Below are 57,671 nucleotides of genomic sequence, written 5' to 3' on the forward strand. Positions count from 1 at the left end.
GTCACGGCCACCGTCACGGTTACCGCGGTAGCTACCTTCACGACGACCACCCTCGCGGCGATCGAAGTCGCGGAAACCGCCCTCACGACGGCCACCACCGAAGCTGCGGCCACCGCCGCCACCCTTGGGACCGTTGTCCTTGCGGATGTTGATGAACTCGCCAGCGATCTTGGTGTCGCGCAGGCGATCGAAGAAGTCGCGGGGCAGGTCCTCGGGCAGGCCAACAATGGTGAAGTGCTGGCGAATGTCGATGGAGCCAATCTGGGAGCCCTTAATGCCACCCTCGTTAGCCAGCGCACCCACGATAGCGCCTGCAGTCACACGGGAGGAACGGCCAACGTTCAGCTTGTAGTTGACCATGCCCTCGTCGTTGTGCGCGCGCTTAGCCTTGCGGCCGCCGCGGTCCGAATCGTCGTCGGAGAAGGGGCGGGAGTTGCGCGCGATGTCCTCTTCCTCATCCAGGAAGAACGGGCGACCCTGCTGGGCGATAACAGCCAGTGCAGCCGCAATGTCCTCAGCGGTGGTGTCGTGCTCGTTCTCGTAGTCCTCGATAATCTGGCGGAAGAAGCTCAGGTCCTCAGACTCGATGGTCTCGGTAATCTGCTGTGCGAAGCGCTGCTTACGGGTCTCGTTCACTGCCTCTGCGGTGGGCATGTGCATCGGCTCGACCTTCTGGCGGGTTGCCTTCTCGATTTGACGCAGCATGTACTTCTCACGCGGGGTGACGAAGAGGATTGCGGCACCTTCGCGACCTGCACGGCCGGTACGACCGATGCGGTGCACGTAGGACTCGGTGTCGTGGGGGATGTCGTAGTTAACAACCAGGGAGATGCGCTCAACGTCCAGGCCGCGTGCCGCCACGTCGGTTGCCACGAGGATGTCGATGCGACCGTCACGCAGGGCGTCAACGGTGCGCTCACGCAGCTGCTGGGGGATGTCACCGTTAATCGCTGCTGCCGCGAAACCGCGTGCCTTCAGCTTGTCGGCGACTTCCTCGGTTTCCTTCTTGGTGCGCACGAAGACAATGATGCCGTCATAGTTTTCGACCTCGAGCACGCGGGTCATTGCGTCCAGCTTGTGGGAGTGCATGACCTGCATGTAGCGCTGAGTAATGTTTGCGCTGGTGGTGGTCTTAGCCTTGACGCGAACCTCGCGGGGGTCGTTCAGGTACTGCTGAGCGATCTTGCGGATCGAGTTGGGCATGGTTGCGGAGAAGAGCGCGACCTGCTTGGTGTCGGGGGTGCCTTCGAGGATCTTTTCCACGTCTTCGGCGAAGCCCATGCGCAGCATTTCGTCTGCTTCATCCAGCACCAGGTACTGCAGGTTGGACAGGTCCAGGGAGCCCTTTTCCAGGTGGTCAATCACGCGGCCGGGGGTACCGACGACGACCTGCGCACCGCGGCGCAGACCAGCCAGCTGCGGGCCGTAGGGGGAGCCACCGTAGATGGGCAGGACGGTGAAGTCCTCCATGTGGGTTGCGTAGGAGGAGAAGGCTTCTGCAACCTGCAGAGCCAGCTCGCGGGTGGGTGCCAGGACCAGAACCTGGGTGTCGCGGGAGATGCCGTTGACGTCAGCAAGTTCAGCCATGCGGGACAGTGCCGGCAGCGCGAATGCTGCAGTCTTACCGGTACCGGTCTGTGCCAGACCGACCACATCGTGGCCTTCGAGCAGCAGCGGGATGGTCTGTTCCTGGATGGGGGACGGCTTCTCGTAGCCTACCTCTTCCAGAGCTGCCAGGACGCGAGCGTCCAGGCCCAGGTCGGTGAAGCGTACGCCTTCTTCTTCAGCCTTGTCGGCGGTTTCTTCTGCGGGGGTTTCTACAGTAGCTTCTGCGGTGGTTTCTTCTGCTTCTACAGCAGGGCTCTCAACGGTGTTCTCGGTGATGTTCTCAGTGGTCACAACGGTCTCTGCCTCGGCGTTCAGTTCGGCCGGGGTAGCAGTATTCTCAGTCAATTTTTCCTCTATACGGTAGGGGTGGAAGCGCACGCTTTTCGGCGCTTACCGGGTGTCCCCTTCACGGCCCAGCCACACATCATCCCCTGGGGAGTAGAACGTCCAGGGGTCCTCCGTTACCGGCGCATTCTGCAGAGGTGTTCTGCGGATGCTGCGGGTAGCGGCTTTTGCTGGGGGTGGTCTTGAATTTCTCGGCACATTATCCGCACGCTTGTTCGTACTCTACGCTCAACGCACAGTAGTTCCTGTGAATCAGGGTGTACAGGGTGGGTAATGCTCACATGCAATGTCACGTATTCCTGGTGGTTCGCCTTCCCGCTTACACGGCGGTGGTGTGTCTGTTACAGCAGACGCAGCAAAGACGCTGGACCAGAGATCGTTAAGAGAAGCCCTCGTGTACGGTGTAAACCGCAAATTTATGGGGCGTATCAATCGGTGATGGTGAGTACGGCGCACCTACAATTCCAGCACCACCTTGGGTGCCGGGTGCGCACAAGACCTTCATCGGGGGTTCCCGTGTTCTACCTAGTCTACCTTAGCGGCGTCCATTTAACCCCAAAAGGTGCTTAAAACCTCATCTCTTAACGGCGAGCGCCCACCCTCACAGCCGGAGGGCGGGCGCTTTTCAGGCACGCATCATGCCTATGCAGTCCTGGGATTAATCCACGCGACGCACAATATCAATCGTGCCGACAGTCGCATACTTAGCGTAGGAGCTGCCGTAGCGGTCAGCCGCATACTGTGCGGCGTTGGTCGGCGGGTTGCCGCCCCAGGAGTTGCTCATGCGGTCGATGACCACGTAGTCGGGCGCTGGCTTACCGGTGTGTCCAATCCAGTAGACGGTACGACCGGGAATCAGCTGGGTCAGAATCGACAGGTCAGATGCGACCGATACCCCTTCAGGTACCTTCTGGACGGCGTCCCGCTTCATCTGGTCAGTCGTAGTCAGCGCGGAGGCGGTGAACTGCGCATTACCCAGGGACGCGAGGGGCTGCTGGGATCCGGGCACGAAAATCGGGGACGCGGCTAGGAAGAGCGCCACGGCAGGCAGAACCCACACGGGCATGCGGCGCGCCGTGGCGGTCAGGCGGCCGGGCTCGGTATTGGTCTGAGGTTCCTGCGCGGAGGCGCTATCGGCTGCGCGCGCGCCCAAACGCGCCGGAATCGCAGCGGGAACCACTCCGTAGCGTATCCGCATGACAGCGTCGAGCAGGGCGAAGAAGACGACGGGCATGAGCACGAGCGAGTAGTGCCAGGTGCTTGCCCAGTAGGATTCCATGGTGGAGAGTAGACGCCAGGCAAGGGTCGGCAGGGCAATTGCCGCGAGCGGAGAAATCACCCAGAGGACTGCTCCGGTAATGAGCAGCAGGCCGAGGGTTGCCAGCTTGGTGTTGTTGCTGAGCATCTGCAGTGCCGAGCCGAAGGGGTCGCCCAGAGCCGCAGATAAGTTCACCTTGTCGGCATAGTCGAAGTTTCCGCCGCTATTGAAGTAGGGCAGAATCACGTAGATGGCGACGGCGGACCAGAATACGCCCCAAATCATGACCATGGTGGATTCGGCGACGGCGGGGGTGCGCGCCCAGGAGGAGTAGAGCTGATGCACGCGGATTCGCATGGGGGCGGGGGTGCCCGCGGAGAGGCGCGGCATCAGAATGTCTACGGCGGTGCTCAGCCAGCCGGTGCGAATAAAGATAATGAGGCCGATGGCTGCGACGGTGATACCCATATCTTCTTTGACGAAGGCAATGGGCAGGGACCACCAGCAAGCGTAGGCGAGGTAGCGGGCACGTTCGGTGCCACTCACTCGCGAGGCGAGCACCAGGTAACCGAGGCTCATGGCAAGCAGCGGCACGGCGAAGGCTACTTCGTGGAATTGGGCGGCGATAGCCTGCTGAACTCCGAAGCTGAGGGCGAATCCGGCGCCGAGCAGCAGACCGGTGATGGTCGGGATGACACTCTGAAGTTTTGCGGACTGAGCAGTCTGCGCAGGTTCGTTCTTCTGCGCGTCCTCAGTTTTCTGTGCGTCCTCAGTCTTCTGGGCGAGCGCGAAGGCACGCTGAGTGAAGCGCACAATGGCAAAGCTTGCGAAGGCGACCAGGGCGTTCTGCACGACCAGTAGCGTGGTCGGCGAGGGGAACAGCGCGTAGACGGGTCCCAGGAGCACCAGAATCGGGTGGAAGTGGTCACCCCAGAGGTTAAAGTCGGGCCCCTTAATGGGCACGATGGGCACGGAGAAGTGCGAGTACGCCTGAGCCATCTGGGTGAAAATCGCCAGGTCCCAGGAGGGCGTAATCCAGTGCTTCATCTGTTGCAGCGAGTAGTAGGTGTACAACGCCATGACGGCGGCGGCAAGCAGCAGGCCGGGTAGTAGTTCGAGGGGGCGGATGCTTTTGACGCGCTCGGTGAGGGACTGACGCGGCTGTTTCTTGGCGCGCTGAGTACGGCCCGCGCTGGTGTCGGTGCTGTTCTTCTGTTCAGGTGCGTCAGTATTCGAGGATGCTTCGTGTGCTTCCGCTGCCATAGGCGTCCTTCTCTCGGGGTGTGTGTCCGGGCTACAGGCGCCCACAGAACGGGTGGAACGCGTCGCCTTTGTCGTTGCCGGTGGCGGAGTTTGCGTTCGTTCTCACTCTACCCTTTAGGGTATCGCATTAGCGCTGTGCCTGCCCTTCCTGCGCTTTTTGTATCTTGTCCCTCAAATATCTGCCCCGGATGTTGTTGCCCGGTTTGGGCGCATAGACTGGTGTGGTGAGTACGTTTCCTTCCTCAACCCCCGGCGGTGTCACCCCTAACTGTGCGGCCCTTGACAGCCACCCGGTAGCGGGTGCTCGGCGCATCCGGCATCCTTTAGCGGCAGCTGGTGTGCCCTATGCGCCAGCGCTTGCGGATGTTCTTCAGGAGCCTACCGTTCTTCACCAGCCGCGCGTTCAGGTTCGTACTCTCTCCTCCGCCGCTTCGCCCCTTCCGGGTGTCCTGGCTCCTGAGGTGTGCGAGGTTGTGATTGAGCCGCATGTTCCGGTGCAGTTGTCGCAGACGTTGGGGTCGTTGCGCCGCGGTGCTCAGGATCTTTCGTATCGTGCGCTGAGCCGCGCGGATGGTGCCGAGAGAATCTGGTTGACGGCTCGCACGCCGTTTCATGAGTTCCCGGCGGTGCTGTACGCCGAACGATTGGCGCAGCCAGCTAAGCTTCCCGAGACTCTCCCCTCCCTGCATCGCCTGCTGATGCGCCCGGTGCGTATTCGTATCTGGGTTTCTTATAGTGCCGCTGATCAGCAGATGCAGGCGCGAGCCGACCTTCAGGCGCTAGCGCAGGAAATGACGTACTGGCTGGGGTTGCACGACCCCGCCGAACAGTTCGGTGCTCTGTCTTCTTTTGAGTCTCTTCCGCCGCGTGTTCAGCAGGCGTGGCGGCAGAATCCGGGGCTCCGCCTCAGCGCTTCGGGGCAGCTGGACCGGCAGATGCTCAACGCCATTGTGGAGCAGCGCATCACCCAGACCGAAGCGTTCAGGACCTTAGGCTGGGTTCTGCGAAAGTACGGCTCCCCCGCCCCTTCGACCGGGCTGGGGCATCAGCCGGAGGGGATGCGCGTCTACCCAAACGCCCGGACCCTGGCGACGATTCCTACCTGGGATTGGCATCGGGCTGGCGTTGATAAAAGCCGCTACGATGCCGTGTACGCTTACGCTCGTTCCGCAGAGTCTCTAAAAAACATTGCGGCAGAAGGCGACGTCGCACTTCTGGCGCGGAGCCTGCACGCTGTGCGCGGCGTGGGCCCGTGGAGTATTTCCGAGGCCCTGCAGCGTGTGTGCGGGCATCCAGATGCCATCAGCGTGGGCGACTACCATCTGGCGCACGCGGTCGGTGAGCTATTCACCGGTCAACGCACCGATGATGCGGGTATGCTCGCCCTGCTGGTACCCTACAGCCCGCATCGGCAGCGTCTGGTGCGGCTCATGCATGCTTCTGGCTTCTCAAAGCAGAGGTTCGGGGCGCGCATGACCATTGAAGATCACCGCGACCGCTAACACGCATGCACCCTAACGAGGTTAAAAGGGGGCGGGGCGCCCCTGCCGGTTGTGCCGGCGGGTGCGCCCCGTTCAAGCTCTTTTGTGGTGGTGAGCTTACTTCTTCTCTGCAGAGCCCTCTGCTGCTGCGATCTCTGCACGGACCTTGTCCATGTCGAGCTCGCGGATCGAACCGATTACGGTCTCCAGCTGGTCTTCGCGCAGTGCGCCAGCCTGCTGGTATACCAGGATACCGTCACGGAAGCCCATGATGGTGGGGATGGAGGTGATGCCTGCTGCCTGAGCGAGCTGGCCCTGGTCCTCGGTGTCGACCTTGCCGAAAACAATGTCGCTGTGCTTCTCCGAAGCCGCCTCGTAGACGGGGGAGAACTGCTTGCAGGGACCGCACCAATCTGCCCAGAAGTCCAGGAAGACAATATCGTTGCTCTCGACGGTAGCAGTCAGGTTCTGCTGAGTAATTTCATTAGTAGCCATGAGATAAAGCTACACCCTCAAGACCCCAATCGCTAATTGTTCGCTCTGGGATTCAAACATGTGAAAGATATGACAAATTGCGGTCATAGTAAATACTTTTTGCGGCTGTTTCAGCCGGTTTACGGGCGTGTCGCGAATACTCTGGCGAATGTCCCTGTAGCCGAATGATGGAGGCGCCCGACCCGGCGGGCGAAGCCCCGTGGTCGTCCCCTACAGCATCCTGAGGAAAGCACCCAATGCGGGCACCCAGAAAATACGGGCGCAACCATGAAAGACCGTTGCTGTGGAAGACCACTGTGGTGGAAGATTACCGCGGTGGAAAGCAGCTGGGTTGGAAAGCGGCTGCGGAATCCGCTATAAAACTGGTTTTAGATACACAAAAGCCCGGTTACTTTCGTAACCGGGCTATTTGTGGCAGGTGAGGGATTCGAACCCCCGTAGGCAGTGCCAGCTGATTTACAGTCAGCCCCCTTTGGCCGCTCGGGTAACCTGCCGCCTAGCTAGGTGCTAGTTGCTCGCTCAAGCGAACAGAGACTACTCTACAGCAGTTTTAGGGACTTGTACACTTCACATAGGGTTTTGTGACGAAGGTTATATGTCTGGTTGTATTTATCGTCTTTTCGTCACACAAGAGCGTCAGCGCACGCTCACCGCGCGCCCATATCTATCGCAGCGCCCACGCTCTCACCTTATGAATAAAGCCGCGAATAAAGCCACCGCCTACAGCAGTTTTAGAAGGAGCGGGAAGGAGTATCGCCATCCTGCTCAAGCAGAAGCACAATCTCCAGGTGCTCCAGATAGCGGCGCGCCTGCTCCACGGTGCACATGTCACCGGCAATCTCACGCTCCAGGTCACGGCGAACGCCACGGAAACGTGCCACCAGCGAAGGTTCCGTCAGGGTGATACCGATACCGTCAAAGAGAGAAGGCTCAGCATCTTCCTCGTGCAGGTCAAGGTGAATATCGTGGTGGTCAGACTCGCTGAGGCGCTCAGCCTCAGGAATATCTTCGGGCTCAGCGCCCAGAGAGGTATGCAAGTCAATGAAGAGCAGGGTTTGCAGGTCGTGAGCTTCCTCGCTCGTGTGTGCGTCCGTTGCAGACAGGTTATGAATGGTCATATCTCTATTGTCCTCTTTTTAGGTTGGTAACGCCTGTAAAACAGGCCCGTATTTCTGTTAGTTAGCTGTGAACAAGAGCCCCAACCCGGTAGGCTAGTACTAACCGGTGCCAGTAGCACCTCATTCACGAAAGGAAAACCCATGGCTAGCGAATCCTCATTCGACATTGTGTCCAAGGTGGACAAGCAGGAAGTTTCTAACGCACTGCACCAGGCGCAGAAGGAAATCTCCCAGCGTTACGACTTCCGTGGCGTTGGCGCAGAAATCGACTACTCCGGCGACAAGATCCTCATCAAGGCAAACGCCGAAGAGCGCGCACTGGCAGTGCTGGACGTTTTCCAGTCCAAGCTGGTCAAGCGCGGCATCTCCCTGAAGTCCCTGGACTCCGGCAAGCCCTACGCATCCGGCAAGGAAATCCGCATCGAATGCTCCATCAAGGAAGGCATCGCGCAGGATCAGGCAAAGAAGATCTCCAAGATGATCCGCGAAGAGGGCCCCAAGGGCGTAAAGGCGAACATCCAGGGCGACGAGCTGCGCGTCTCCTCCAAGTCCCGCGATGACCTGCAGGAAGTCATTGCAATGCTCAAGTCCGCTGATCTTGAGATTGACCTGCAGTTCGTCAACTACCGCTAAGCTCAGGCGAGGCTCTCACCCTCTATCCCCGCCCAGCGATGGGTGAGGATAGAGGACTAGAAGCCGAAACGTAAAAATCCTCGGGGTGGCTACTTCCACAGTAGCCACCCCGAGGATTTTTTGTCTGCCAACCCGTCATCGCGGGTCACAATCGTCACCCCGGGTCATATTCACGCCCAGAGATGAGGGCGACAAAAAGACTTAGTACTGACCCATCTCACGAGCCTGCTGCTGCAGACGCGCAATACGCTGATCCATCGGCGGGTGAGTAGAGAGCATGCTCTTCAGCGAACCGAAGGGATTCGCAATCATCATGGCGCTCGCCGCCTCAGTGCTACGGTTGTTCGGGTCCATCGGGTACATGGACACGCCGCTCTCCAGCTTGTGCAGTGCCGAAGCCAGAGCCAGCGGGTCGCCGGTCAGACGTGCGCCGTCCTCGTCGGCATCAAATTCACGGGTGCGGCTAATAGCCATCTGGATGACCTGAGTAGCAATGGGAGCCAGCATAGCAACCACGAACATGGCGAGGGGGTTGGAACGTTCACCATCGCGGTTGGATCCACCGAACATCGCGCCAAACGAAAGAATCTGCGCAATCGGACCGATGATGGAGGCGATACCCGCCGCCACCGAAGAGGTGAGGATATCGCGGTTGTACACGTGCATCAGCTCGTGGCCGAGCACGCCGCGCATCTCGCGCTCATCCAGCAACTGCAAAATACCCTCAGTGCAACACACCGCCGCATTCTGCGGGTTACGGCCGGTCGCAAACGCGTTCGGGGTCATAGTCGGTGCCACGTAGAGGGCGGGCATGGGCTGACCCGCGCGGGAGGACAGCTCCTCCACTATGTCGTAAAGTACCGGAACCTCTTCACGGCTGACCGGGTAAGCATTCATGGAACGTAGGGCGAGCTTATCGGAGTTCCAGTAGGTGTACACGACCGAACCCAAGCTAAACAGGCCCATAACCCAGATGAAAATGGAGGTGCGGAAAGTCGCCGAAAGCAGGCCACCGATGAGCAACATCATGCCCACCATGGAGCCCATCAACAGGGCAGTTTTCAGTCCGTTGTTATGGCTGTGCATGGGTATCCTCCTGAACAATTAGGTCAGTGCGTACAGCGTGTACTTGACTCTATAGAATACGTGCAAGCACCCGCGGGCGCACCTTATGGCACGCGGATTCACCCAGAGCGTCACCCATGCGCCGAAAGCTCAAAAGGGATTAGGGAATAGCGCCCGGAATATTCACCAGGGGCACCTGCTCCAGCACCTGCGCCGTAGCAGTGGGGAAAATACCCAGCAGCAGAATCGTGCCGTACGCGCCCAGAAAAAGGATGAAGAGCAGACCGAGCATCAGCTGACCCTCCAGATCAAAACCAGTGGTAGTACTGCGGTACTGGCCGTAAATCACCGGGGTCACGATGGGCACACCGAAGAGCAGAATCATCAGCAGAATGTAGATGGGGTTTGTGAAGTCGTACACCATGACCCTATCCTCCTTGATGGTGATCGCCGGTACGGGTTACTCTAGGTTCTTTGATTGTACGGCATCTCTTCACACCCGAGGCCGGGGCGAGGAGGGGCGCCACAGAGTGGATGAAAGGGACGCTCCACCGGCTTATTATGAATTTTTCATAAAATAATGATGAATTTCTCATAATAACGTGTAGACTTAAACCTATGACCGACGCAAAGACAACCTCCGACACGAAGAAGGCTCAAAGCCCAGACCATCACAACACCGGTTGCGCCCACACCACCGGCCTACCCCTGCTCTCCGCAATGAGCCCCGAACAGCTCGAAGAAGCATGGACCACCGGACTGCGCGCCAGGGGCCGCCGCGTCACCAAGCAGCGCCTCGCCGTACTCCACGCAGTGCAGGAACACCCGCACTCCACCGCCGACACCATCGTGCAGGCAGTCCGCGAGCGCATCCCCGCCATTACGGTTCAGTCGGTCTACGTGATTCTTGCCGACCTGACCGACATCGACCTGCTGCGTAAGTTTGAGCCGCCGGGAACCCCCGCCCTCTACGAAACCCGCACGGGCGACAACCACCACCACGCCTTCTGCGTACGCTGCGGCAAGGTCGAAGACGTGGACTGCGCGGTCGGCTCCGCACCCTGCCTGACCCCCAGCGATTTTCACGGCATGGCACTCTTCAGCGCAGACGTGCTCTACCAGGGCGTATGTGTAGACTGCCAGACCGAGCAGGAGGCGGCACTCGCCCGCACCCAGCAGGAAGCGGCAACGCGCATCCTGGCGGCATAACCCTATAGCCCCGGGAGTCTCGGGCAGGCTCGGTCATGAGCGTTTTAAACCGTTGAGGCGGCGACACAACTCGTGTCGCCGCCTCAACGGTTAAGATATTCGATGCAAGGGCTTAGGCACCCATGCGGGGCTGAGAGCCCACAATCTCCAGCAGCTCGCGGATCTGCGCCGCGGTCAACACCGTGGAGGGGTTAATCGCGTTCACCTTCACGCTCGGGGCGCCAATCTCCAGGGCGTAACGCAGAATATCCAGGGCGTTCGCCGAACGCACCTCAATATGCGGATCCAGTGCCGCAATCTCAATGGGCGAAGTGAACACCAGCAGGCTCTGCGGGTTACCGTTCTCATCCGGGTCAAAGACGAAAGAGGTACCGGACGGGTCAGCCGGGTCAACACCCACCAGCAGCACGGACGCCGGGGACACCAGCGAGCCGAGTAGCATCTGCATGTTGTCCTGGGTCAGCGCCATCTTCGCGCCGTCGTTACGGGGCGAAGTGACAATCCACTGCACCTGAGCGCGCTCAATGTAGCACTCGTGGTCGGTGCCGGGGTCAACCACAATCAGGTCCAGCGCCTCGTTGCCGAGGAAATCGATAAAGACCTTCATCGCCGGTTCACGCAGAATCAACTCGTCGCCCTCGGACTCCTGACGCACGTAGCTCTTACCAATGTGCTCGGAGGAGGAGAACACGCACAACGCCTGCATACCGGTCTCGGGCATGCGAATAACCTGGTGGGTCAGCACCGACTCGGGGCCCATCGGGTCGGTCTCAGACGGAATCAGCAGGGAACCGGTCGCATCGAGCAGAACGTCACCACCGAGCATCGTGCGGACCACGTTAATGAGGGTTCGCTCCTGCACGTCGTTGCGGAAGGTCTCCAGAGCAGCAACCAAGTAGGGGTTCGGAATCTCATGCTCGCTCGAAGACAGTGCCGCGGCGGCGGAGTGGCGGGCACGACCCTCCATACGCTCACGAGCCCACTGCGGGATACGCGACGCATCGCGAGGGAACTCAGCCAGGTGCTCACGCACGTCGGTTGCGGTCAGGGTGCCCTCATTCTTCCAGCTAGCGGGCTCGTCGTCACGGTTGTAGGAGGCACCCACGCTGAACTGCGGGTTGGGCCAGCCGGTAGCCGCAACCACGATGGAGGCGGTAAACCAGGTGCCGCGGTTACCGTCGTAGGCGGCGCGCTGTAGCTTACGGACCTCAGCAATAATGGGCGAGCCGTCCTTGAGCGGGCCGATGGTGCCAATGAACTCTTCGCCGTCGCGGAATTCACGCACACGCACGAAAATCTGACCTGCCAGAGGCTTGACGTCCAGCACCATTTCGCTCCAGCCGGAGTCAACACTAACGACATCCAGCAGCCAGCTTCCAATGTTGTTCAGCGCATCCTGGATGCGCGCGGCGCGGCTACTCGTCTCGGCAAGGCGGGGTTCAGTCATAGTTCATACATCCTTGAGTGTGAATACGGCGCGGCTGGAGGCATCCGTGTTCGGTCGTAGTGTCGGCTTACAGGGTGCCGGAAGAAGCCGTCCCTTCGATTCTAACGAACACAGGCACTCAACGCAGATAGTTTACGCCGAAAGATATATGCTCTACCTCTCCCTCAGAGCTCTTGGATACGGCTCAAACAGGCGCCTTAGAGCCCAATACGCCTAAAGCACACACTAAAACCGGGGATACACGGCATAGTGAACGCTAAAAGGTTGATAATCTTGAAGCATGACGAATTCTCTGCAGGACCTTATCGACGCATCGATCTTTATCTCCACCGAGTACCAGGCTCGACTCGCCGAGCTCGTGGGTACCTCCGAGTGGAACGTGGATTTCACCTCCCAGTCTCTGGACTTTGAGACCACTCCCCCGCTCTCGCTCAAGCCGCATCTGCTGGGCACTGAATCTGAGAACCGCGGTACTTGGATTTGGTCTTGGCAGCAGCTGGGCTACTTCCCCGACTCCGTTGTTTCTGCCGCTATTCAGGCGCGTGAAACCGGTGAGCGTGACGGTCTGGTTGAGCTGACCACCGACGAGCTGCCCCTCTCCGAGTCTCTGGCACGCCGCCTGACCCTGGCGACCAAAACCATCAGTGGCCTGTACGCACACTACCCGCTACCCGCGGGCGCTGGCGTGCGCGCATGGACCCTGCTGGAGGGTGCTGAGCTGACCCTCGAGGCACCGACCTACAAGGGTATTGGCCGCGTCATTGCTAAGACCCTGCAGAGCGAAGAGGTACACAACCAGGTTCTGGCGGTGGACTCCTACGCTCAGCAGCGTGGCTTCCACATTGCTTGGGACACCGAGGCAACCGCCGTTCTGACCGCAACCGACGGTGCCCTGCGCCTGTGGTTCGACGAGGGCCGTATCAGCGGCATCGAGCAGGCTGAACCTCAGGTTGGCCCCGAGGTACTGGAGCAGTGCGCAGCCGCTGCCGCACAGCGTCGCGAATCCCTCGCGGCACTGCGCGCCGAGATTGAGCGCGTGGCAGCCGCTGAAGCAGCCGCTCAGAACGCACAGCGCGAGCAGGAGGCGGCAGAACGCGCCGCTGCACGTGCCGAGGCTGAGGCTGAGCGCGCCGCAGAAATTGCCGAGCACGCACCGGTCGCAGAGACCGAGGTTGCCGGCGTTGAGAGCACCGAGAACCTCTACCCTGCCGACGAGGCTCCCTTCGATCAGGAGCCGGCAGAGCACGCAGAGCCCGGCCTGGTCACCGTGGAGACCCTGCCCGGCGAGTACGAGGCAGAAGAGACCGAGCAGGCTCGCGTCTACACCGACGAATCCATCGGTGCCGAGCAGCCCGAGCACGAGACCGTTGAGGCTTCCGCAGAGTACGCTGAGGAGCCGGTCGCCGTTGAGACTGCAGCTGAGCAGTCCGCAGAGGCTGAGCAGGATGCAGCAGAATACGAAGAGCAGCACGTGGAGCCCATCCGCAACGCTGGCGCAGCTCCCGACCTGCAGGCAGAGCACGAAGAGGCAGCCCGCCGCGAGCAGGAAGAAACTGCACGCCGCGAGGCAGAGCAGCCCAAAAAGAAGGGCTTCTTCTCCCGCTTCTTCGGCCTCTAAACCGAATACGCAATATTCCTCAGGCGCGGTATCCTCGTGGTACCGCGCCTGTGGCGTGTCCCCAGCGGGTAGAGTAGCCTCAACGCACATCAATGCCCCCGCTGGCGCATCCCAAGGACTAGCATTAGAAGAACGTAACCGAAGAACTTAACTCAGAAGAAGAGACCATGTCAGAAACTCAGAAGCACACCACCCGCAACGGGTTCATCGCCATCATCGGCACCTACATTATTTGGGGTCTGCTCCCCCTGTATTTTGTATTGATGGCACCTGCAGGCCCTATTGAGATTGTCGTGGCGCGCGTGGTCTTCTCCCTCATCTTCTGCGCCCTGCTGCTGCCGATTTTAAGGGTAACTGCAGACTTCCGCCGCGCGCTGCGGGACCGCCGCATCATGCTGGTGCTGACGGCAGCATCATTCCTCATCTGCGCAAACTGGCTCATCTACGTGATGGCGACGACCAGCGGCCACACCATTGACGTATCCCTGGGCTATTTCATTAACCCGCTGGTCTCCGTGGTGCTGGGCGTGATTTTCCTGCAGGAGCGCCTGCGCACCGCGCAGTGGGTATCCGTCGCAATTTCATGTATCGCGGTGCTGATGATGAGCCTCATCTACGGTCAGGTGCCCTGGACGGGTCTGGGCCTGGCGTTCTCCTTCGGCATCTACGGCCTGCTCAAGGCACGCGTAGCCCACGACGTGAGCCCCATCGTTTCACTCTCTCTCGAAACTCTGATTCTGGCGCCCTTCGGCATTGCCACCCTCTTTGTGCTCAATGCTCAGGGACAAATGACCCTCTTCAGCGAAGGTGCCGGGCACTTCTGGCTTCTCGCATCCACCGGCGTGGTTACCGTTGTTCCGCTGATGCTCTTTGCGGCGGCTACCAAGGCTCTACCGCTATCAGTCATTGGCATGGTGCAGTACCTGGGCCCGACCATCCAGTTTGTTCTGGCGCTGACCGTTCTGCACGAGCAGATGAGCGCCGATAAGGTGCTGGGTCTGAGCCTCATCTGGGTCGCTCTCATCATCTTCACCGTGGATGCGTTGCGTGCCTCCCGCGCCTACCGCGCCTCCGCTCTGTCCGACCCGGAAACCGGTATGATCCCGCTCGTGCAGGCTGAAGACGTACAGAGCAAGTAGCTCTCACCAAATCCGCATAAAGCACAGTCCCGCACAAAACACAGTGATGCCCCGCAGGCTAACGCCTGCGGGGCATCACTTTATATCGCGTTCACACTCTAAAGCTCAGAATCCTGAGCTTCAGCAGCAGCATCGAGAGCATCCAAATCCGGATGACGGTGCAGGTTCAGCAGAGCCAAACCCAGGCCACCCCAAATGATCAGGATTGCCACAATGAGCATCACAATTGCGGAGAAAGACATGAGGGCTCCTAACGGGTAATGGTCGAATCAACGTGGCCGTGCTCCACCTGACCGGCAATCACCGGAGGCGCCGGAGGCTCTTCAGCCGCACGAGACTTCTTCGACCAGGGCAAGAGAGAAACAACAATTGCGCCAACCAGCAGGAGTGCGCTCATACCCCAACCGAAAATAGCCAGCATATCTGCCGGGTAACCCTCATAGGGGGTTACCACAAGCTTAATAACGCTCTGAATCAGGGAGTAGCCCAGAACCAGCGGGGTCACGACAGCCAGCAGAATCATCCAGATCTTGCCAGCCTTGATGGAGGAGTAGCGGTTCAGGTGCTCAGCCAGAGCCGGCAGTGCACGCACCACGTAGGAGACCACGATGATAGCGCACAGGCCAGCAGCCAGAATACCGAAGAGGTTCACGAAGTTATCGAGAATATCCAGCACGTACAGACCGGTGGTAGTCGGCATCAGCAACAGCGAAATCAGAGCCATCGGAACAATCACCAGAATGGTAGATGCCAGACGGGACGTCGCGAACTTATCCTGAATACCAGCGATAATCACCTCAAGAATCGAAATGAGGGAGGTGAAACCAGCAAAGAGCAGGGAGCCAAAGAAGAGGATACCGATCAGCACGCCGCCGGGAGCCTGAGAAATAATGGTCGGGAACGCAATGAACGCCAGGCCAATACCGCTGGTTGCAACCTCGCTCACCTGGGTGCCAGCAGCCTGAGCCATAAAGCCCAGAGCAGCGAACACACCGATACCCGCCAGAAGCTCAAAACCGGAGTTCGCGAAACCAACCACAGCACCGGAACCGGTCAGGTCAGTCTTAGGCTTCAGGTAGGAGGAGTAGGTAATCATAATACCGAAGCCAATGGACAGGGAGTAGAAAATCTGACCGTAGGCAGCAACCCACACATCCGGGTTAGCCAGGGAGTCCCAGCTGGGGGTGAACAGAGCATTCAGACCATCGGCCGCACCGGGCAGGGTCAGCGAGTAAATCACCAGACCAACAAACATGACCAGCAGCAGCGGGATAAAGATGATATTGGCTGCACCCACACCCTTCTGAACGCCCAGAGCCATCACAGCAAGCAGGACGCCCCACACGAGAACCATGGGGATCAGGACGTTCATGTTGAAGTCCAGGGAGACACCGGGGGTTTCTGCGACCTTCAGGAACTCGCCATTGAAGAACGCCTTCGGGTTATCGCCCCACTCATTGGTGAAGGAGAAAACCATGTAACGCAGCGACCACGCCACAATAGCGGCATAGTAGATAGCGATGACGAAGTTAATACCCATGTGCCACCAGCCGATGAACTCGGTCTTACGGTTCAGACGGCGGAAAGCAAGCGGGGACGACGCACGCGCACGGTGACCGATAGCGTAGTCAAAGAAAAGGAAGGTCAGACCGGCGGTCAGCAGGGCGACAATATAGGGAATCATGAAGGCGCCGCCGCCGTTATCAAATGCGATGTAGGGGAAACGCCAAATATTGCCCAGACCAACAGCAGAACCGATGGCGGCAAAGATAAAGACGCGACGGCTAGAGAAGCCTTCGCGCTTCGTGGGCGCCTTAGGGGTAGATGCTCCCATAGTTGTAAACCTCGAATGTGTGGGGACGCGGATGGTTGGTGCGAGAATAACCCGTCGGGGTGGTTGGGCTCTGCTCGCGTCCAGAAATAGTAAACGGCTCTCCAACACGGGGTTGGGCATGGGAGCCGTCAAACGTCTGAAGGGTGGATGTGCGCCTCAGGCATGCCTATAAGGATTACCTTAAAGGCATATAGCGGTCAAGGAGACCCCAGCATGCGGAAGCTTTCGGAGGGTAAGAGGAGCCCCAAAGCACCCCTAAAATCGGCGCCGACTAGTCATAACGCAGAAAACCCCCGCCGAATCCGGGCAGATTCAGCGGGGGTTTTGAAGTATGAGACACCCGGAAGTCGTTAGACTCGGGTACACGCTACACGGCGGGTTTTAGCCTTCGCGGTGAACCACAGCGTGAGCGAAAGACTCCAGCGCAGCCTTCGCGGTGGACTCGGGCAGCGGAGCAATCGCGGCAATTGCACGGTCCGCCCAATCGTAGGCGATCTGCCATGCTTCCTGGGTGACCGGGTGGGCGGCGAGCGCCTCCACGGCTGCATCCAGTGCCTCGTCGGAGCTCAGGTCGGCATCCAGCAGGGCGCGAACAGTAACAGCGGATTCGTCGCCGGCAGCTACCGCACGGTCCAGCAGGATGGTCGGCAGGGTGGGCACACCCTCGCGCAGGTCGGTGCCGCGGGTCTTACCGCTGGTCTTGCCGTCGCTAACGATGTCGATCACGTCGTCAGCCAGCTGGAATGCCACGCCGACCAGCTCGCCATACGCCTTGACCATGGAGATGACCTCTTCGGAAGCGCCCGAAAGCAGGGAGCCGTACTCGCCAGCAGCTGCAATCAGGGAGCCGGTCTTGCCCTCAATGACGGCAATGTAGTGGTCGAGCAGGTCCTGACCCTCGCGGGGGCCGGTGGTTTCGAAGAGCTGGCCGAGCACCAGACGCTCGAAGGTCTGGGACTGAATCTTCATGGGGCGGGTACCCAGCTCGGACACCAACAGGGATGCTCGGGAGAAGATCAGGTCGCCAGTCAGAATCGCGACGGAATTGCCCCAAATCATCTGGGCGCTGTCCACGCCGCGGCGCTTGGGAGCATCATCCATCACGTCGTCGTGGTAGAGGGTTGCCAGGTGGGTCAGTTCAACGACCACGGCGGCTTCGATGACCTCGTCGTTGATTTCGCCGTCTACGGCTGCGCAGAGCAACGCCAGCAGGGGGCGCACGCGCTTGCCGCCCGCGGAGAGCAGGTGGCGGGATGCAACATCCGCCAGGTGATCGGTCTGTGCGATGGCTTCTGCCAGGCGCTCCTCAATACGCGCGAGGGAGGAAAGAATCTGCGGACCCAGCTTGGGGTCTGCGGCGATGAGTTCGAAGCCTGCAGGAAGCTTCAGGTCGAGGTCTCCCAGCAGGTCGGTTGCGGCAATGGGCTGCTCTGCGTTGCTCACGGTGTCTTCTATCTTCTTGGTGTTGGTGTCTTCGGTGGTGTGTGAACGCGGTGTCTATGCGTTGTGTGCTTCAGGCTTGAAACCGCGGTGAATGGCGACGATGCCGCCGGTGAGGTTGCGGTACTGCACGGAGGTGAAGCCCGCCTCCTTGAACTTCTGCGCCAGTTCCTGCTGGTTGGGCCAGGCGATGATGGACTCGGCGAGGTATTCGTAGGATTCGGGGTTGGAGGAGATTGCGCGGGCAATCGGCGGAATCGCCTTCATGATGTAGTTCTTGTAGACCGCGCCGAAGGGGGCGAAGGTCGGGGTGGAGAACTCGAGGATGACGATGCGTCCGCCGGGCTTGAGCACGCGGTAGATTTCGCTCAGCGCTTTGGGGTAGTTTGCGACGTTGCGCAGGCCGTAGGACATGGTCACTGCGTCGAAGGTTTCGTCATCGAAGGGTAGGGCGGTGACGTCTGCCTGCACGAAGGTCATGTCGGGGCGGCGGCGGCGACCCACATCCAGCATGCCTTCGGAGAGGTCTGCTGCGATGACGTCCACGCCGGCGTCGGCGAAGGGTTCGGAGGAGACTCCGGTGCCTGCGGCTACGTCCAGCACTTTCTGGCCGGGGTGCGCGTCTACGGCTGCGACTGCCTGCTTGCGCCAGTAGATGTGCTGGCCGAGGGAAAGGATGCCGTTCATGAGGTCGTAGCGTTCGGCTACGGTATCGAACATGGCGGCGATATCGCTGGTTTTCTTGTCTAGGGTTGCGCGGGTTGCGCGGGTGTTCTTCTCTGCGTTCACGCTCTCAATTGTGGCATGGAGGTTACTAGATTCGATAGTTGGGTAAACCGTAGTAGTGTCGCACGGTGCGTTAAGGTGCGTTCTGAAGTGGTTTTCGAGTCGCTAATTCGGGGTTTTATTCAGTTTTTGGGGGTGTAAATTATTCATATTCAGCAAAAATTTATGAATATTTATGTATATGCTTGCATTTTTTAACATAGGCGCGCACAATAGACCATAGATTTCATAGAGCACACCCCACACAGGAGCATCCCAATGAATACCGCATCCCTCAAGAAGGCATCCCTTAAGCCCCTCGCACTGCTGGCAGTGCTACCCCTGGCACTGACCGGCTGCGTCTCCACCGCCAACGAGAACACCGACCCTAACGGCGAGGTCAGCCTCGTCAAGTCCGGCACCCTCAGCGTCTGCACCAACACCCCCTACAAGCCCTTCGAATACGAAGAAAACGGCACCATCGTCGGCCTGGACGCAGACATCGCCAACGCTATCGCCTCTGATCTGGGCGTGAAGGCTCAGCTGACCTCCATTAGCTTCGAGGGCCTAGACTCCGGTACCGGCCTGGCTACCGGTCAGTGCGATATCGCCCTGGCGGGTATCGGCGTGACCGATGAACGTAAGAGCAAGATGGAATTCACCACCGTCTACTTCGACGACAACCTGGCAATCCTGGTTCCTAAGGGTTCCTCCATCACCTCCGCAGCCGACCTGAAGGGCGTGGCCGTCGGTGCCCAGCAGGCTACCAGCGGTGAAACCTACGCCAAGGAAAACGGTGCAGAGGTCATCCAGTACGAAGACACCTCCCTCATGTTCTCCGCTCTGAAGACCGGTCAGATCAAGGCAGTCGCAGCGAACCTCTCCGTGGTTTCCGAGGCGCTGACCAACGACCCGGACTCCTTCAAGATTGCCTACCAGGATTCCGAAAACACCGAGCAGATTGCCGCAGCAGTTTCCTCCAACAACAAGGCACTGTTGGCCAAGGCAAACGCCACCATTACCAAGCTCAAGGAAAACGGCGAGCTCGACAAGATGAAGGCCAAGTGGGTTGGTGCCACTTCCTCCACCTCCGCGAGCGCCTCTTCCTCCGCTTCCTAAGCATCTAGCCGGTTAGTCTCTCTCTCCCCCCCCCAATTCAGGAGTACCCTTATTACTTTTGGGTTGGGGGCTTCTCCGGCCTTCACCCCTTGTGAGCGTGTAGAACGCTCCTAACCGAACAGCACACGGATAAACAGCACACGGATAAGAAAGCGCATGTCCTCTAAACTCTCACCCCGTCAGAAGCAGAAGCTCTTCCGCTACGCACAGTACGCCCTTCTGGCCGTTATTGCTCTGGCAGCCATTCTTCTGGCTGACTGGAAGACCCTCAGCCAACAGGTATTCAACCTGGACGTTGCGGCTGCCCAGTTCCCCGACGTCATCACCGTGGCGTTGAAGAACACCCTGCTGTACACCACCCTGGGCTTTATCGTAGGCCTCTCCGGCGGTTTGCTGCTGGCACTCATGCGTATTTCCTCCATCGCCCCCTACCGTTGGATTGCGACCCTGTACGTGGAGCTTTTCCGCGGTATCCCGGCGCTGCTGGTCTTCTTCGCGTTCGGTTACGGTATTCCTCTGGCGTTCAAGATTCGCTTCGTGGATAACCTGATTCCGGTGACCCTGTCCCTGGGTATGGTTTCGGCAGCCTACATTAGTGAGGTTCTGCGTGCGGGCCTGCAGGCGATCCCGAAGGGCCAGATGGAGGCGGCACGCTCTCTGGGTATGTCCCACACCCGCGCCATGATTTCGATCATTATTCCTCAGGCGTTCCGCGTGGTTCTGCCCCCGCTGACCAACGAGGTTATCCTGCTGACCAAGGACTCCTCCCTCGTGTACCTGCTGGGCGTGACCGTCTCGCAGTACGAGCTGGCGAAGTTCGGCCGTGAGGGCCTGACCGCCGCTAACGCGGGTCTGACTCCCCTGGTGGTTGCGGGTCTGTGCTACCTGATTATCACTGTTCCGCTGGGCCAGCTCTCCGCATACTTTGAGCGCCGCACCCAGCTTGCGGGCCGCAAGTAAGCGCAACGACAGATACGGATTACGGAAGATACTATGACTGTTTCAACTTCATCCATGGCCGCCTCCTCGGTGCGCATTTCTAACCTGCACAAGTCTTACGGCAAGGTTCAGGTTCTCAAGGGCATTGACATGCAGGTCGAGCCGGGCGAGGTCGTGTGCCTTATCGGCCCTTCGGGTTCCGGTAAGTCCACCCTGTTGCGTTGCGTGAACCTGCTGGAGGAGCCGAACGACGGCACCATCATGGTGGGCGATACCGAGGTTACCGACCCGGACGTAGACATTAACCGCGTGCGTACCCATATGGGTATGGTGTTCCAGCAGTTCAATCTGTTCGGTCACCTGAACATTCTGGATAACTGCACGATCGCTCAGATTAAGGTTCTGGGCCGTTCCAAGGCTGAGGCGGAGGCGGTTGCCCTCGAGCAGCTCGCCAAGGTTGGCCTGGAGGGCAAGGAAGACCGCTTCCCGGCTCAGCTGTCCGGTGGTCAGCAGCAGCGTGTGGCTATTGCGCGTGCACTGTCCATGCACCCGGACCTGATGCTCTTCGATGAGCCGACCAGTGCGCTCGACCCGGAGATGGTCGGCGAGGTTCTGAGCATTATGCGCAACCTTGCTGATGAGGGTATGACCATGATCGTGGTGACTCACGAGATGGCGTTCGCCCGCGAGGTCGCCGATAAGGTTGTCTTCATGGCCGATGGCGTGGTCGTGGAAGAGGGTCCCGCCGATCAGGTGATTGGCAACCCCCAGCATGAACGTACTCAGGCTTTCTTGGCGCGCGTGCTCGATCCGACCCACGCCGTAGTAGACTAGTACTAGCTCTTGAAAAACGTAGCGGGCGGTGCTGTACGAAACATTCTGTTTCGCGCAGCACCGCCCGCTTTTTAATGTTCTAGTTCGCGGCTATTTCGGTTCTAGAAGATACGGCGCGCAACCTTGTCAAAGAGACGGTCGGGCAGCACGGTATGCAGGAACACGGAGGGCTTAGCGCCGAATCCCACGAGGTAGCGGGTCTTGGGGCGGCGCGCCTCCAGGGCTCGCAGAATAGCGTTAGAGATAACCTTGGGCTCTGAGAGGTTGGAGGACGGCGAGTAGAGCTTACGCATATTTGCCGCAACCCGCTGCGCCTGAGCCGCGTAGACACCGTTTCGGGAGGATTCCTCGAGGTGGTCTGCCGCGATGAGTCCCCAGGGGGTTTTGATGCCGCCGGGCTCGATAATGACCACGTCAATACCGAACTCTTCAACTTCCATGCGCAGTGCATCGCTGAACGCCTCGAGGGCGTACTTGGTGGCGTGGTACCAGGCACCCAGGGGCGAGGTAATACGCCCCGCCATTGAGGAGATATTCAGGATGCGCCCGCTACCCCGTGCGCGCATATGCGGCAGCACCAGCTGGGTGAGGCGCGCGAGGCCGAAGAGGTTCACCTCGAACTGGCGGCGTGCCTCGTCGATGGGGACGTCTTCAATGGCGCCGTAGGATCCGTAGCCAGCGTTGTTGATGAGCACGTCAATGCGGCCTTCTGCGTCAATAATCTGCTGCACGGCGGCTTCCATGGACGCCTCATCGGTAACGTCCAGGCTGAGCGCTTTCACGCCCTCGGAGGCGAGCTCTTCAATCTTCTCAACGCGGCGGGCGGCACCGTAGACGGTGTAGCCATAGCGCACCAGTAGAGGCGCCACGTCGTAGCCGATACCGGAGCTGGCGCCGGTGAGAAGAACGACGGGGCGTTGCAGTGACTTGGGCATTGCGTATCCTTTCGGGTTGCTCCCCTTTCGGGTTGTTCCCTGCAGTGGTAGCGGGCATATTAGCGGGCGGGTACTTTCAGGGTACGCTCACGCGGGGTGAACCGGCGTGCAGAAAGCTCAGGGCGTAGCGTGAGGGTATTCTCACCGGCATATGTGAGGGCAGGAAGACAGAGAAAAAGCTCGCCGCGGCATCCTGCGCAGATGCGGCGGCGAGCTAATGTTTTGAGGTCGGGGGTTTTGGGGTCAGGGGTTTAGAGGCCGGGGATTAGACCTCTTCGACGTCGATGTTAACCTTGGGTTCGGGGTGCGATTCGCCGGTCAGCATGGTCACTAGCAGGGTGGAGTCCTTCACGGCGCGCAGGGAGTGCAGCAGCTTGGCGGTCACGTGAATCGGCTTGCCGGGTACCAGGGTAATATCGCGGTCCTTCACGTGGAAGATAACTTCACCCTTGAGCACCTGCACGAAGACGGGGTGGACGCTGTGGTGCTCGTGCCAGGACTGGCCTGCAGCCAGTTCCATGAGGGTCAGGTTGCCGCCGTCGGCATCAACGATCTTGCGGGCCTGGGGCTTATCTTCAAAGGGGGTCAGCGCTTCGGTGAGCTGGGGGAATACGAGGACGCGGCCTTCATGGGCACCTGCCATGGTACGCACCTTTCTCTTCAGGGGTGAGTGAAAGGGGGCACACACCCCCTCTCTAATATTGGTATTAAAAATACTAAATTTCTTATATTGTATTCCCCTCCCCGCACCCGGACAATATCTCAGCTCACATCAAGCTGAAACATCCCGCGCAGAGAGGGGAACAATACTTACTGGTAGCTCCACACCTTCGAATAGGCGGAGCGATTACTATTACGCGGACGCAACAGGTTCACCATCAACGCCGTCGTACCAAAGCTCACCGCAATAATCATGCAGGTCGCCGCGGTAAACGCACCACCGGGAATCGGCGCAAAAATCGCAATCAGATACAGGATGACCGCGCAGAACGACAGGAACAGCGTCGCAATCGTCATCAACGGCACCAGCACCAAACCACCGCGCGCCGGCACCGCAAAATCTGCCGGACGCACATAACGCAACACGCCCATACCCACGACCGTCCAGATGGCGGTGACCAGAATAGCGGTCACCACATCCGCCGGGCGATGCCAACCGTTAATAATCGTGGAGGCACCCGTCAGGCAGGTCGCCAACGCCGCGCAGAGAGCCACCGTGGGCCGCAAGAAACGAGGCGCCGCTAGGAAGAGCGCCGCGCCAGCCGCCGCCGCGAAGGTCGTGTGGCCGCTGGGCGCCGAGTTGCTCAGCGCCTCCTGAACACCCAGGTCGGGCTTCACAATCAGGTAGTGCTTGAGCAGATATGTACTCGTCACCGCCGCAGCCCCAACTAGCACGCCAATCAGCGAGGGCAGGAACCGGTGCTTCCAAATCAGCACCGCAATCAGACCCAGCACCGCAATCACACCAACAATCGTGGGCAAAGAATCCAGCGCAGTCAGGGTCGGACCGCGGTAACTCTTGAACTGATGCGCATACTCGGTGTACGCCTGCTCATCAACCTGCTGGCCGGTCGCCGTGTAAATGAAGAACACAAACGCACCGTAGAGAGACAGACCCAAGAACAGCAACGCCATCACGTGACGCATCAAAATACCGGTACTCGGAAGATGGTGCCCCTGCTCTTCGCCGGGACGATTCACAGGGCGGCCCGAAGCATCCACGGGAACCTGACCGGTCTGCACATACGCACCGTTCGGGTAGGCGGCGGCAGGATACGCCTCGGGAGGATAAGCCACCGGCTGCGGAGGTGCCTGCGGAGGCATCGCACGCGTGGGAAGAGGCTGCTGCGCGCCCATCTGAGGCGCACCCATTGGGGAGGCACCCATCTGATTGTTCAGCGGGAAACCGCTCACCGGAGGCTTCGGCGGATCGAGGCGGCGCGTAGCCTGCATCAGCTCATCCGCGCTGTAGTTCCCCTGAGAGGCGCGTTCCTGCGGCGAGGGAATCGTCTCAGGAATCTTAATGGGGGCACGGTAAACGCGCGGCAAAGGACGGGTCGCACCAATAACCTCTGAGGTGTCGGGGTGCGAAGAAATAACTTCGGTATTCGCCGATTCAGCGTTCGCGGAACCGGTATTCATGGAACCTGCAGGCGCAGTTTTGTTAGCCGGCGAGGAACCGTAATCCGTCAAAACTTTCGTGCGGTCATCACTGTGCGCAGTAGCAGGGGTAGCCGTCTCGTGGGAGGCGAGCACCTGGGTAGCGTCCTGATAATCAGAAAGCACCGCAGTCGGGTCCTGATAATCAGAAAGCACCGCAGTCGGGTCCTGATAATCGGAGAGAACCGCAGTCTCATCAGAGGAAAACACCGTAGTGGGCGCGTTATCGGCAGCGGCTGCACGCACGTCATCGGGGTGAAGCACACTGGTAGCGTCGAGGTTTTCGGAGCTCTCCCAACCGGAGTTTCCCGAACCTGATGTATTCGCTTGCGGTGTCTTCTTCATAACCCTTCGTACCTTCTCGCCCTCATGTCTGTTAGCCATACCCGAGCCCGCCGATGCCAGCCCCTCAAAACAGTAGCCCCCAAGCTGCCGTTTTATGCGAAGCACCGTCCGAGTTCTCGGGCGAATAACTACCTACTATCCCAGGTTAAGCTATGAAAAACTAAAGTTTTTTCGACCACAACCTGAGAGTTTCCAGAGAATGCGTGACAGGGTGCGAGCGCACCCACCCGCCCCCGGAATGTTATGGTGAGCTCATAGCGCATCACAGAAGGGCAGATACCTTGAACACCAGTATGAGCGTGCCGCCTCTCGGCTACGGTTTTCACCTCACGAACACTCCCCTGCCGCCGCTACAGGAGGTTCTGGAGAACCTGTTCACGGTCGAAATTCCGATGACGGTCACCTTCCGTGGGGTCAATAGCCGCCAGAGCGCGCTGATTTGCGGCCCGTACGGCTGGGGCGAGTTCGCGCCCTTCCTCGAGTACGGTCCGCAGGAGTCTGCGGCGTGGCTTGCCTGCGCGCTGGAGGCGGCGTGGCTGCCCACCCCGGAGCCGGTGCGTACGCGCATCCCGCTGAACGCCACTCTGCCCGCAGTACCTGCGGAGCGTGTGCCGGAGGTGCTCGCCAAGTACGCCGGTGATATTCAGGAACTCAAAATCAAGGTGGCTGAGAAGGGCCAGAGCCTCGCCGACGATATTGCCCGTGTAGCGGCGGCACGAGAAGCACTCCCGAATGCACGCCTGAAGGTGGACGCAAACATGGGCTACACTTTCGCCGGTGCCCTTGATGCGCTGCGCAAGCTCTGCGAGTACGGCATTATCTACGCCGAGCAGCCCGTGGCATCCATTGAAGATATGGCGGCGCTCCGCTTTGCCATTGCCAAGGAGGGGCTGCCCGCCCGCATTGCCGCAGACGAGTCGATCCGCAAGGCGGAAGACCCGCTGAAGGTGGCGCGCGCGAACGCCGCGGACCTCATGGTTATTAAGGCGGCACCGCTGGGCGGTGTACGCCGTGCGCTCGCGCTGGTTGAGCAGGCGCAGCTTCCGGCGGTGGTTTCTTCTGCGTTGGAGTCTTCGGTGGGCATTGGTGTCGGTGCGTCCCTGGCGGCTTCCCTTCCGACTTTGAAGTACGGGTGCGGTCTGGGCACGGTCTCCCTCATGGCTGAGGACGTCACCGATGAGCCGCTCATCGCCCGTGACGGGTTCATGGACCTGCGCGCCATCACCCCCAGCCCGCAGCGCCTGGAGCGTCTTGCCACCGATGAGCAGACCCACCAGTGGTGGGTGGAGCGCGTCACCGCCTGCTACCGCGTTCTGGAACGCACCGCTGATCTGTAACGGTTAGCGGTGTAACGGTTAGCACTGTAACGATGAGGTCGTGAAGGGTAACCATAACTGAAGGAAAATGCCCTCGGCATTAGAATGGTACGGTGACTGAAAACCGCTCAACCCCCGCCATGCTCACCGCAGTATCCGTGCTCGATTCGCTGATTCGTGCCGGTATGCGGCATGTTGTCGTGTCTCCGGGATCCCGTAGCGCACCTCTTGCGTACGCTATTGCCGCCGCCGCTGAAGCCGGCGCCCTCATTGCGCACGTGCGCGTGGACGAGCGAAGTGCAGCCTTTACCGCCCTGGGTATTGCCAAGGCGTCCGGTCAGCCCGTGGGCCTGGTGTGCACCTCCGGTACGGCACTGGGCGAGTACGTGCCCGCTGTCATGGAGGCGTACCACACCGGCGTGCCCCTGGCGGTGCTGAGCGCGGACCGCCCGGAGCGTCTGCGCGGTAGCGGCGTGAATCAGACGACCCGTCAGGCGAGTTTCTTCCATCCTTTTGTGCGTGCTGAAGCCGATCTGACCTCCTACCCCGAGCAGGTGGAGGGCGAGCAGACTCAGGCTTTTGCCGCCTGCTTGAATGCGCTGACCGGTCGTAGCGCCGAGCACTGGCGCAAGCAGTCGGCGGAGCCGATTGGCCCGGTGCACCTGAACATTTGTTTCGATACGCCGCTGACCCCCTCTGGCCGTTTTGCGCAGATGCTTCCGCAGTGGGCGCAGAGCCTGCTGGAGGATTACGACCCGCAGGCTGAGGGCCGTGCCCGCGCCGCCCGCGCCGAGGGTTCGGGGCTCTCCAGCGCTGAGCAGCGTTGGCTCCTGGACTCCTTGGAGGCGCAGGCGGACCTGGCGGAGTTCACTCCGGCGCACCGCACCGTGGTGGTTGCCGCTGACGGTGCCGGCGAGTTTGCGGCTGAGTTCGCGCGCGTGCTGAACCTGCCGCTGTTTGCGGAGCCTTCCTCCGAGGCGCGCCACGGCGCAACCTCCATTCCTCACTACCCGCAGCTGCTCGCTGATGGTTCGTTCGCCCCCGCCGCGCAGATTGAGCGTGTGGTGCTCTTCGGCCACCCGACGCTTTCGCGCCCGATTACCGCATTGCTGGAACGCGAAGATATTCAGTGCGCGTTCTACGCCCCGCGCCGCGCCAGCTGGTACGAGCCGGGCGCTCGCTCCTTCGTGGAGCTGCCGACCCCGCGCGAGCTCGCCGAGTTTGCGTGCGCATCCTCTGCTACCGCTGATGAGCTGGTGGACGAGCTGAGCTGGCTAGAGCAGTGGGTTGAGCCCGCCCGCGAGCTGCAGGATGAGCGCCTGCGCGCCATTGCCGCCTACGAACACCCCGGTGCTGAGAGTTCAGTAGGCAGCGCTGAGAGCTCGGTTGACTACACCGATTACCGCAACCGCACCGCCGGCCGCTCCTACGCCCGCCGCGTCTGGAAGGATGCGGTGGCTCAGCGTCGCCTCATGGTGTTGGGCTCCTCTAACCTGGTGCGTGATTTGGATGCGGCAGCCCCCGCCCTGGGTGAGCCCGCCCCCGCACGCGTGTTCGCCAACCGCGGTCTTGCCGGTATTGACGGCACGATTGCGACCGCTATTGGTGTGTCCCTGTCGGGCTACTACCCCGCCGGCGTGGATGAGAACTCCCGCCCGGTCGTTGGTGGTGCCGCCCTGCCGGTGACCCTGCTGTGCGGCGACCTGACCTTCCAGCACGATGTTTCCTCACTGAACCTGCCGAATACTGAGCTTCTGCCCGAACTGCGCGTTGAGGTCTTTGACGATGCCGGCGGCGGTATTTTCACGACCCTTGAACACGGTGATATGGCTCGTCAGGCGCAGTTCACCGCCGCGGTAGACCGCTTCTTCACGGTGGCTGCCGCACCGAACACTGACCTGGCACGCATGGCCGCCGGTTTCGGCACCGAATCCGGCATTGAGGTGCGCATTCACACACCCTAAAGCCGCGCGTAAAGGCGGCAGGCTAAGCCCCGTGCGCAGGGTTGACCGATATACTAAAAACTACCTGTGCCGTAGCCTTCCGTGGCTAAAAGTTAGCCGGTCGTAGCGGTTTCACTCGCCGTTACCTTCGCGTTTTCCTGCGCACCTGCTGACTCAAGGCACCCTATCTATCATTGATCAACATTCACGCTCTCACCGCTAACGCATACCGCGCTCGACCAGGGGTTTTACCCCGGTGAGTCCGGTGCATGCGGCGGACGTCGCTCCCAAGGATTCTCATGAGCTCACTCGATATTATTGTTGCTGTCCCCTCCGGAGCCGGTTGGGTTCCCGTACACGCCATGGCGGAGCTTCTCGCCCGCTACACCGGCGGCACCGTGCACACCGTGGATGTGGGCGCATCCCTCAGCAAGGAAACGAAGCTTCTGGCGCGCCTGCCCCGCCTCAAGGGCGGTTCCAATCGTTGCCTGGTGATTGCTTCTGATCCCGGTCAGCTGTACGCCATTTCGCAGCGTTCCTTCGCGTTCCGCCGCTACGGCGCGGTCTACGGCTGGGTGATTGATAGCTTCTGGGATGACCGTATTCCTGCGGTGGCTAAGTCCTCCACCTACGACCGTATTTTCGTTGCGGATGTTGACGACGTTCAGCCCTGGACTGCCGCGGGCGTGAAGAACCCCGGCGTTCTGCCCTGGGGTGCGGATGTTTGGAGCAAGTTCAGCGACCGTCTGGCTACTCTGGGCTCAAAGAGCACCGACCTGCTGCGCGTGGGCCGTCAGCCCGCCGCCTACGAAGATGACGAGGCGACCGCCGCCCTCGCCGCTGAGCTGGGTCTGAGCTTTGAGGGCCGCCCGCCCTTCGGTGCAAATGACCGCGAGTCGGCTCAGCATCTGCAGGATTCGCTGAACCGCGCGAAGTTCCTGCTGGCGTTCTCCACTTCGGTCAGCCCGGCGCCGTACACTCACCCGACCAAGGAGTACATCACCGGTCGTTGGACCGATGCCCTGGCTTCGGGCGTGACCGTGGTCGGCAAGGTTCCGAACACCACCACCGTACGTGAAATCCTTTGGGATGGCGCGACCATCGACATTGATCATGCGGATGCACGCGCGGGCCTCGCGCAGGTTGCCGATGCGGTCTCCCGTTGGACCCCCGCGCAGGGTGAGCAGCAGATTCGTCAGGCGCTGCAGCACCTGGATTGGCGTCACCGTTTCGTGCAGCTTTGCGAGGCAATGGGTGAAGTCCCGGCTTCTTTGCAGGCTGATTGCGAGGCAATGCGCGCCCAGTACGTTCAGCGCTAAATACGTGCCCTAAGGTTATGGGTATATAAAAGGTGAGGGCTGGTTTCTATCATAGAAACCAGCCCTCACCTGTATTTATGCCCCATGAGGCATATTGCATACGGGGTTTTAGTACGAAGCCTGACCCAGAGTAATCGGACCCGTGAAACCACTGGTATCCGGGTGATCCGCTTCGAGGTACGCCGCCACCGGTGCATTCTCCAGCTGAGCCAATCGATCCAGCAGGAAGCGAGTCGCACCCGGCGCATACGGCAGCTTATACATTGCCGCGGTAGTTGCTTCATCCTCACGGTCCAGAGTGGAGGAACGAATCGACTCAATAGCGGTCACCATGGTGTTACGCTCACGCTCCACGAAGGTGCGGTCCACCGGCTCACCGTTACCGGGCACATACACGCGGTAGCGATCAAATTCGAGCACGGCACCGAGAGTATCAATCCAGCGATCCGGGAAGGAATCCTCGAAGTAGGGGTCGGTACCCTCTTCAATCAGACCGCCCATGAAGAGCACATCTTCAATGCCGACCAGAATGTCACCGTCGGTGTGGCCGGGACCCATGTACATGAGGGTTGCGCTACGCTCACCCAGGTCAATGGGGGTAAAGGTAATACCGTCACCGCTATTGGCGACCAGGCGGTTGGGGACAATAATATCGGTGGCTGCACCCTGGTGGTGCGCCATTTCCGGTTCCAGCGTCTCGACATAGGGACGCTGCGCCTCACCGTATTTACGGATTGCACGCGCGGCGCGAGGATGCGCCCAGAATTCTTCGGTACCCATTGCCGCGAAAACATCGTTGCCGAAGAAACGCTCATAGTGACCGTGAGTGTTTACGACGGTGATAGGAAGGCGCGTGAGACGGCGAACCTCATCATAGATTTCGGTTGCCTGACGGGGACCTGCGCCGGTATCCACGACAAGTGCCCGTTCCAGTCCGAGGACCAGTCCGGTGTTCAGTCGGTAGTTGTCGGTCGCAATACGGTACACGCCGTCTGCGAGTTCAATAGTACGAGCCATAGATACAACCCTACTGTAATTTTTGGCGACTGAGGGGCTATTCGGGCTTCTGGAGAACATATTTTTGCACTATTGCACGCTTCTAAGGGGATGAAAGTGCATCATTCTGCATAATTCAGCCTCTACGGACAGCTGATACGTGATGCTTGACAACCTCCACAGATTGATTAGGAGGGTAGCGCGTTCCTCCTGCTAGTCCAGCGCCGGTTAGGAGCCAGTGAGCAGTCAGTGAGGAGCCCGTGGGAATCTGAGCAGGAACCAGAAATTCGCGCCCTATAGGATAGGAGTATGACTTCTTCCTCTAGCCCTTCCTCTGCTCAGCCTGTAACTCAGCCGTTCCCCAGCGGCACCGGACGCTACGCCCCCTCCCCCTCGGGTGATTTGCACCTGGGTAATTTGCGTACCGCCATTTTGGCATGGGCTATGGCGCGCCGCGGCGGCAAGCCCTTCTACCTGCGCGTGGAGGATTTGGATCGCGTGCGCCCGGGCGCGGCGGAACGCCAGATTGCTGACTTGGCGACTCTGGGCCTGGATTGGGATGCGAGCCCCGGCACCTCGACGGAGCGTATTGAGGGTAGCGAAAGCACCGAGGGCAAGGAGGCAGGGGTGCTGTATCAGAGCACGCGCCTTGCCGCCTATGAGCAGGCGGTTCAGCACCTACGAGAGGCGGGCCTCGTGTACGAGTGTTACTGCACCCGCCGCGAAATTCAGGAGGCGTCGAGTGCCCCGCACGGTGCACCGGGCGCCTACCCGGGTACCTGCCGTGAGCTGACGGAAGCACAGCGACAGGAGCGCCGTACCCAGCGTCCGCCGGCTCTGCGTCTGCGCGCCGAGTGCACGAGCTACACGGTGCAGGATGATTTTTACGGTGCCTACACGGGGCTGGTGGATGATTTTGTGCTGGTACGCAATGACGGCACCTATGCCTATAACCTGACCTCCGTGGTGGATGATGCCTTTGTGGGGGTTGAGCAGATTGTGCGCGGTGATGATCTACTCCCTTCGGCGCCTCGCCAGTCGTATTTGGCGCAGCTTTTGGGTTTGGCACAGCCGCGTTACGCGCATGTGCCGCTGGCGCTGAACGAGGAGGGCAAGCGCCTGGCGAAGCGTGACGGTGCGGTGACTCTGCCGCAGTTGCGTGAGGCGGGCGTTGAAATCCCGACGATTTTGGGGTGGATTGCCGCATCTATTCCGGTGTATAACGTTGATGGTTCTGCCCATTCGGCGGATGTTCCGGTGCCCAATGCGGCAGCGATTTTGGAGCGTTTTGATCCGGCTCGTATGGCTACTGAACCATGGGTTGTGAGGGATCTCTAAGCCTCTGTGACATTGTCGTGTAACAGTTCAACACTCCGAACGGCTTTTAAATTTTTCGTTTAATTCGTTTTAGATGCATATGCCATTGAGCGTTTGCGTTGCTTTTCAACTACATATCTTTCACTCAAGTGCCCGAAACCCTGAAATTCAAGGATTTTTCGGGCACTTTTTCGCACACGCTCCCACAATGACCCACGTGTACGACCATGGATTTTACACAGAAAATACATATTTATTCCATAGATCCTCACCCCTAAGCGTCAAATAGACTTTATTTTCAGTCCTTCAAAGCCTAGACTGTATCCTATGCCACTCATAAAGTTATGGGGTAGCGCATAAATACACACAGGCGCACACTACCACCAGGAGAGAAGGAACATTATGGCCGCGAGTACATACCAGGTCATCGCGCTGGCGATTTATTTTGTTGCCATGATCGCAATCGGCCTATGGGCAAATAGCAAGAACAACAGCCTCGACGACTATGTGCTGGGCGGGCGTCAGCTCTCCCCCACCGTCGCCGCACTCTCAGCGGGCGCCTCCGACATGTCCGGTTGGCTCCTCATGGGTCTGCCCGGCGCCGTCTACCTCAGCGGCCTCTCCCAGGCATGGCTCGCCGTCGGCCTGACCATCGGCGCATGGTGCAACTGGACGTTCGTGGCACCGCGACTGCGTAGCTACACCGAAGTAGCAGGCGACGCAGTGACCGTCCCAGTCTTCCTGAGCAACCGCCTCCATGACACCAAGCGCGTGCTGCGCATCGTCTCCGGTGTCGTGATTCTGGTATTCTTCACCTTCTACGTCTCCTCCGGTATGGTGTCCGGCGGTCTGTTCTTCAAGTCCTCCTTCGGTCAGGAATACCACACCGGTATGCTCCTGTTGGCAGGCATTACCGTGTTCTACACCTTCTTCGGCGGCTTCATGGGCGCGTCCTACACCGACATGGTTCAGGGTCTGCTCATGCTCGCAGCACTGATTGCCGTTCCGGTCGTCACCATCATTGACCTCGGCGGCGTGGGCCCCGTGGTTGAGTCCATCAGCCAGGTACGCCCCGACGCACTGAGCATCTTCGCGGGTACCACCTTCGCCGGTATTGTTTCATCCCTCGCATGGGGTCTGGGCTACTTCGGTCAGCCGCACATTATTGTGCGATTCATGGCAATGCGCACCCCCGCTGACGCCAAGTCCGGCCGCCGCATCGGCATCAGCTGGATGGTCCTGACCGTGTTCGGCGCACTGAGCGGCGCGTTCATGGGTATCGCATACTTTGCACGCCACCCCGAGGCGTCCCTCACCAACCCGGAAACCGCTGAGTCGGTCTTCCTGGACCTCGCCCAGATTCTGTTCCACCCCCTCATTGCGGGCCTAATTCTGGCTGCGGTTCTGGCGGCAATTATGTCCACCCTCTCCTCGCAGCTGATTGTGTGCTCCTCCGCTCTGGTGGAGGACCTCTACGGCATCTTCTCCTCGAAGAAGCTCAGCGCCGGCAAGTCCCTGTGGCTCGGCCGTGCAGGCGTGGCAATCGTGGCGCTGGTCGCCGGTGCCCTGGCATGGAACCCCAACAGCTCCATTCTGCAGCTGGTCGCATTCGCTTGGGCTGGCTTCGGTTCGGCATTCGGCCCGACCGTTCTGCTCTCCCTCTACTGGCGTAAGCTGACCACCCAGGGTGCACTGGCCTCCATGATTACCGGCGCCGTTGTGGCATTCGCATGGGGCCAGAGCCCCATGAAGTCTGTGCTCTACGAAATGGTTCCCGGCTTCGCTTCGGCGCTGCTTGTCGCCATCGTGGTTTCGCTCATGACCTACAAGAAGAACGACGCCATTGACGAAGAGTTCGACCGCGCGGTTGAGCTCGCCAAGGTCAAGTAAAGAGTCTCTTCCCCAAGGCTCGGGCCGCACACACGCGGTCCGAGCCTTGGTCTGTTTATAGGGTCTTAACCTGCCAAGATACAGGTATGAGCGCAAGGACAGAGGCCCTTCCCGCGCATCATATTCTGTTATTGGAATATTATGCCGAGCGTGCTTCGTTCCCCGGCCTCGACGAGCCGCACCGCGGGCACCGTAAAATAGGGTCTATGACTGCACAACTTCCCGAAAAGATCTCGGACATCTTCAACCCCGCCGACTGGCGCGTCGTTGAGGGCTTCGAGGACTTCACCGACATCACCTACCACCGCCAGGTTGAGCGCGACGAAAACGGTGAGATTCTGCGCGATCTGCCTACCGTGCGCATCGCCTTCGACCGCCCCGAGGTGCGCAACGCATTCCGCCCGCACACCGTGGACGAGCTCTACCGCGCCCTCGACCACGCCCGCATGACCTCTAACGTGGGCACCGTACTGCTCACCGGCAACGGCCCCTCCCCCAAGGACGGTGGCTGGGCATTCTGCTCCGGCGGCGACCAGCGCATCCGCGGTCGCGACGGCTACCACTACGCCAGCGGCGACACCGCAGAAAGCATCGACCCGGCACGCGCAGGCCGACTGCACATCCTGGAAGTGCAGCGCCTCATCCGTACCATGCCCAAGGTCGTTATCGCCCTGGTCTCCGGCTGGGCTGCAGGCGGCGGCCACTCCCTGCACGTAGTTGCTGACCTGACCATCGCCTCCGAAGAGTACGGCAAGTTCAAGCAGACCGACGCAACCGTCGGCTCCTTCGACGCAGGCTACGGTTCGGCGCTGCTCGCACGCCAGGTGGGTCAGAAGTTCGCCCGCGAAATCTTCTTCCTCGCCAAGGAATACGACGCACAGCGCATGTACGAAATGGGCGCAGTCAACGACGTCGTTCCCCACGCAGAGCTCGAGAACAAGGGCCTGGAATACGCGGCGCACATTGCTCGCCAGTCCCCGCAGGCAATCCGCATGCTCAAGTACGCCTTCAACCTGCCCGACGACGGCATGCTCGGCCAGCAGGTCTTCGCTGGTGAGGCAACCCGCATGGCATACATGACCGACGAGGCTGTGGAGGGCCGCGACGCGTTCTTGCAGAAGCGTGACCCGGACTGGTCCAACTACCCCTACTACTTCTAAGAGACAGCCCCTTCTACAGAAGTAGTTTCAGATGCATAGGCTCGGAGCCGGATTCAACCCTGAGAACCTCAGCTAAGAATCCGGCTCCGGCGCATTTGATGCCGCACCGGCATATGACACCGGCGCATGACAGCACGCAGCCGCTACAAACAGCCGCTAAGGATTTAGCCATGATGAACACCCCCGTACCCGGGCTCATGCCCTCCCCCGCCCCGCAGGAGGTTGCCCTGCATCCGCAGGCGGTACAGGTGCGTGCCGATCAGCCCGCCGACCCTCACGCCATGCTGGGCGCCTTTGAGCAACTACTGGGCGGGTACGCGGCGGATGCGGGTGCGGCTGCGGAGCCTATCGCGCTGGTGGTGGGCACCTCCGGATCCACCGGAACCCCCAAACGCACCGCACTGACCGCGCGAGCTCTTGCCGCCAGTGCGGCAGCCACCGAGCAGTTCTTCGGCTCAAACTCCGATGCTGCCTCGCAGTGGCTCCTGGCTCTTCCGGCGCACTATATTGCCGGCGCGCAGGTGCTCGCCCGCTCCGTACTCGCCGGTACCGCCCCGGTCATCGCCCGCTCCGTCATTGAGCCCGTGCACTTTAGCCCCGAGGTTTTTCTGCAGGCGGTTGAGCGAATGAGCTCGGCACGCAGGTTTATTTCCCTGGTACCGACCCAGCTACATAAGCTCCTTGAAAGCGCGGACGCCGATTCGCACCTGGGCGCTGATATTCACGAGGCGCTCAGCTCCTTCACCGGAATCCTGCTCGGAGGCGCCCCCGCCAGCGCCGACCTGCTCGCCGCCGCCGCCGCCCTGGGGCTGAACACGGTGACCACCTACGGTAGTGCCGAAACCGCCGGCGGATGCGTCTACTCCGGCTCTGTTCTGCCCGGCGTGCAGGTTAAACTCGTCCCCGAAGAAGGTATGCCCGCCGTGCCGGATATTGAGGGGAAGTCGGCGATTGAAGAGTCTGTGCAGGTGGGCCGTATTTGGATCAGCGGAGCGCACCTCGCCAGCGGCTACATTGGCGACGCTGCCCGCACCGCCGAGCACTTCTTCACCGCCGCCGACGGCACCCGCTGGTACCGCACCGACGACTACGGGCTGCTGAGCTCTGCAGCAGCTCCCAACAGCAACAAGAGTTGTAGCGAGCAACGCCTGCAAGCGCTCGGACGTAGCGACGACGTCCTCATTAGCGGAGGCGTAAAAATCTCCGCCCGCGCCGTAGCGACCGTCCTCGAAGAGCACCCCGCCGTACGCGAAGCCTGCGTAATCGGCCTACCCGATGCACGCTGGGGCACCGCCATTGCCGCCGCGGTCACGCTCGTACCTTCTGCCGGTGCCGCGGCTACATCTACCGAGAATCGCCCCGCCCTGAACGAAGAACTCTGCGCCCTACTGCGTGCCCACTGCGCCGAAAAGCTCGGTGCCCCCGCCGCACCCAAGCAGCTGAGCATCCTGCCGGATTTCCCGCTCACCAGCACCGGCAAGCCGGACCGCGCAGAAATATACAGTATCCTGGACAGAGACTATCGTCAGGGCTAAAGCAGGCTCATCCGCGGGTTTTCACCCCGTACACGCAGCACCCGTACATGCAGCCGCCCGCACGACCTGACCGTCATCATCGCAACCGTCACGCACAACCCCCACGCATCATACGCACTTAGACCCGGAAGGAACCCCCGTGGCAACTGCCGCCCAATGGATTGAAGGCGCTCGCCTGCGCACCCTGCCGCTCGCCGTCGCCCCCATTATTGCCGGCTCAGCTGCCGCCTACGAGATCAACGAATTCAAGCCGCTCTACGCGTTCTTGGCGTTCCTCGTCGCGTTCTTCCTGCAGGTGGGCGTGAACTACGCCAACGACTACTCCGACGGTATCAAGGGCACCGACGAAGACCGCGTGGGTCCGCTACGCCTCGTCGGTTCCGGCGTGGCAAGCCCCCGCTCCGTCAAGTACGCCGCCTTCGCCTGCTTCGGTCTAGCGATGCTTGCCGGTCTTGCCCTGGTGGCTCTGGCGAACCAGTGGTGGTTCCTGGCGATTGGCGCCTCCAGCGTCTTCGCGGCGTGGGGCTACACCGGCGGCAAGCACCCCTACGGCTACATGGGCCTGGGCGATGTGTTCGTCTTTGTCTACTTTGGTCTGGTCGCGACCCTGGGCACCCTCTACACGCAGGCGCACACCCTGACCCTGCTCGGCTGGGTCGGCGCTATCGGCATTGGCCTGATTTCCTGCGCGTTGCTCATGGCGAATAACGTGCGTGATATCCCCACCGACATTGAGGCGGGCAAGCTAACCATGGCGGTCCGCCTGGGCGAACGCTGGTCGCGCATCACCTACATTGTGGAGATGGCGCTGGCGCTGGGCCTGGGCGTGCTCCTGCTCGATGAGAACCCCTGGTTCCTGCTGATTTTCCTGCTGGTCGGCCCGACCATCCACTCCTGCGTGACCGTGTGGACGCGCGGCGGCCGCGAGCTGATTCCCGTGCTCAAGCAGGCGGGTATTGTGGCGCTCGTGTACTCCATGATTCTTGCCCTCGCCGTATGGCTCGGTTCGCTGGATATTATTAGCCACGAGGTTCAGGTGTTCACCGGATACTAAGCCGACGTACGAATCTGCGCCGGGTTACCGCGCCGTTAAGCCGCTAGCGGGCACCCGGTTCACAGTTCCGCAATAACGCGGCGGTATGTCATAGTAGTGCTTATGATTCGAGCCATGCTGATTATTGGCGGCGCCGCCCTCATCGTGGGGCTGACCCTCTACACCCTCTTGGACGCCGTCCGCACCCCCGCACACGAGGCGCGAACCCTGCCCAAGTGGCTGTGGGTTCTCGTCACCCTACTCTTCCCCGTGGTGGGCCCGCTCATGTGGCTTATCTTGGGCCGCCCCAAGGCACTGCCCGCAGCACAGCCCGCAGCAGGTGCTCCTCGCCCAGGCTTCGGTCAGCGACGCAGCACCCCGGCGCCCTCGGTCTCTTCCCCCGACGACGATGAAGAGTACCTGCGCTGGCTCAAAGCAAAAGCAGAACGCGAACGCCGCAGCCGCGAGGCAGAATCGAACGACAAACAGGATTCCGAGCGTAAGGACCCCGAGTTTAAGGATCCTGAGGACGGCACCCCGAATCGGGGTAACGGGCAGAACTAGTCAGGACAGCTAGGTTTGAAGCTCCTGCACCCCTCAAGGTTTACAGAAAGAGGCTGTGAGCACATCCGTAACGGATGGCTCACAGCCTCTTACTATGCTCAAAAACAGCTTCAGGAACTAGCTACCGGATGTTTTAGCTACCGGGCAGCTGAATCACGCCACCGTACAACGGCGCAGCAGGCTCCGAATACCCCACAAAATGCGGCATCTCATGCTCAAAATCAGTGGTGCTAAACGCCAGAGTCGTAATCGACGCCAGGTTGCACTCACGGGCACGCGGGTCATGCTGCAGCATGCGGCCCTCAACGCCCAGGCGAGTAATCCAAATCGGCAGCTGGTGCGACACAATAATCGCCTCCGCACCCTCGCCGCCGCGCTCGTAGGCGGTACGCGCCGCATCCTGAACAGCCGCCGCCATACGGCGAATCTGATCCAGGTACGACTCACCCCAGGAGGGGCGCGCCGGGTTGTACAGCTTCATCCAGTGACGCGGGTTCCTCAGCAGCTCCTGCGCGTTCACGTGCAGACCCTCAAAGTAGTTATCCGCCTCAATGACGCGCTCATCCGGCTGCGCGGTCAGACCCAGCAGCTCCTCAACCGGGGCGGCAGACTCACGGGTACGCTGCAACGGCGAGCAGACCAGATGCACGAAACGGGAGCCTCGCTCAGCACGAGCCGCGAACTCCTCAGCGCTCAGACGCACCATCTGCTGGCCCTTATCGGACAGACGGTAGCCGGGCAGACGGCCGTACACAATGCGCTCGGGGTTGTGCACCTCGCCGTGGCGCATGAGGTGAACTTTAATGGTGGAAGTTTCAGTCATAATCCCAGTCTCTCAGATAGCGCGCCGCGCCCCAAACAGGTGACCCGCACGTACCCTCTACAAATACAAAACACGGCATAAAACCCAGCCCGCAAAACTGCAGAAACGCAAAAACCCCGCCTCTCCATACGGAAGGCGGGGCAAAAGAAGTCTATTTACTTCTTGTTGCGGCGCTGGTGGCGGGTCTTACGAAGCAGCTTGCGGTGCTTCTTCTTGGACATACGCTTGCGGCGCTTCTTGATAACGGAACCCATAGGATTTCCTCACTTTACTCGTACCCGGCCGAGCCATTCGGCTCGGTAGCTACCCGGGGATATTTATACCGGTATAACCGATCCAAAACGCATTTTAGGCACAGAAATACCCTTGCGTTTTAGAGCGCTACCTACCTAGAGTACTAGGTTTACCCCCATTTTCACCATTCGAGAGCGGCTTTTCAGGAGTTTTCCCCTGAATTTCCGCTTTTCCCACGGGCATATCGAGGGTATCTCCGGGTCAAAATGGGGATTCGGCAGCCCTAACGGCGCTTCTTCTTCGACTTCTTCGAGCCCTTAGCGCGGCCATGAGACAATACCGAACCGGAAGAAGCTACAGCACCCTCAGAAGTGCTCTCCTCAGTCTGGAAGTCGGTCTCAACCGGCTCCTCAGCCGATTCCTGCGCGGGGTCCTCAGCGGGTTCTTCAACCGGCTCTTCTACAGAAGCCTTCTCAGCAGAGCTTTCCGCTGCGGATTCTTCCTCCGCTGCCGCGTGCAACGCCTTCAAACGCTCAGCGCGCTCAGCCTCGGCACGAGCCAGCGCCTCCTCATCAATGACGGGCTGGGGCTCAGGCTGGAGCTCATGCTGGGGCTCGGACTTCGTTTCAGCCTTCAGAGCCTGCTCCTTCACTGCCTGATCCTTCTCAGCGCTCTCCTGGGCTTCATCGTGCTCAGGCTCGTACACGTCCACGCCGAAGAAACGCTTCATCTTCGAGAAGATGCCGCGGCGCTCCTGCACCGGCTCCTCATGAGGAAGCTTCTCATAGGTGTCGTGGATGGTCGCAGCCGCCTCAAGGCGGGTAGGCTCAGCAGGCTGAACGGCGGGCGCCTCCTGGCGCGCAGGGGCAGGGGCACGCAGAACATTCTCAGCCGACTCAGTCTCCGCAGGAGCCGCAGCAGTCACAACAGCCGCAGGACGCACGGTACGGGCAGGCGCAGTCAGCACCTTGCTACGATCCACCGGCTTAATAATGGTCGCACGCACCGGAGAAATAATCTGACCGCTACGACGACGCGGAGCCGCCGTAGAAGCACGCAGAACCTTCGCGGGACCCTCAGCCTCTTCCTGCGCGTACGCGGCAGGGAGGCTCGGCAGCTGACCGCTGGGAGTCTGCGAGGCGGGCGCCTGGGAGGCGGGCGCCTGGACACCAGATACCGGAGCCGCAGAAGCGGCCGGGACGGTGCTACGGCGCGGGGTGCCGAAGCTCAGCGGCACATCCGGGCTCACCGAATGAGCGGCAGGCTGTGCGGTGGCTACGGAAGCCGCAGCAGGTGCGGGCTGAGACGCAGCGGGAATCGTACGTTCTGCCTTGTCAGAAGCAGAAATATCCGCACCAGTTGTAGTATCAGCAGAGGTATCAGTCGGCCCGAAGGAAATCTCAGACCCCGCCTCATCACCGTGGGCAACCTCGGGTTCAGACTGCGCAGACACCGCAGCAGAAACCGGAGCAGGAACCTGAGTCGGCTCATCCGGCGCCGCAACAGGAGCATCCGCGGCAGGAAGTGCCCCCACATCGGCGAAGGACGGGTCATCCTGCATCAAATCATCAAAGTCATCAGCGGCAAACTCATCCACATCAACCGGCGCAAATTCAGAAGCAATCGGCTCACCCGGCAGACCGTTCGCAGAGGTCGCCTCCTGCTCCAAATCAATACCGGCATCGGAATACATGCCGCGCAGCTGACCAATCACCATGGCACGCGCAGTCGCAGCGTCGCCGGCCTTCAGCGCCTCCGCAATAGCGCGGCTCTCAGCACGCAGACGCTCAACAGCGCTACTCCACAGCGGCATACGACCCACCAGAGACAGCATCGACTCAAAGCTCGGCTGACGCACCGACGCGAGCAGACCCACCAGCAACTCATTACCACCGCAACGCATCACCTGGTGGTGGAACGTCAGCAGAAGCTCCAGGAAATCACGAATCGACAGGTCGAAGTCTTCCATCTGCGCCAGGACCTCGTCCATCTCCGCGAAAGATGCCGTCTTCGGGTCAATACGCGCAATCGCCCAGCTCTCCAGCAGAATACGGGTCTGCACCAGGTCACGAGTCGGGTAACGCGAGCTGGACATGTGCAGGCGCAGAGCGGCACTCGCAGCAGCAGCAGGCTCATCGCTCAGGTGCACCAGAATCTCCTTGCCGCGACCGTTGTACAGTTGCACCAGGTCCATATCTTCCAGGGTGCGCAGAGCCTCGCGGGTACGGGAACGACTCACACCAATAGCGCGCGCAATTTCGCTATCGTTGGGCAGGTCCTGACCCAGCTGAATGTTGCCCTCGAACAATTCGTTCTCGAGCCAGCGCAGAATTTTACGATGAATAGCCACGTGAATGCGTCTTTCGGTCAATAAGGTGAGTGAGAGTGTGTGTGCTTTATACAGAGTTATGCCGGAGGTCGAACGGCGTCAGGGCGCGCTTTAGCGGCGGCGACCACGCAGGAAGCCGAAGAGACCACCGCGGTGGTTATCCTTCGCCTCGGCGCTGGTCGTCTCAGCGCTGGGGCGGTACACCGAATCGTAGGCGGGCATGGTCTGATACTCGGGCTCCTCAGAGGAAGCCTCAGACGCGCCTTCAGCCTTGTCAGACTCTTCTACAGCGGCCTTCTCGGTGGCAGATTCTTCAACTGCAGGCTTCTCAGCAACTACGGTTTCTTCAACCGGGGGCTTCTCCTCAGCCTTTTCTGCAAGCTGTTCGTTGACAGTCTTCTCAGCCACCGCGGGCTCCTCGGCAGCAGGAGCTTCGGGGGTCACTGCGATAGGCTGAATCGAACCACCCACAACCGCAGCGGGGTCGACACCATAAGACACCGCCGCCGCAGGCTGAGGGAATACCACCGGCTTCTGCGCTACAACAGGCTTAGCCTCAGCAGGTGCCGCAGGGGTAGTGGGCTGAGCGGGGGTTGCCGACGCCGCGGGGGTCACCCCAGCATCGTAACCGTAGGATGCGGGAGTGAAGGGGCGCATCGGGGTCCTATCCACTGCCTCTTCCTGCGAGGTGGGCTCAGCAGCGGTCTTCTCAACAGTCGATTCGGAGGCGGCACTTTCAGCAGCCTGCTCCGCCGGGCGCGAGTAAATACGTGCGCTCGGGGTCAGGTACTGGGCGCGGGCGCGCTGAATGCGTGCCTGCTCGATTTCCTCGGGGGTGGGCGCCTCAACGACGAAAGTCTCAGAGCCGGTCTCATCAGCCTTCTCCGCGGTTGCGGCGGGCGCAAGCTTCTGAGCGGGTTCTTCAACTTCGGGCTTCGGAGCGCTCTTTTCAGAGGTCTTCTCGGCCGGCTTCTCGGCTGCGTGCTCAGCCGTCGCCTTATCCGAGGCAGATGCAGTCACGCCACCGGGCAGTGCCACGGGCACGTGTGCTTCGCTGGACTGACGTGCAATCTGAACGGTCTCGTTAATCCACTCGGTCACGGTGGCGAATACATCCGGGTTCAGGGAGTAGAGGCGACGTTGCCCCTCCACGGTCACGGAGACCACGTCTGCATCGCGAAGTACTTTCAGGTGCTTCGAAATGGTCGGCTGGCTCATGCCCAGCTTTTCAACCACTGCACCCACAGTGTGGGTTTGCTCGGCGAGAATACGCACAATTCGGCGGCGAGTCGGATCCGCGATGACAGAAAAAACATCAGAATGCATATAGCGATTATGACATATAAAGTGGCGCCTCAAGCTTAGAATGAGGCTGATACAGAAATTACCTTCAAAAATTCTGAAAGACCCCTGAATACTAACCTAACGTGGAGCCTTGAAAGGGGGAAAAGCATGAAGTGCCTATCACATCTAATGTTGATTTCCTGTATCTCATCCTAGGCATATGCGACCCAGCAAACCCCTCAATACTTATATAACCAATACAGAATATATAGTTTTCGTGGCTCCACCCCACAAAACCAGCCGTACGCCTTCTCCGAACTCACATATTTACCCCCGAACCACCAGAGCCTCAACCCCCTCAGCGGGCACCCGGCGCGATACACTAGAAGGCGTTAAACACAGGCTCAAACCGCCGCCCAACATACCAACACCCAAACACCCGCTGAAGAACACCCAGACACCGCTGAAGGAGGCGCATGGGACGCATACTCCGCCGCACCCGGCGCCGACACCACCACCCCCAGGGCCAGCTCAACCGCCGCTGGGACACCCTCAGCGGTGCCACCTCCGAACCGCAAAAGCAGCAGGTTCGCCGAAGCCGCCGCGACCGCCTCGAAGCTGAAAAGCTCAGCATCCTCACCAGCGTGCCCGGCATCGATCTTGACCGTCTGCCTACCCTACGTGACCACGAAGACCCCAAGACTCAGCGCAAACGAACCCCACTAGAGTTCAACCAGAAGACTCTCGAACGCTTCCGCGACTTCATTGATTCCTCAGTTCTGGCGTCTCCCTCACGCACCGCAATCGGTGCCTTCTTTCTAGTCATCATCTTCTTCACCATCATGCTGTCCCTGCCGATTTCTTCGGCAGACGGGCAGCGCGTCGCGCTACACCACGCGGTCTTCACCTCAACCAGCGCGGTCACCGTGACCGGTCTGACCACCGTCTCCACAGCAGATCAGTGGTCAACCTTCGGTCAGGCAATGATTCTTCTCGCCTGCCAGGTGGGTGGCCTGGGCACGCTGACCATCACCTCCCTGCTGGCGCTGGCTATCGGCCGCAAAATGGGTCTGCGCACCAAACTCATCGCCCAGGAAGACCTGAATATTAGCCGACTCGGCGAGGTCGGCGGCATCGTCAAAGCGGTGGCGTACGCGTCTTTCTCCATCGAAGCATTCATTGCAATGCTCCTCACCCCGCGCTTCCTCGCGCTCGGCGAAGCACCACACGAGGCTCTGTGGCACGGCATTTTCTACTCGGTTTCGGCATTCAACAACGCCGGATTCACCCCGCACTCGGACGGCATCGTACCCTACGGCCACGATCTCTTCCTGCTCGTACCCATCTGCATCGCGGTGTTCCTCGGCTCGCTCGGCTTCCCCGTGTTCATTGCGATTCAGCGCAACCCTTTCCGCCCATCGCACTGGCAGCTCACCGCAAAACTGACCATAGTCACCACCCTCTTCTTCTTCGGTTTCGGTGCCTTCTTCTGGGGTGCTTTCGAGTGGAATAACCCCGCAACCATCGGTTCCTACTCTCCCGGCGATAAAATCCTCAACGCCATCTTTGCCTCCGTCATGATGCGTTCGGGCGGGTTCAACCTGGTTGACATGGACGCCATCACCCCCGTCTCCACGCTGCTGACGGATACGCTCATGTTCATTGGTGGCGGCTCCGGCTCGACCGCAGGCGGCGTGAAGGTCACCACCATCGCCGTGATTGCCCTATCGATTCTTGCCGAGGCGCGAGGTGACCAGAAGGTCGTAGCGTTCAATCGCACCATCCCCGAATCCTCTCTGCGCATTGCCATCTCTGTGATCGTTATGGGTGCTACCGTGGTAGGTGTTGGCACCGCATCGATTCTCATCATTAGCGGCGCAGATCTCAAAGAAGTCATCTTCGAGGTCATCTCTGCCTTCGCGACCTGCGGCCTCTCAAACGGCCTCTCCGCGAGCCTACCTCCGGCAGGCGTGTACGTGCTCAGTGTGCTCATGCTCATTGGTCGTGTGGGTACAACAACCGCCGCAACCGGCCTGGCGATGCGTTCACACCGCCGCCTCTACAAGTTCCCCGAAGAAAGGCCCACCATTGGCTAGTGCACATAACGCCCCCGTCCTCGTCATCGGCCTGGGACGCTTCGGTTCGGCTGTGGCTGCCCAGTTGCGCCTGCAGAATAAAGAGGTTCTCGCCATCGAGAAGGACCCCGAGCTGGTGCAGAAATGGTCCGGCGTGCTGACCCACGTGGTCTCCGCCGATGCGACCGATATCGACACCCTGCATCAGTTGGGTGCGGACGATTTCGGTTCCGCCGTGGTGGGCGTGGGCACCTCCGTGGAGGCGTCCGTGCTGATTACCGCGAACCTCGTAGACATTGGAGTGGAGCGTATCTGGGCGAAGGCCATCACCCCCGCGCACGGCAAGATTCTGGAGCGTATTGGCGCGCACCACGTGGTCTACCCGGAGGCGGACGCCGGCCGCCGCGCCGCGCACCTCGTCTCGGGTCGATTGCTGGACTACATTGAATTTGATGACGACTTCGCGATTGCGAAGATGCGCCCGCCGAAGGAAACCCACGGATTCACCCTCGCCGAGTCGGATATCCGCTCCAAGTACGGCGTGTCCGTGGTCGGTATTAAGTCCCCCGGTGAGGACTTCACCTACGCGGACGCGACCACCCGCATTCATTCGCGCGACATTCTGATTGTGTCCGGTCAGGTGGATTTGATCGAGCGTTTTGCGGCGCGACCCTAAGCGCGTTTTTCCTCGCTGCGGCGGTTATCTTCCCCAGCTCTGCTGGTTTTGAGGAGCCCGCGTTTGAGCAACCCGCGATGAGACATAGAAAAACAGCCTCTTCCCGTTCTGCCGGGAGGAGGCTGTTTTTCTGTAGTTTTACCCAGTCAGAGGAATGGTACCGGACGGTGTTAGTCCCCGCTAGTAATTCCCGCTGATTAGTCCTCGTCAGCGGTGTACAGCTGGCTCATTTCCGCCGAACGTGCCGCACAGGCGCGCATCGCATCCTCGGTCAGCTGGAAGAGGCCACCGTCCACGAAGGTGTTCAGCGCACGCTCGGTGGTGCCGTTCGGGCTGGTCACGGCGCGGCGCAGGGCGGGCGCATCCGGGTTGGTGTCGAGCAGGAAGCCCGCACCGGCAACGGTTGCGCTGGCAAGCTTGAGGGCGGTGTCTGCGTCCAGGCCGAGCTTCTCACCGGCGGCTGCCATCGCCTCCGCAAGCAGGAACGCGTATGCCGGGCCGGAACCGGAGACGGCGGTGACCGCGTCCATCTGATCTTCGCGGACCTCAACAACCAAGCCGACGGTGCCCAAGACCTCTTCGACGAGCTTCTTCTGCTCGTCCTTCACGGTGTCGGTGGTGGAGATGGCGAGCACGCCCTTGCCCACGGAAGAGGGGGTGTTCGGCATACAGCGAACAATGGGCTGACCTGCGGGAAGGCACTCGGCGAGGGTTTCGAGGGTCACGCCAGCAGCAACGGACACCACAACAGCATTCGGCGCGAGGGCAGGTGCGATATCGCGGGCAAGCTCAACGATGCCGTAGGGCTTCACGCCGAGCAGCACGACGTCTGCGTGGGCGGTTGCCCTATGGTTGCCGTCAGCTTCGCCGCCGGTGGTGATGATTTCTACCTTGTCGCCGAGGCGCTGGGCGAGGGCGGCGCGAGATTCTTCGCTACGCACGGTGGCGCGGATGTGGGCGGGGTCGTGGCCTGCAGCGAGCAGACCTGCGGCGATGGAGCCGTTCATGGAGCCGGTGCCGAGAAAAGCAATAGTTGCGGTCATCGTTGATCCTTCCTAATGGGATGCCTGCGCCGGGTGCCGGCAGGCGTGCCGCCGGTGTGTTCCGGGGGCTACTGTTCGGTGCGCGGCGGGCGCGTGGAGGCGTACCCTTCCAGCATAGCGGGTGCGGCTACGGGCATGTGACCTGGCTCGTGTTTCTTCCGCGTTTTCTGGGGCGGCGGCTTCACCTCATGCTCCGCGACCCAATGCGCGGGGCTCCGCTTCTCACGTTCTGGCATGCCGGGGAGGGCGTAATTCTGCGGGCGTAGAATGAAAACAGCTTCGCCCGCGACAGTCTGTGCCGGGCATGAAGCCTCCAACACCACACAGCACGCAACACACAAACCCCTTTTTCTATGTCTTCTCATACTGGTTCTTCCTCGAATTTTTCCCCGAATAGCCCGCAGAGTTCTGCGGGTTTCCGTTCTTTTTCATTTCGCCTCCTGCTGGGGCTGACCCTTGCCGCGCTGGTCACGGGCGTGTTCAGCGGCTTGGGTGCGATTGCTCTGCATTATGTTCTGGACTTTATGCAGGAGCTAACTTTCGGCCATTCTGAGGGCCACCACCCGATGGTCACTGACGGTGCCGATCCGGCGCGTCGTGCCCTGGTTTTGGCGGCGCTGGGCCCGTTTGTGGCGCTGGTGTGGTACTACCTGCAGTCCGGTGGGCGGCGTGTGGTTGGCGTGAAGTCGCAGATTGCCGGTGCTACCGAGGAGGACCGTACCCCGTCGCTGTGGCGGCAGATTTCGCATTCGCTGATTCAGATTGTTGCGGTGGGTGCGGGCTCTCCTGTGGGTAAGGAGGTCGCTCCTCGTGAGCTGGGTGCTTTGGCGGCTGGCCGTACCTCGAATCTGCTGGAGCGTCTTGGTTTTGTGGGTGTTGATGGTGCCGCGATGTTGGGTGTTCGTGAGCGTAGTCTGCTGGTGGCGGCGGGTGCGGCGTCTGGTTTGGCGGCGGTGTATCAGGTGCCGATTGGTGGCGTGGTGTACCTTGTGGAGGCGATGGCTGTTGGTTTGAGCCTGCGGTCGCTATATGTGGGTGCGGTGACGGTGTGGACGGCGACGGTCACGGCGAATCTGGTGATCGTCAATGAGCCGACGTACCCGGTGCCGCAGCTTCCGTTGGATGCGACGACGCTGACAGTGGCGGCGCTGACGGGTGTGGTGTTGACTCCGTTGGCGTTGGGTTTTAGGGCGTTGTCGCAGCGTGCGGAGAAGTTGAAGGCGAAGGATCGTTCTCTTCTGTGGCGTATTCCTGTAGCGTTTGCGCTGGTCGCGGTGGTTTCGCTGTGGCTTCCGGAGATTCTGGGTAATGGTCGTCTGCTGACTCAGCACACGTTTAATGTGTCGCTGGATGCGGCGGCGGGCGGTTTGACCGCATCGGCGGCAGTGTATGTGTTGGCGTTGGCTGTTGCGAAGGCTGCCGTGGTGGTGTTGAGTCTGCGTTTCGGTTCTTATGGCGGTACGTTGACGCCGGGTTTGGCGTTGGGTGCGGCGGTTGCGTTTTGTGTGGCGGCGCTGGTGCTGTGGGCGTTCCCGGGTTTGGGCGGGGTGCCGGGTGGCGCGTCGATGGTGTTGTATGCGGCGGCGTTGACGGGTACGGCGGCGTTTTTGGGTGTGTCGATGAATGCGCCGTTGTCTGCGTTGACGTTGTTGATTGGTTTTACGGGTCAGGGTGCGAGTGCGTGGCTGCCGATGGCGGTTGCGGTGGGTACGGCGGTGCTGACCCGCTGGGCGTGGACGCGGGCGTTCGGCGCTAAGAAGTAGCTTTCAGAAATAGGGGCGGCCCCGGATGCGTGTATGCGTCCGGGGCCGCCCTGTTTTGCTGTGCCGAAGATTTGCCTTACTTTTGTTTTGACGGCTTTGAAAGGAATAGCAGATAGATTCCGAAGAGGAGCTTAATCGCCGCATCGATATATGCAATTACCTCTAACGGGATGCTGGTAAAAATATATCCTGCAAACACGTTAATGGCACAGGCTAGACCCAGATAGATCATTGACTTTCCATGCACAAAATAATAAGGGAAGAAATGCAGTGCGGTTGCCATCAGTGCCCCCAGCCAAATCAATCTCCAATTTTCAGTCGCAAAGAATGGGCCGCCCAGCAAAATCATCAAGACAAATAATAGAATAACGGCACGTGAAGATACTTTCTTTTGAAATTCACTTGAAGGACCATCGGATAGTTTATTCAACACCTTTTTGTTCATGTTGATCGAGAAAAAGCTAATAACATAGCCAATGCTGAATACTTGCATATTTATTATTTGCTTTCCTCCGGCCATGGTGGCTATTGCTATAACCGCCGCCACCACAATTAACCACAGACCGCATGCCCTCTTATAGTTAAATTCTAGCTTTTCATCTTTGTTATAGTTTAGAAAAGTCATCGATACCTCCAATAGCATCTCGTAGAGTCACTTCTCTTATTACTTCACTAAATTTTAATATGAAAAAATTCTGCAATATATCAATATAACCCAGCCCTTCTGACTATTAATTACATCTCCTATGATTATATCAAAATAGCAATAGAGAATTCGTCAAAAAAGCAAAAGAGACAGCCCCGGATGCGTGCATGCATCCGGGGCCGCCTGCTTTTTAGACCGAGGTTTTCGATAGGTTAGTGTCTTTGCCGTGGGTCTTTAACCCGCATTAAAGTCACTAACCTATCGACAAAAAGGCTAAGTCATAGCCTATAACCGACTCTCACCTACCTGGCGCAGCCGGAGATTCGGTCATGAGTTCCGGATTTGTGCCATAGGTTAGTGTCTTTAGTGGTAGTTAAAAACCATGGCACAAATTCTGCACAAGTTACAGCCCCATAGCGAGAAGCTACATGTGTTTCCAGAAGCCACTTATGATGTGGCTGCTCGAAACACATGTGGTTTCTCAGTGCTTACCCTTGAGGAGGCGTAGGATCGGATTCTTCTAGGGCATCAGACTTCAGTGATTGAGCGTCTTTATTTCCATGAAGCTCAGAGGAGGAATCTTTATTCTTCTGCCCCAAATCAACGTTCAGACTTTCCTCTTTATAAGAACCCCAAGCTTTAAGAATATTAGGTTTAAAAATCGTTCTTACATAAATTCCGGGGAAAAAGTAGCACCAGACCTTATGCCACACCCTTCCTGCCCAGCACTTCCCTTCCCACGGGCAGTGGATATTTTCAGCCCAGGTATCATAAAACGATGCATACCGAAGCCCCTCCCTTCGATACCATTTTTCCCAATACTTATCAACCTTATGAAAGATAGGTTCACAATTATTGACATCATTAGATTTACGCCTATCCAATAAAACCTCAACCCTCGTTTTCCTAAGGAAATAGTTAGCTTCAAAGATTCCACTATATTGATTTGGGGCAAGATGACGAAACATAGGAAAAAGAAGGATGGGCATAACTAACAAAAAGATAACAGCAAATTTCCTATCTCCTGAACTACCACCCGAAATTATCACCGTCAAGATTGGGAATAAAGAAAGCATCGATAGGGGAATAAGCCACAGGATACCAGAAGCTTTTGGCTTTATATAAGAATCTACAGAAAGTTCAATTCCTCGATAAATATCCGGGTTATGAATTTCATATATTTTTGATTCCGGGATTTCCATTACAAGCTTTTGAGCCTGAATATTAGAACATTCAGAAATCACCTTCCGCTCCCACACAGCACGCTCAAGAGCAACTTTCCGAGAAGCTTCAATTTCCTGATACTCTTTCGAATCGGCTAGTGTACCCGTGTCCTTGACACCTTCTAGTTTTTTAAATACCTCTGATACTTCAAGCCAAGTCTTATAACGAGTCAGTTCAGGGGGAGTAGCTTGTTTTGACAGCTCCATCTGCTTATCAATCTTTCGACCACTCCACCATGCAACGATAAGTGACCCAAGAAGACCAATTACAGAAGGTATCCATGTTCCCCACGGCAACGCGCTAGAACTCTGTGTAGCTTCAGCTCCTTCGGTTATCATCTGCGCTAATAGCATTTGCTTCATCATCGATGATTACTCCTTTCCTAGTATTGTCAGTTAATTACTATGACAAAAATTTTAAACTTCCCATAGCTCCCATATTAAATTTACTGAGCTTCTCCCCGTAGAAACATTTTCTAAACTATATAAATTCTCACCCTCCAAAAACCTTAGAAAACTTGATGTCGCAGGTGGTTTCTCGACCTTTACCCTTGCGAAAACTGGAGACTACTTACGACGGAGAGCTTTTGGACTCCTATAATTAACTACTCTAGAATACTTATAACGGATAGGAGAATACTTTAAAGGACTAGATAATATTTCTACTTTCCTACCCTCATTTTTATAGCTCAAATAGAATTTATTAATCCTAAGCATTAAGCAGTAGACATAAGCAATTAGAATATAATCCCTATCATTCAAACCTTCAGGCGAAACCAACTCTCCATCAAAACGCAAAATAAAACACCTACTAGAGTGCACCCTAAGTTCAGTTCTAAAAATCTTAAATATTGCAATCTTCAGAGCAAAAGAAAGAATATATACAAAAACTACTGGAACCATAAGGAGTCCCAAAACAACGAAGAAATCTACCGCGCTAATTTTCCCATCAAGGTCACTCATATAAGTTACCAGATAATATAACTCAGGCAAAAGAAATATAATAAATACGAGAACCCTCATATAGAATCCAAGAATCTCAGTGTAGGAGAATTTAACAGCCTCAAAGAGTTTACCCACCCCACTGACAAGCCGAAGATTCTCTTTATACACATCCCTATACAAATAATGATGGTTCGACACCCGAAAGAGCACCTCAAAAAGCGAAACAAAAACCAGAAGTACAATCCCACAAACACATAGTTCAGATATTCCAAAGTTCCAATATAGAACAGTTATCGACACCACTAAAATCAAGAGCCAAGAAAACGCCACGAATAAAATATTTTTATTTAATAAATACAGCCAGGAAGGAATGCCAAATTTAAACCCTGGGTAGCCACTATCTAGAGTAAACCTATCTCCATACGCATAATCTTCAGCTTCATTTTTACAACCCTTAGCATGCAGTACACGATCGCGCCATTGATCATCAAAGATTTTTCGAGCGATTTTGTAGATATTAGGTGTAGTATTTTCGTATATCTGACGCATACAATTAATTCTGCGCGTATAAACTATATTTTGAATTAAGACATCTTTCTCGTTATGGGTCAACAATAAAGCCGCGGACAGTGTAAACCACGCAAACAAAAGTAGCGTCCATAAAGGAATATCCCTATAGCGCGAAAGATCAATATCGCCGGATACAATCGCGGATCCCCAACCAGGGTTTAATTTCAGATTATCTAAAAAACTAAAAGAATATGCGGTGCCTTGAATATATCCAGCGAGCAATCCATACCAAAAATTCACTATAAATATAACAAATATAATACGCCCAAACATTCGAGCAAATTTTTGATATGCCACTCGGCGCGCATCACCGGAAATCCCATCATGAACATCTGCAGATTTTCCAATACCCAAATAAAGACTCAACAAAAGGGCTGCAAATGATGGAATAATCCCGACCCTTAAATCAAGCAAATAATAGGGTAAATTAAAGAAAACATTAGACACGCTAATCCAAAACTCATTAACTTTTCCAAACAACAAAAACAAAAAAGCAAATATCAAAGTCGATAAATACATTAAAGTTGTTCCAATAAATATAAAAAATGGATTCCGGACAACATTATCCCAAAATATTTTTCTACTTTTTTCTTCGTGCTCTTCGCCCCATGTGTTGTTGACTTCGTCAATAACTTCTTGAATTTTCATCGGTGAATGTTCCTTTCCTACATCTTTATCGGCGGGTTATGTATAAGAAAAGCTGTGACCCCGCAGGCTGTGCCCATTACGCACCAGCCTGCGGGGTTCGTTGCGGCTATTCGGCCACGTCACGCATCGACTAAGCACCCAGGAGGGTCTTCGGGTTGACCGGAGTACCCGTACCCTCCGCCAGATGCTCAATACGCTTCAAGATCAGGCCCTCACGCAGCGCCCACGGGCACACGCGCATCGTCTCAATCCCAAACGCCTCCATCGCCGCCTCCGCAGCGATAGCGCCCGCCAGCATCTGCTCCGCACGCGCCTTCGAAACACCCGGCAAATCGCTACGCTCAGACACCGTCATCGCCTCCATGCGACGAGTCCACAGGCGCAAATCCTGCAAATGCATCTCACGCTTCACATGCGGGCCCGCCGAATACGGCGCCGCACCACAAATACGCGCCAACGAACGGAACGTCTTCGACGTACCCACCGTCATATCCGGCGCGCCATAACGCAGCAAATTCTCCGCCACCGGGGCGATCTGCTCACGCACATACTTACGCAGACGCTTCACCTGCTTCGGCTTCGGCGGCTGCTCATCAAAAAACTCACGCGTCAGACGGCCCGCACCCAACGGCACGCTCATAGCCGCATCCGGCAACGCATTCGTACCCGTCGAAAACTCAAACGAGCCGCCACCAATATCAAAATCAAGGATGCGGCCCGCACCCCAGCCCTGCCAGCGGCGCACCGCAAAGTACGTAATCGCCGCCTCCTGATCACCCGAAATACCGTTCAGGCTCACGCCGGTCTGCTCACGCACCTGATGCAGCACCGCCGCACCATTACCCGCCTCACGGATAGCGCTCGTGGAGAACGCCAGCAGGTCCTCCGCCTCATTCTCGATCGCGAAGTCGCGGGCGCTAGTCACGAAGCGGGTCAGCGCGTCCGCGCCCTCCTGCGAAATATTGCCCTCAGCGTCGAGGTACTGCACGAGCTGCAGCGGAATCTTGTGCGACGCGTACGGTTCGGGGCGCGCTCCAGGGCTGCCGTCAATCAGTAGCAGGTGGACCGTATTCGACCCGACATCCAGAACTCCCAGGCGCACGATGCGCTCCCCTCCCCCGCCCCGCGGCGGGATATTGTCTGTGTGCAGTACCGCAGGTGCGGCGCCTCTTCCAGTCTGTCAGAGGCGCGGCTCGCTCCGCAAACAATCCGGGCGGATGCCCAACATCAGCACGGCACGGGTATAAAAACCTTCCTCGGGCATGCGAAAGGCGCAGGAGGCGCCCCTCCCCCACGCGGGGGTTTCGGGACGCATCCTGCGCCTTCAGGTAGAAGAGCTACTCGGCGGTCTTCTTCGCCGCGGTCTTACGAGTGGTCGTCTTCTTCGCGGTAGTAGACTTTGCGGTCGTCTTCTTAGCAGTCGTCTTCTTAGCCGTGGTGGTCTTCTTCGCGGCGGTCTTACGCTTGACCGGGCCCTTCGCGCGCTTGTCCGCAAGCAGCTGCACCGCACGCTCGTGGGTCAGCGACTCGACCGACTCCGCACGCGGAACCGTAATGTTCGTAATGCCGTCGGTGATGTACGGGCCAAAGCGGCCGTCCTTCACCACGATCTTCTTCTCACTGACCGGGTCCACGCCCAGCTCAGCCAGCGGAGGCTTAGCCGCCGCACGACCGCGCTGCTTCGGCTGGGAGTAAATCTCCAGCGCCTGCTCCAGCGTAATCGTGAAGATTTCGTCCTCGCTGCCAATCGAGCGGGAGTCCGTGCCCTTCTTCAGGTACGGGCCAAAGCGGCCATTCTGCACGGTGATTTCCACCCCCTCAGCGTCGGTACCGAGCACGCGCGGCAGGCTCATCAGCTGCAGCGCCTGCTCCAGGGTCACGGTCGCCAAGTCCATGGACTTGAACAGGGACGCGGTGCGCGGCTTGGCGGGCTTCGGCTTCTTCTTCGGCTTGGGCTTGCCGTTCTTGTAGTATTCGGTCGGCTGCGCGTCCAGGTACGCCTGGATCTGCTCCTCGGTCATCTCTTCGATAACTTCGGTGACGTAGGGGCCGTAGCGGCCGTCGCGTGCCACAATCTGGTTGCCGGAGACCGGATCAACGCCGAGCACGCGGCCGTCGGACTTGCCCTGTTCGAGCAGTTCGCGTGCCTTCGCTTCGGTCAGTTCGTCCGGTGCCAGGTCTGCGGGTACGTTCGCTCGGATCGGTTCGGTCAGTTCGCCGGTCTCGGTGTCGAGGGTGCCTTCGGCTTCCAGGTAGGGGCCGAACTTGCCCACGCGCAGCACAATGCCGTCCGCGATCGGGATGGAGTTGATGCTGCGGGCGTCAATCTCGCCGAGGTTGTCGACGATGGGCTTCAGGCCGCGCTTGGAGCCGCCGCCGAAGTAGAACTCGCCCAGCCATTCGACGCGGGATTCTTCGCCGCGTGCGATGCGGTCGAGGTCTTCTTCCATCTGTGCGGTGAACTCGTAGTTCACGTAGGGGCCGAAGCTGGATTCGAGCAGGCGCACCACGGAGAACGCGATCCAGGACGGGATCAGCGAACCAGAACGAACGTTCACGTATCCGCGGTCCATGATGGTCGAAATAACCGCCGCGTAGGTGGACGGGCGGCCAATGCCCAGCTCGTCCAGGGTCTTCACGAGGGACGCTTCGGTGTAGCGCGGAGGCGGCAGGGTCTCGTGGCCGGCGGGTTCAATCGCCTCGGCGGTCAGTGCCTCGCCGGTGGTCAGGTTCGGCAGGCGCTTCTCAGCGTCCTTCGCCTCACGCTCAGCCACGCGGGATGCATCAACGCCCTCCTCGTAGGCGGCGAGGAAGCCACGGAAGGTGATGACGGTACCGGATGCTGCGAACTCGGCGTCCTGGCCATTAGATGCCACGGCGCCCAGGCGCACGGAGGCAGTGGAACCGGTCGCGTCAGCCATCTGGGAGGCGACGGTACGCTTCCAGATCAGCTCGTAGAGGCGGAACTCGTCGTTGGACAGGGAGCCGCGCACGGCGTCCGGGGTGCGGAAAGTGTCACCGGCGGGGCGGATTGCTTCGTGGGCTTCCTGCGCGTTCTTGCTCTTGGAGGTGTACACGCGCGGTGCGGAGGGCACGAATTCTGCGCCGTACAGCTCGGATGCCTGGCGGCGTGCAGCGGAGATTGCCTGCTCGCTCAGTGCCACCGAGTCGGTACGCATGTAGGTGATGTAACCGTTTTCGTAGAGGCGCTGCGCCACCTGCATGGTCACGCGGGAGGAGAAACGCAGCTTACGTGCGGCTTCCTGCTGCAGGGTGGAGGTAGTGAACGGCGCTGCCGGGCGGCGCTTGTACGGCTTGGTCTCAACGGAGCGTACCGAGAACGCGGCGGACTGCAGGGCTGCGGCGAGCGCGCGGGCGGCTTCCTCGGTCAGGTGGGTGACCTTGGAGGTGTTGAGGGTGCCGTTGTCGGCGAAGTCCTTGCCGGTGGCGATGCGGTTGCCGTCTACGGCGACCAGCTTGGCGTCAAAGCCTTCGGAGGCTGCGGTCAGGAAGCGTCCGGTCAGGTCCCAGTAGTTGGCGGCGACGAATGCCATGCGTTCGCGTTCGCGCTCAACCACGAGGCGGGTTGCGACGGACTGCACACGACCTGCGGAGAGGCCGCGGCCTACCTTGCGCCAGAGTACGGGGGAAATTTCGTAACCGTAGATGCGGTCGAGGATGCGGCGGGTTTCCTGCGCGTCGACCAGGTGCAGGTCGATGTCGCGCAGTTCGCCGAAGGCGCGCTGAATGGCTTCCCGGGTGATTTCGGGGAAGGTCATGCGGTAGACGGGTACCTTGGGCTTGAGGACTTCCTTCAGGTGCCATGCGATGGCTTCACCTTCGCGGTCACCATCGGTTGCCAGGTAGAGCGCGTCTACTTCTTTGAGCTTGCGCTTGAGTTCGGCGACCTTTTTCTTTTTGTCGGGGTTGACCACGTAGTAGGGTTCGAAGTTCTCTTCAACGTTGACAGCGAACTTGCCGACGGGGCTCTTTTTGAGGTTTTCGGGCAGTTCGGAGGGCTGCGGAAGGTCGCGGATATGGCCCATGGACGAGTCGACGAGGTAGTCCTCGCCGAGGTAGCTGCTAATGGTTTTGACCTTGGAGGGAGACTCCACAATCAGCAGGGCTTTTCCGGTCTTTGCCTGAGCGGGCACGGCACTCCTCTATCTGTGTGTTGAAAAGCTACGTATTCAACCATAACCTACGCTGGCGCTTGTGGGCGCCGGCGGGGTGTGGTGTACGCGGGGTGAGGTGATCGGTAGGGGTGTAGTTTATGTTGGGTTGATGTGGTGCGCTCGGTGCGTTTCATGCGGCGAGCGCGCGGCGGCCCGGCGCGAGGCGAGCTGGCACGGTTCTAGTTGATGTGAACCGGGCGTGTTGAGCTTGCACGAGTGCGCAGGGTACTCGGTACATCATACGGTACCGGAGTGGTGGTGTGTGCGCAGGGCGGGTGTACGGAACTCATGCAGGGTATAGCACTGGGGCGCACCGCACCCGCGCACCTGCGTTTTCTAGCTGGTGAGGGTGTCCGAGTCGGGGTGGGTGCCGTCCAGGTATGCGGGCAATAGCGGGTATTCGCGGCCGTACACGGTCTGCGGCGCGATGCGCACCCACTGCATTTCGTGGGTTTCGGAGTCGGGCAGGTCGAAGGTGCGCACGATCTGCGGGGTCATTTCCGGCGGCAGCCAGTGGGCGATACCGACCACGATGACGGAGCGGATGCCGTCTTCGAGGGTTTCGTCGATTTCGAAGGCGACGCGGCGGCTAACCACCACGGAGGAGAACTTGTTACCGCGGGTGGTGCGGATGTAGATTTCCTGCTTGTCGTCTTGGCTGGCGACGGCGTAGAGCACGGGCAGCACATCGACGTGCTGTCCGTCAGTGAGGATGAGGCGGCCGAGAGTGTTTGCGTGCAGACGCTCCCAGCACTTGTCGACGCTGATACTTTCATCGGGGTACAGGTTACTCATGGTTTCAGTGTATGCGATGGGGTGGGCGCTCTTGCGCAGATGACGGTTTTGGTCAGTAGGTGGGTCGGGGCTGTGTCATTGCGCTACCGCCTGTACGCGGTGGGCGCGCCCGGGCAGATGCGGCGGATGCGTAGAATGGTGTGCATGACTATTTCTGCCGCCTCTTTCGCTCCCGAGTACGCCGCCGTTGCGGATGCTCCCCGCAGCGATGATTACGCCCGCCTAACCCGCATCCGTGAACGCCTGTTGGCGTTGAACTACAGCTATGACGCTGTGCAGGAGCTGCTCGGTGTTGAGGCGGCTGAGGCGATGGCTCGCG

47 protein-coding genes and 1 tRNA gene (1 of these 48 cut by a window edge) are annotated in these 57,671 nt (G+C 59.2%); 21 read left to right on the plus strand and 27 right to left on the minus strand.

The genetic code is table 11. The annotated features are described in order from the left end of the window. Both HMPREF2749_RS06160 and HMPREF2749_RS06165 read right to left on the minus strand, forming a co-directional pair. Nucleotides 1-1,953: DEAD/DEAH box helicase (locus tag HMPREF2749_RS06160; protein ID WP_070593745.1), on the minus strand; the 1,953-nt coding region annotated here is incomplete at its 3' end. A gap of 658 nt (nt 1,954-2,611) precedes the next feature. After that, nucleotides 2,612-4,474, minus strand: a complete 1,863-nt coding sequence (locus HMPREF2749_RS06165; RefSeq protein WP_070593747.1) for a DUF2079 domain-containing protein — start codon at nt 4,472-4,474, stop codon at nt 2,612-2,614. Nucleotides 4,475-4,812: 338 nt separating this feature from the next. Here HMPREF2749_RS06165 and HMPREF2749_RS06170 point away from each other — a divergent pair, with 338 nt between their 5' ends. Then, nucleotides 4,813-5,976 carry a DNA-3-methyladenine glycosylase family protein gene (locus HMPREF2749_RS06170; RefSeq protein WP_246823508.1) on the plus strand — a complete coding sequence of 388 codons (1,164 nt, stop codon included), beginning with the start codon at nt 4,813-4,815 and terminating at the stop codon, nt 5,974-5,976. A 96-nt stretch (nt 5,977-6,072) separates the two neighbouring features. Here the strand turns inward: HMPREF2749_RS06170 and trxA are convergent, their stop codons facing one another. From trxA to HMPREF2749_RS06185, 3 genes are all read right to left on the minus strand, one after another. Continuing rightward, a complete protein-coding gene (gene trxA / locus HMPREF2749_RS06175; protein WP_012902990.1) occupies nt 6,073-6,450 on the minus strand; it encodes a thioredoxin in 378 nt (125 codons plus the stop codon). A gap of 412 nt (nt 6,451-6,862) precedes the next feature. After that, a tRNA-Tyr gene (locus HMPREF2749_RS06180) sits at nt 6,863-6,944 on the minus strand. Nucleotides 6,945-7,181: 237 nt separating this feature from the next. Next, nucleotides 7,182-7,568 carry a hypothetical protein gene (locus HMPREF2749_RS06185; protein WP_049341066.1) on the minus strand — a complete coding sequence of 129 codons (387 nt, stop codon included), beginning with the start codon at nt 7,566-7,568 and terminating at the stop codon, nt 7,182-7,184. 141 nt (nt 7,569-7,709) lie between these two features. Between HMPREF2749_RS06185 and HMPREF2749_RS06190 the strand changes: the two genes are divergently transcribed. Continuing rightward, a complete protein-coding gene (locus tag HMPREF2749_RS06190) occupies nt 7,710-8,201 on the plus strand; it encodes a YajQ family cyclic di-GMP-binding protein (RefSeq protein WP_049341065.1) in 492 nt (163 codons plus the stop codon). A 201-nt stretch (nt 8,202-8,402) separates the two neighbouring features. On the opposite strand, the gene htpX is transcribed toward HMPREF2749_RS06190, so the two are convergent. After that, entirely contained in the window at nt 8,403-9,287 is an 885-nt protein-coding gene (gene htpX, locus HMPREF2749_RS06195; RefSeq protein WP_070593751.1) for a zinc metalloprotease HtpX, read from the minus strand. Between the two features lie 139 nt (nt 9,288-9,426). Then, nucleotides 9,427-9,690: a hypothetical protein gene (locus HMPREF2749_RS06200; protein ID WP_005504804.1), complete on the minus strand. Its 264-nt coding sequence runs from the start codon at nt 9,688-9,690 to the stop codon at nt 9,427-9,429. A gap of 194 nt (nt 9,691-9,884) precedes the next feature. Here HMPREF2749_RS06200 and HMPREF2749_RS06205 point away from each other — a divergent pair, with 194 nt between their 5' ends. Beyond that, complete coding sequence (locus HMPREF2749_RS06205) at nt 9,885-10,475, plus strand: Fur family transcriptional regulator (RefSeq protein WP_005504803.1); 591 nt, start codon at nt 9,885-9,887, stop codon at nt 10,473-10,475. A 112-nt stretch (nt 10,476-10,587) separates the two neighbouring features. Here the strand turns inward: HMPREF2749_RS06205 and HMPREF2749_RS06210 are convergent, their stop codons facing one another. Next, complete coding sequence (locus tag HMPREF2749_RS06210; protein WP_070593753.1) at nt 10,588-11,922, minus strand: SseB family protein; 1,335 nt, start codon at nt 11,920-11,922, stop codon at nt 10,588-10,590. A 280-nt stretch (nt 11,923-12,202) separates the two neighbouring features. Here HMPREF2749_RS06210 and HMPREF2749_RS06215 point away from each other — a divergent pair, with 280 nt between their 5' ends. Together HMPREF2749_RS06215 and rarD are read left to right on the plus strand one after the other, a co-directional pair. Then, nucleotides 12,203-13,540 (plus strand): DUF6882 domain-containing protein, encoded by a 1,338-nt coding sequence (locus HMPREF2749_RS06215; RefSeq protein ID WP_070593755.1) that lies wholly within the window; start codon nt 12,203-12,205, stop codon nt 13,538-13,540. 167 nt (nt 13,541-13,707) lie between these two features. Continuing rightward, a complete protein-coding gene (gene rarD / locus HMPREF2749_RS06220; protein WP_070593757.1) occupies nt 13,708-14,679 on the plus strand; it encodes an EamA family transporter RarD in 972 nt (323 codons plus the stop codon). 98 nt (nt 14,680-14,777) lie between these two features. On the opposite strand, the gene HMPREF2749_RS09125 is transcribed toward rarD, so the two are convergent. The 4 genes from HMPREF2749_RS09125 to HMPREF2749_RS06235 form a co-directional block, all read right to left on the minus strand. After that, nucleotides 14,778-14,921, minus strand: coding sequence for a methionine/alanine import family NSS transporter small subunit (locus HMPREF2749_RS09125; protein WP_012902977.1), 144 nt, complete (start codon nt 14,919-14,921; stop codon nt 14,778-14,780). 8 nt (nt 14,922-14,929) lie between these two features. Continuing rightward, nucleotides 14,930-16,513, minus strand: coding sequence for a sodium-dependent transporter (locus HMPREF2749_RS06225; RefSeq protein ID WP_070507021.1), 1,584 nt, complete (start codon nt 16,511-16,513; stop codon nt 14,930-14,932). Nucleotides 16,514-16,894: 381 nt separating this feature from the next. Then, nucleotides 16,895-17,956, minus strand: coding sequence for a polyprenyl synthetase family protein (locus HMPREF2749_RS06230; protein ID WP_049349169.1), 1,062 nt, complete (start codon nt 17,954-17,956; stop codon nt 16,895-16,897). 54 nt (nt 17,957-18,010) lie between these two features. Next, the gene (locus HMPREF2749_RS06235) at nt 18,011-18,742 is read right to left on the minus strand and encodes a demethylmenaquinone methyltransferase (protein ID WP_049349165.1); all 732 of its coding nucleotides are present in this window, start codon (nt 18,740-18,742) and stop codon (nt 18,011-18,013) included. A 255-nt stretch (nt 18,743-18,997) separates the two neighbouring features. Here HMPREF2749_RS06235 and HMPREF2749_RS06240 point away from each other — a divergent pair, with 255 nt between their 5' ends. From HMPREF2749_RS06240 to HMPREF2749_RS06250, 3 genes are all read left to right on the plus strand, one after another. Next, nucleotides 18,998-19,837 carry an ABC transporter substrate-binding protein gene (locus HMPREF2749_RS06240; RefSeq protein WP_070593759.1) on the plus strand — a complete coding sequence of 280 codons (840 nt, stop codon included), beginning with the start codon at nt 18,998-19,000 and terminating at the stop codon, nt 19,835-19,837. Between the two features lie 156 nt (nt 19,838-19,993). Further along, nucleotides 19,994-20,797, plus strand: a complete 804-nt coding sequence (locus HMPREF2749_RS06245) for an amino acid ABC transporter permease (protein WP_012902971.1) — start codon at nt 19,994-19,996, stop codon at nt 20,795-20,797. A gap of 33 nt (nt 20,798-20,830) precedes the next feature. Next, complete coding sequence (locus tag HMPREF2749_RS06250) at nt 20,831-21,610, plus strand: amino acid ABC transporter ATP-binding protein (protein ID WP_070593760.1); 780 nt, start codon at nt 20,831-20,833, stop codon at nt 21,608-21,610. A gap of 101 nt (nt 21,611-21,711) precedes the next feature. Here the strand turns inward: HMPREF2749_RS06250 and HMPREF2749_RS06255 are convergent, their stop codons facing one another. The 3 genes from HMPREF2749_RS06255 to HMPREF2749_RS06265 all read right to left on the minus strand — a co-directional run bounded on the left by HMPREF2749_RS06255 (nt 21,712) and on the right by HMPREF2749_RS06265 (nt 25,050). Then, complete coding sequence (locus HMPREF2749_RS06255; protein ID WP_049327512.1) at nt 21,712-22,545, minus strand: oxidoreductase; 834 nt, start codon at nt 22,543-22,545, stop codon at nt 21,712-21,714. Nucleotides 22,546-22,810: 265 nt separating this feature from the next. Continuing rightward, nucleotides 22,811-23,188, minus strand: coding sequence for a cupin domain-containing protein (locus HMPREF2749_RS06260; protein WP_049341046.1), 378 nt, complete (start codon nt 23,186-23,188; stop codon nt 22,811-22,813). A gap of 167 nt (nt 23,189-23,355) precedes the next feature. Further along, nucleotides 23,356-25,050, minus strand: a complete 1,695-nt coding sequence (locus HMPREF2749_RS06265; RefSeq protein WP_070593762.1) for a phosphatase PAP2 family protein — start codon at nt 25,048-25,050, stop codon at nt 23,356-23,358. A 293-nt stretch (nt 25,051-25,343) separates the two neighbouring features. Between HMPREF2749_RS06265 and HMPREF2749_RS06270 the strand changes: the two genes are divergently transcribed. The 3 genes from HMPREF2749_RS06270 (at nt 25,344) to HMPREF2749_RS06280 (ending at nt 29,628) form a co-directional block, all read left to right on the plus strand. Beyond that, nucleotides 25,344-26,387 (plus strand): o-succinylbenzoate synthase, encoded by a 1,044-nt coding sequence (locus HMPREF2749_RS06270; protein WP_070593764.1) that lies wholly within the window; start codon nt 25,344-25,346, stop codon nt 26,385-26,387. Nucleotides 26,388-26,479: 92 nt separating this feature from the next. Further along, nucleotides 26,480-28,330 (plus strand): 2-succinyl-5-enolpyruvyl-6-hydroxy-3-cyclohexene-1-carboxylic-acid synthase, encoded by a 1,851-nt coding sequence (gene menD, locus HMPREF2749_RS06275; RefSeq protein ID WP_070593766.1) that lies wholly within the window; start codon nt 26,480-26,482, stop codon nt 28,328-28,330. Nucleotides 28,331-28,608: 278 nt separating this feature from the next. Then, complete coding sequence (locus tag HMPREF2749_RS06280; protein ID WP_070593769.1) at nt 28,609-29,628, plus strand: glycosyltransferase; 1,020 nt, start codon at nt 28,609-28,611, stop codon at nt 29,626-29,628. 108 nt (nt 29,629-29,736) lie between these two features. Here HMPREF2749_RS06280 and HMPREF2749_RS06285 read toward each other — a convergent pair whose 3' ends face one another. After that, entirely contained in the window at nt 29,737-30,645 is a 909-nt protein-coding gene (locus tag HMPREF2749_RS06285; RefSeq protein WP_070593770.1) for an MBL fold metallo-hydrolase, read from the minus strand. 288 nt (nt 30,646-30,933) lie between these two features. Between HMPREF2749_RS06285 and gluQRS the strand changes: the two genes are divergently transcribed. The 6 genes from gluQRS to HMPREF2749_RS06315 all read left to right on the plus strand — a co-directional run bounded on the left by gluQRS (nt 30,934) and on the right by HMPREF2749_RS06315 (nt 38,123). Continuing rightward, a complete protein-coding gene (gene gluQRS / locus HMPREF2749_RS06290; protein ID WP_070593772.1) occupies nt 30,934-31,962 on the plus strand; it encodes a tRNA glutamyl-Q(34) synthetase GluQRS in 1,029 nt (342 codons plus the stop codon). A gap of 381 nt (nt 31,963-32,343) precedes the next feature. After that, a complete protein-coding gene (gene putP / locus HMPREF2749_RS06295) occupies nt 32,344-33,831 on the plus strand; it encodes a sodium/proline symporter PutP (protein WP_049341036.1) in 1,488 nt (495 codons plus the stop codon). Nucleotides 33,832-34,037: 206 nt separating this feature from the next. Continuing rightward, nucleotides 34,038-34,991 (plus strand): 1,4-dihydroxy-2-naphthoyl-CoA synthase, encoded by a 954-nt coding sequence (locus tag HMPREF2749_RS06300; protein ID WP_049341035.1) that lies wholly within the window; start codon nt 34,038-34,040, stop codon nt 34,989-34,991. A 170-nt stretch (nt 34,992-35,161) separates the two neighbouring features. Continuing rightward, nucleotides 35,162-36,526, plus strand: coding sequence for an AMP-binding protein (locus HMPREF2749_RS06305; RefSeq protein ID WP_070593773.1), 1,365 nt, complete (start codon nt 35,162-35,164; stop codon nt 36,524-36,526). A 139-nt stretch (nt 36,527-36,665) separates the two neighbouring features. Beyond that, nucleotides 36,666-37,580 (plus strand): 1,4-dihydroxy-2-naphthoate polyprenyltransferase, encoded by a 915-nt coding sequence (locus tag HMPREF2749_RS06310; RefSeq protein WP_070542233.1) that lies wholly within the window; start codon nt 36,666-36,668, stop codon nt 37,578-37,580. 102 nt (nt 37,581-37,682) lie between these two features. After that, nucleotides 37,683-38,123: a PLD nuclease N-terminal domain-containing protein gene (locus HMPREF2749_RS06315; protein WP_049356260.1), complete on the plus strand. Its 441-nt coding sequence runs from the start codon at nt 37,683-37,685 to the stop codon at nt 38,121-38,123. 133 nt (nt 38,124-38,256) lie between these two features. Here the strand turns inward: HMPREF2749_RS06315 and HMPREF2749_RS06320 are convergent, their stop codons facing one another. From HMPREF2749_RS06320 to HMPREF2749_RS06330, 4 genes are all read right to left on the minus strand, one after another. Next, nucleotides 38,257-38,946 (minus strand): histidine phosphatase family protein, encoded by a 690-nt coding sequence (locus HMPREF2749_RS06320; RefSeq protein WP_049356258.1) that lies wholly within the window; start codon nt 38,944-38,946, stop codon nt 38,257-38,259. A gap of 155 nt (nt 38,947-39,101) precedes the next feature. Beyond that, entirely contained in the window at nt 39,102-39,200 is a 99-nt protein-coding gene (locus tag HMPREF2749_RS09130) for a 30S ribosomal protein bS22 (RefSeq protein WP_005504750.1), read from the minus strand. A 263-nt stretch (nt 39,201-39,463) separates the two neighbouring features. After that, nucleotides 39,464-41,530, minus strand: a complete 2,067-nt coding sequence (locus tag HMPREF2749_RS06325) for a FadR/GntR family transcriptional regulator (protein ID WP_049347115.1) — start codon at nt 41,528-41,530, stop codon at nt 39,464-39,466. Nucleotides 41,531-41,620: 90 nt separating this feature from the next. Beyond that, complete coding sequence (locus tag HMPREF2749_RS06330) at nt 41,621-42,835, minus strand: metalloregulator ArsR/SmtB family transcription factor (protein ID WP_070593775.1); 1,215 nt, start codon at nt 42,833-42,835, stop codon at nt 41,621-41,623. A 434-nt stretch (nt 42,836-43,269) separates the two neighbouring features. On the opposite strand from HMPREF2749_RS06330, the gene HMPREF2749_RS06335 reads away from it, so the two are divergent. Beyond that, complete coding sequence (locus HMPREF2749_RS06335) at nt 43,270-44,889, plus strand: TrkH family potassium uptake protein (protein ID WP_049351891.1); 1,620 nt, start codon at nt 43,270-43,272, stop codon at nt 44,887-44,889. Further along, nucleotides 44,882-45,544: a potassium channel family protein gene (locus HMPREF2749_RS06340; RefSeq protein ID WP_005504725.1), complete on the plus strand. Its 663-nt coding sequence runs from the start codon at nt 44,882-44,884 to the stop codon at nt 45,542-45,544. The genes HMPREF2749_RS06335 and HMPREF2749_RS06340 overlap by 8 nt, the downstream gene beginning before the upstream one ends. Before the next feature lie 197 nt (nt 45,545-45,741). Here the strand turns inward: HMPREF2749_RS06340 and proC are convergent, their stop codons facing one another. Continuing rightward, nucleotides 45,742-46,587: a pyrroline-5-carboxylate reductase gene (gene proC / locus HMPREF2749_RS06345; RefSeq protein ID WP_070593778.1), complete on the minus strand. Its 846-nt coding sequence runs from the start codon at nt 46,585-46,587 to the stop codon at nt 45,742-45,744. Nucleotides 46,588-46,940: 353 nt separating this feature from the next. Between proC and HMPREF2749_RS06355 the strand changes: the two genes are divergently transcribed. After that, entirely contained in the window at nt 46,941-48,350 is a 1,410-nt protein-coding gene (locus HMPREF2749_RS06355) for a chloride channel protein (RefSeq protein ID WP_070593781.1), read from the plus strand. Between the two features lie 76 nt (nt 48,351-48,426). On the opposite strand, the gene HMPREF2749_RS09410 is transcribed toward HMPREF2749_RS06355, so the two are convergent. The 6 genes from HMPREF2749_RS09410 to HMPREF2749_RS06385 all read right to left on the minus strand — a co-directional run bounded on the left by HMPREF2749_RS09410 (nt 48,427) and on the right by HMPREF2749_RS06385 (nt 57,352). Beyond that, nucleotides 48,427-48,975, minus strand: a complete 549-nt coding sequence (locus HMPREF2749_RS09410; protein ID WP_070593828.1) for a DUF6609 family protein — start codon at nt 48,973-48,975, stop codon at nt 48,427-48,429. Nucleotides 48,976-49,484: 509 nt separating this feature from the next. Further along, complete coding sequence (locus tag HMPREF2749_RS06365; RefSeq protein WP_049347125.1) at nt 49,485-50,585, minus strand: hypothetical protein; 1,101 nt, start codon at nt 50,583-50,585, stop codon at nt 49,485-49,487. 201 nt (nt 50,586-50,786) lie between these two features. Continuing rightward, the gene (locus HMPREF2749_RS06370; protein WP_049355340.1) at nt 50,787-52,382 is read right to left on the minus strand and encodes a hypothetical protein; all 1,596 of its coding nucleotides are present in this window, start codon (nt 52,380-52,382) and stop codon (nt 50,787-50,789) included. Nucleotides 52,383-52,512: 130 nt separating this feature from the next. Next, a complete protein-coding gene (locus HMPREF2749_RS06375) occupies nt 52,513-53,484 on the minus strand; it encodes a Ppx/GppA family phosphatase (protein WP_070593783.1) in 972 nt (323 codons plus the stop codon). Nucleotides 53,485-53,719: 235 nt separating this feature from the next. Beyond that, complete coding sequence (gene topA, locus HMPREF2749_RS06380; protein WP_070593785.1) at nt 53,720-56,536, minus strand: type I DNA topoisomerase; 2,817 nt, start codon at nt 56,534-56,536, stop codon at nt 53,720-53,722. Between the two features lie 357 nt (nt 56,537-56,893). After that, nucleotides 56,894-57,352 carry a pyridoxamine 5'-phosphate oxidase family protein gene (locus tag HMPREF2749_RS06385; RefSeq protein ID WP_044145909.1) on the minus strand — a complete coding sequence of 153 codons (459 nt, stop codon included), beginning with the start codon at nt 57,350-57,352 and terminating at the stop codon, nt 56,894-56,896. A 144-nt stretch (nt 57,353-57,496) separates the two neighbouring features. Between HMPREF2749_RS06385 and HMPREF2749_RS06390 the strand changes: the two genes are divergently transcribed. Further along, nucleotides 57,497-57,671 carry the beginning of a DUF7059 domain-containing protein gene (locus HMPREF2749_RS06390; protein WP_246823509.1) on the plus strand. 1,577 nt of this gene lie beyond the right edge of the window, so 175 of the gene's 1,752 nt are visible here — the first part of the coding sequence; its start codon is at nt 57,497-57,499; the stop codon falls past the right edge of the window.

The sequence above is a fragment of the Rothia sp. HMSC075F09 genome (assembly GCF_001810515.1).
GTDB lineage: Bacteria > Actinomycetota > Actinomycetes > Actinomycetales > Micrococcaceae > Rothia.

Bases quoted from the DNA above. Each gene is read 5' to 3' on its own strand.
- HMPREF2749_RS06300 (WP_049341035.1), top strand. From the start codon at position 34,038: ATGACTGCACAACTTCCCGAAAAGATCTCGGACATCTTCAACCCCGCC.
- HMPREF2749_RS06245 (WP_012902971.1), top strand. From the start codon at position 19,994: ATGTCCTCTAAACTCTCACCCCGTCAGAAGCAGAAGCTCTTCCGCTAC.
- HMPREF2749_RS06200 (WP_005504804.1), bottom strand. From the start codon at position 9,690: ATGGTGTACGACTTCACAAACCCCATCTACATTCTGCTGATGATTCTG.
- HMPREF2749_RS06330 (WP_070593775.1), bottom strand. From the start codon at position 42,835: ATGCATTCTGATGTTTTTTCTGTCATCGCGGATCCGACTCGCCGCCGA.
- HMPREF2749_RS06260 (WP_049341046.1), bottom strand. From the start codon at position 23,188: ATGGCAGGTGCCCATGAAGGCCGCGTCCTCGTATTCCCCCAGCTCACC.
- HMPREF2749_RS06315 (WP_049356260.1), top strand. From the start codon at position 37,683: ATGATTCGAGCCATGCTGATTATTGGCGGCGCCGCCCTCATCGTGGGG.
- HMPREF2749_RS06305 (WP_070593773.1), top strand. From the start codon at position 35,162: ATGATGAACACCCCCGTACCCGGGCTCATGCCCTCCCCCGCCCCGCAG.
- HMPREF2749_RS06365 (WP_049347125.1), bottom strand. From the start codon at position 50,585: ATGATGAAGCAAATGCTATTAGCGCAGATGATAACCGAAGGAGCTGAA.
- HMPREF2749_RS06370 (WP_049355340.1), bottom strand. From the start codon at position 52,382: ATGAAAATTCAAGAAGTTATTGACGAAGTCAACAACACATGGGGCGAA.
- HMPREF2749_RS09130 (WP_005504750.1), bottom strand. From the start codon at position 39,200: ATGGGTTCCGTTATCAAGAAGCGCCGCAAGCGTATGTCCAAGAAGAAG.
- HMPREF2749_RS06385 (WP_044145909.1), bottom strand. From the start codon at position 57,352: ATGAGTAACCTGTACCCCGATGAAAGTATCAGCGTCGACAAGTGCTGG.
- HMPREF2749_RS06265 (WP_070593762.1), bottom strand. From the start codon at position 25,050: ATGAAGAAGACACCGCAAGCGAATACATCAGGTTCGGGAAACTCCGGT.
- trxA (WP_012902990.1), bottom strand. From the start codon at position 6,450: ATGGCTACTAATGAAATTACTCAGCAGAACCTGACTGCTACCGTCGAG.
- HMPREF2749_RS06215 (WP_070593755.1), top strand. From the start codon at position 12,203: ATGACGAATTCTCTGCAGGACCTTATCGACGCATCGATCTTTATCTCC.
- HMPREF2749_RS06240 (WP_070593759.1), top strand. From the start codon at position 18,998: ATGAATACCGCATCCCTCAAGAAGGCATCCCTTAAGCCCCTCGCACTG.
- gluQRS (WP_070593772.1), top strand. From the start codon at position 30,934: ATGACTTCTTCCTCTAGCCCTTCCTCTGCTCAGCCTGTAACTCAGCCG.
- HMPREF2749_RS06190 (WP_049341065.1), top strand. From the start codon at position 7,710: ATGGCTAGCGAATCCTCATTCGACATTGTGTCCAAGGTGGACAAGCAG.
- HMPREF2749_RS06225 (WP_070507021.1), bottom strand. From the start codon at position 16,513: ATGGGAGCATCTACCCCTAAGGCGCCCACGAAGCGCGAAGGCTTCTCT.
- rarD (WP_070593757.1), top strand. From the start codon at position 13,708: ATGTCAGAAACTCAGAAGCACACCACCCGCAACGGGTTCATCGCCATC.
- HMPREF2749_RS06270 (WP_070593764.1), top strand. From the start codon at position 25,344: ATGAGCGTGCCGCCTCTCGGCTACGGTTTTCACCTCACGAACACTCCC.
- HMPREF2749_RS06185 (WP_049341066.1), bottom strand. From the start codon at position 7,568: ATGACCATTCATAACCTGTCTGCAACGGACGCACACACGAGCGAGGAA.
- proC (WP_070593778.1), bottom strand. From the start codon at position 46,587: ATGACCGCAACTATTGCTTTTCTCGGCACCGGCTCCATGAACGGCTCC.
- HMPREF2749_RS06280 (WP_070593769.1), top strand. From the start codon at position 28,609: ATGAGCTCACTCGATATTATTGTTGCTGTCCCCTCCGGAGCCGGTTGG.
- HMPREF2749_RS06355 (WP_070593781.1), top strand. From the start codon at position 46,941: ATGTCTTCTCATACTGGTTCTTCCTCGAATTTTTCCCCGAATAGCCCG.
- HMPREF2749_RS09410 (WP_070593828.1), bottom strand. From the start codon at position 48,975: ATGACTTTTCTAAACTATAACAAAGATGAAAAGCTAGAATTTAACTAT.
- htpX (WP_070593751.1), bottom strand. From the start codon at position 9,287: ATGCACAGCCATAACAACGGACTGAAAACTGCCCTGTTGATGGGCTCC.
- HMPREF2749_RS06210 (WP_070593753.1), bottom strand. From the start codon at position 11,922: ATGACTGAACCCCGCCTTGCCGAGACGAGTAGCCGCGCCGCGCGCATC.
- HMPREF2749_RS09125 (WP_012902977.1), bottom strand. From the start codon at position 14,921: ATGTCTTTCTCCGCAATTGTGATGCTCATTGTGGCAATCCTGATCATT.
- HMPREF2749_RS06285 (WP_070593770.1), bottom strand. From the start codon at position 30,645: ATGGCTCGTACTATTGAACTCGCAGACGGCGTGTACCGTATTGCGACC.
- HMPREF2749_RS06335 (WP_049351891.1), top strand. From the start codon at position 43,270: ATGGGACGCATACTCCGCCGCACCCGGCGCCGACACCACCACCCCCAG.
- HMPREF2749_RS06320 (WP_049356258.1), bottom strand. From the start codon at position 38,946: ATGACTGAAACTTCCACCATTAAAGTTCACCTCATGCGCCACGGCGAG.
- HMPREF2749_RS06255 (WP_049327512.1), bottom strand. From the start codon at position 22,545: ATGCCCAAGTCACTGCAACGCCCCGTCGTTCTTCTCACCGGCGCCAGC.
- HMPREF2749_RS06250 (WP_070593760.1), top strand. From the start codon at position 20,831: ATGACTGTTTCAACTTCATCCATGGCCGCCTCCTCGGTGCGCATTTCT.
- HMPREF2749_RS06205 (WP_005504803.1), top strand. From the start codon at position 9,885: ATGACCGACGCAAAGACAACCTCCGACACGAAGAAGGCTCAAAGCCCA.
- putP (WP_049341036.1), top strand. From the start codon at position 32,344: ATGGCCGCGAGTACATACCAGGTCATCGCGCTGGCGATTTATTTTGTT.
- HMPREF2749_RS06165 (WP_070593747.1), bottom strand. From the start codon at position 4,474: ATGGCAGCGGAAGCACACGAAGCATCCTCGAATACTGACGCACCTGAA.